Annotated in this window: 57 protein-coding genes (2 of these 57 only partly in view); 30 read left to right on the forward strand and 27 right to left on the reverse strand. The window is 59.2% G+C overall.

The features are described from left to right. From ybgF to folD, 7 genes are all read left to right on the forward strand, one after another. A protein-coding gene (ybgF, locus tag Q1A20_RS16975) for a tol-pal system protein YbgF (protein ID WP_299406242.1) crosses the window boundary here: on the forward strand, positions 1-174 show its end. It extends 657 nt beyond the left edge of the window; the window shows 174 of its 831 coding nt (coding positions 658-831); the start codon falls outside the window, past its left edge; its stop codon occupies positions 172-174. 4 nt (positions 175-178) lie between these two features. Then, on the forward strand, positions 179-1,426 hold the full coding sequence (gene tilS, locus Q1A20_RS16980; protein ID WP_299917785.1) for a tRNA lysidine(34) synthetase TilS: 1,248 nt from the start codon (positions 179-181) through the stop codon (positions 1,424-1,426). 80 nt (positions 1,427-1,506) lie between these two features. Beyond that, a complete protein-coding gene (gene ftsH, locus Q1A20_RS16985) occupies positions 1,507-3,432 on the forward strand; it encodes an ATP-dependent zinc metalloprotease FtsH (RefSeq protein ID WP_299917788.1) in 1,926 nt (641 codons plus the stop codon). 115 nt (positions 3,433-3,547) lie between these two features. Then, the gene (locus Q1A20_RS16990; protein ID WP_299917790.1) at positions 3,548-4,144 is read left to right on the forward strand and encodes an MOSC domain-containing protein; all 597 of its coding nucleotides are present in this window, start codon (positions 3,548-3,550) and stop codon (positions 4,142-4,144) included. Positions 4,145-4,291: 147 nt separating this feature from the next. Next, positions 4,292-5,968, forward strand: a complete 1,677-nt coding sequence (locus Q1A20_RS16995) for a formate--tetrahydrofolate ligase (RefSeq protein ID WP_299917792.1) — start codon at positions 4,292-4,294, stop codon at positions 5,966-5,968. A gap of 99 nt (positions 5,969-6,067) precedes the next feature. Next, the gene (locus Q1A20_RS17000) at positions 6,068-6,541 is read left to right on the forward strand and encodes a hypothetical protein (protein ID WP_298972187.1); all 474 of its coding nucleotides are present in this window, start codon (positions 6,068-6,070) and stop codon (positions 6,539-6,541) included. Between the two features lie 11 nt (positions 6,542-6,552). Then, positions 6,553-7,455, forward strand: coding sequence for a bifunctional methylenetetrahydrofolate dehydrogenase/methenyltetrahydrofolate cyclohydrolase FolD (gene folD, locus Q1A20_RS17005; RefSeq protein WP_299917794.1), 903 nt, complete (start codon positions 6,553-6,555; stop codon positions 7,453-7,455). A gap of 3 nt (positions 7,456-7,458) precedes the next feature. Here the strand turns inward: folD and Q1A20_RS17010 are convergent, their stop codons facing one another. The 4 genes from Q1A20_RS17010 to Q1A20_RS17025 all read right to left on the reverse strand — a co-directional run bounded on the left by Q1A20_RS17010 (position 7,459) and on the right by Q1A20_RS17025 (position 11,713). Next, positions 7,459-7,878, reverse strand: a complete 420-nt coding sequence (locus Q1A20_RS17010) for a PaaI family thioesterase (protein WP_299917797.1) — start codon at positions 7,876-7,878, stop codon at positions 7,459-7,461. Positions 7,879-7,887: 9 nt separating this feature from the next. Beyond that, complete coding sequence (gene pdeM / locus Q1A20_RS17015) at positions 7,888-8,550, reverse strand: ligase-associated DNA damage response endonuclease PdeM (RefSeq protein ID WP_299917799.1); 663 nt, start codon at positions 8,548-8,550, stop codon at positions 7,888-7,890. Positions 8,551-8,590: 40 nt separating this feature from the next. Then, on the reverse strand, positions 8,591-11,044 hold the full coding sequence (locus Q1A20_RS17020) for a ligase-associated DNA damage response DEXH box helicase (RefSeq protein ID WP_299917958.1): 2,454 nt from the start codon (positions 11,042-11,044) through the stop codon (positions 8,591-8,593). Positions 11,045-11,164: 120 nt separating this feature from the next. Continuing rightward, complete coding sequence (locus tag Q1A20_RS17025) at positions 11,165-11,713, reverse strand: helix-turn-helix domain-containing protein (RefSeq protein ID WP_299917801.1); 549 nt, start codon at positions 11,711-11,713, stop codon at positions 11,165-11,167. A gap of 39 nt (positions 11,714-11,752) precedes the next feature. Here Q1A20_RS17025 and Q1A20_RS17030 point away from each other — a divergent pair, with 39 nt between their 5' ends. Beyond that, positions 11,753-12,130, forward strand: a complete 378-nt coding sequence (locus Q1A20_RS17030) for a VOC family protein (protein WP_298972200.1) — start codon at positions 11,753-11,755, stop codon at positions 12,128-12,130. 125 nt (positions 12,131-12,255) lie between these two features. Here Q1A20_RS17030 and Q1A20_RS17035 read toward each other — a convergent pair whose 3' ends face one another. From Q1A20_RS17035 to Q1A20_RS17095, 13 genes are all read right to left on the reverse strand, one after another. After that, on the reverse strand, positions 12,256-13,563 hold the full coding sequence (locus tag Q1A20_RS17035; RefSeq protein WP_298972206.1) for an ATPase: 1,308 nt from the start codon (positions 13,561-13,563) through the stop codon (positions 12,256-12,258). A gap of 82 nt (positions 13,564-13,645) precedes the next feature. After that, positions 13,646-14,143 (reverse strand): prepilin peptidase, encoded by a 498-nt coding sequence (locus Q1A20_RS17040; protein ID WP_298972209.1) that lies wholly within the window; start codon positions 14,141-14,143, stop codon positions 13,646-13,648. Next, a complete protein-coding gene (locus tag Q1A20_RS17045; RefSeq protein WP_298972211.1) occupies positions 14,144-14,989 on the reverse strand; it encodes a tetratricopeptide repeat protein in 846 nt (281 codons plus the stop codon). It abuts the gene before it with no gap. 31 nt (positions 14,990-15,020) lie between these two features. Next, complete coding sequence (locus tag Q1A20_RS17050) at positions 15,021-15,602, reverse strand: tetratricopeptide repeat protein (protein ID WP_299502740.1); 582 nt, start codon at positions 15,600-15,602, stop codon at positions 15,021-15,023. Next, positions 15,602-16,585, reverse strand: coding sequence for a type II secretion system F family protein (locus Q1A20_RS17055; protein ID WP_298972215.1), 984 nt, complete (start codon positions 16,583-16,585; stop codon positions 15,602-15,604). Before Q1A20_RS17055 ends, Q1A20_RS17050 begins: the two co-directional genes overlap by 1 nt. 12 nt (positions 16,586-16,597) lie before the next feature. Beyond that, positions 16,598-17,560 (reverse strand): type II secretion system F family protein, encoded by a 963-nt coding sequence (locus tag Q1A20_RS17060; RefSeq protein WP_298972216.1) that lies wholly within the window; start codon positions 17,558-17,560, stop codon positions 16,598-16,600. 11 nt (positions 17,561-17,571) lie between these two features. After that, on the reverse strand, positions 17,572-19,008 hold the full coding sequence (locus tag Q1A20_RS17065; protein ID WP_298972219.1) for a CpaF family protein: 1,437 nt from the start codon (positions 19,006-19,008) through the stop codon (positions 17,572-17,574). Positions 19,009-19,028: 20 nt separating this feature from the next. Then, positions 19,029-20,252, reverse strand: a complete 1,224-nt coding sequence (locus tag Q1A20_RS17070; RefSeq protein WP_298972615.1) for an AAA family ATPase — start codon at positions 20,250-20,252, stop codon at positions 19,029-19,031. Positions 20,253-20,501: 249 nt separating this feature from the next. After that, complete coding sequence (locus Q1A20_RS17075; RefSeq protein WP_298972221.1) at positions 20,502-20,894, reverse strand: hypothetical protein; 393 nt, start codon at positions 20,892-20,894, stop codon at positions 20,502-20,504. Between the two features lie 4 nt (positions 20,895-20,898). After that, positions 20,899-22,323 carry a type II and III secretion system protein family protein gene (locus tag Q1A20_RS17080; protein WP_298972223.1) on the reverse strand — a complete coding sequence of 475 codons (1,425 nt, stop codon included), beginning with the start codon at positions 22,321-22,323 and terminating at the stop codon, positions 20,899-20,901. 194 nt (positions 22,324-22,517) lie between these two features. Continuing rightward, positions 22,518-23,366, reverse strand: a complete 849-nt coding sequence (cpaB, locus tag Q1A20_RS17085) for a Flp pilus assembly protein CpaB (RefSeq protein WP_298972225.1) — start codon at positions 23,364-23,366, stop codon at positions 22,518-22,520. A gap of 405 nt (positions 23,367-23,771) precedes the next feature. Next, entirely contained in the window at positions 23,772-23,972 is a 201-nt protein-coding gene (locus tag Q1A20_RS17090) for a hypothetical protein (protein WP_298972227.1), read from the reverse strand. A 94-nt stretch (positions 23,973-24,066) separates the two neighbouring features. Continuing rightward, entirely contained in the window at positions 24,067-24,285 is a 219-nt protein-coding gene (locus tag Q1A20_RS17095) for a hypothetical protein (protein ID WP_299406210.1), read from the reverse strand. A gap of 354 nt (positions 24,286-24,639) precedes the next feature. Between Q1A20_RS17095 and Q1A20_RS17100 the strand changes: the two genes are divergently transcribed. Beyond that, the gene (locus tag Q1A20_RS17100; protein WP_299406207.1) at positions 24,640-25,464 is read left to right on the forward strand and encodes a lytic transglycosylase domain-containing protein; all 825 of its coding nucleotides are present in this window, start codon (positions 24,640-24,642) and stop codon (positions 25,462-25,464) included. A gap of 122 nt (positions 25,465-25,586) precedes the next feature. Here the strand turns inward: Q1A20_RS17100 and Q1A20_RS17105 are convergent, their stop codons facing one another. The 5 genes from Q1A20_RS17105 to tldD all read right to left on the reverse strand — a co-directional run bounded on the left by Q1A20_RS17105 (position 25,587) and on the right by tldD (position 32,730). Beyond that, a complete protein-coding gene (locus tag Q1A20_RS17105; RefSeq protein WP_299406206.1) occupies positions 25,587-26,612 on the reverse strand; it encodes a PAS domain-containing protein in 1,026 nt (341 codons plus the stop codon). Positions 26,613-26,621: 9 nt separating this feature from the next. Then, positions 26,622-27,056 (reverse strand): CoA transferase subunit A, encoded by a 435-nt coding sequence (locus Q1A20_RS17110; protein ID WP_299406203.1) that lies wholly within the window; start codon positions 27,054-27,056, stop codon positions 26,622-26,624. A gap of 177 nt (positions 27,057-27,233) precedes the next feature. Further along, positions 27,234-29,819 carry a type I DNA topoisomerase gene (gene topA / locus Q1A20_RS17115; protein ID WP_299917807.1) on the reverse strand — a complete coding sequence of 862 codons (2,586 nt, stop codon included), beginning with the start codon at positions 29,817-29,819 and terminating at the stop codon, positions 27,234-27,236. Positions 29,820-30,045: 226 nt separating this feature from the next. Continuing rightward, on the reverse strand, positions 30,046-31,206 hold the full coding sequence (gene dprA, locus Q1A20_RS17120; protein ID WP_299917810.1) for a DNA-processing protein DprA: 1,161 nt from the start codon (positions 31,204-31,206) through the stop codon (positions 30,046-30,048). 102 nt (positions 31,207-31,308) lie between these two features. Then, the gene (tldD, locus tag Q1A20_RS17125) at positions 31,309-32,730 is read right to left on the reverse strand and encodes a metalloprotease TldD (RefSeq protein WP_299917812.1); all 1,422 of its coding nucleotides are present in this window, start codon (positions 32,728-32,730) and stop codon (positions 31,309-31,311) included. Positions 32,731-32,909: 179 nt separating this feature from the next. Between tldD and coxB the strand changes: the two genes are divergently transcribed. The 11 genes from coxB to Q1A20_RS17180 all read left to right on the forward strand — a co-directional run bounded on the left by coxB (position 32,910) and on the right by Q1A20_RS17180 (position 42,853). After that, the gene (gene coxB / locus Q1A20_RS17130; protein ID WP_299917814.1) at positions 32,910-33,791 is read left to right on the forward strand and encodes a cytochrome c oxidase subunit II; all 882 of its coding nucleotides are present in this window, start codon (positions 32,910-32,912) and stop codon (positions 33,789-33,791) included. Positions 33,792-33,850: 59 nt separating this feature from the next. Then, positions 33,851-34,789: a heme o synthase gene (gene cyoE, locus Q1A20_RS17135; RefSeq protein WP_299406192.1), complete on the forward strand. Its 939-nt coding sequence runs from the start codon at positions 33,851-33,853 to the stop codon at positions 34,787-34,789. Positions 34,790-34,792: 3 nt separating this feature from the next. Further along, positions 34,793-34,957 carry a cytochrome C oxidase assembly protein gene (locus Q1A20_RS17140; RefSeq protein WP_298972239.1) on the forward strand — a complete coding sequence of 55 codons (165 nt, stop codon included), beginning with the start codon at positions 34,793-34,795 and terminating at the stop codon, positions 34,955-34,957. After that, positions 34,957-35,541 (forward strand): cytochrome c oxidase assembly protein, encoded by a 585-nt coding sequence (locus tag Q1A20_RS17145; RefSeq protein ID WP_298972241.1) that lies wholly within the window; start codon positions 34,957-34,959, stop codon positions 35,539-35,541. Before Q1A20_RS17140 ends, Q1A20_RS17145 begins: the two co-directional genes overlap by 1 nt. A gap of 22 nt (positions 35,542-35,563) precedes the next feature. Next, complete coding sequence (locus Q1A20_RS17150; RefSeq protein ID WP_298972244.1) at positions 35,564-36,385, forward strand: cytochrome c oxidase subunit 3; 822 nt, start codon at positions 35,564-35,566, stop codon at positions 36,383-36,385. A 73-nt stretch (positions 36,386-36,458) separates the two neighbouring features. Beyond that, on the forward strand, positions 36,459-37,139 hold the full coding sequence (locus Q1A20_RS17155; RefSeq protein ID WP_299917815.1) for an SURF1 family protein: 681 nt from the start codon (positions 36,459-36,461) through the stop codon (positions 37,137-37,139). Between the two features lie 5 nt (positions 37,140-37,144). Continuing rightward, a complete protein-coding gene (gene thrC, locus Q1A20_RS17160; RefSeq protein ID WP_299406185.1) occupies positions 37,145-38,533 on the forward strand; it encodes a threonine synthase in 1,389 nt (462 codons plus the stop codon). After that, on the forward strand, positions 38,530-39,792 hold the full coding sequence (locus Q1A20_RS17165; protein WP_299406182.1) for a pitrilysin family protein: 1,263 nt from the start codon (positions 38,530-38,532) through the stop codon (positions 39,790-39,792). Before thrC ends, Q1A20_RS17165 begins: the two co-directional genes overlap by 4 nt. Further along, positions 39,792-40,376 (forward strand): GNAT family protein, encoded by a 585-nt coding sequence (locus Q1A20_RS17170; RefSeq protein WP_298972253.1) that lies wholly within the window; start codon positions 39,792-39,794, stop codon positions 40,374-40,376. The genes Q1A20_RS17165 and Q1A20_RS17170 overlap by 1 nt, the downstream gene beginning before the upstream one ends. Before the next feature lie 192 nt (positions 40,377-40,568). Then, positions 40,569-41,396, forward strand: coding sequence for an MBL fold metallo-hydrolase (locus tag Q1A20_RS17175; RefSeq protein ID WP_299406180.1), 828 nt, complete (start codon positions 40,569-40,571; stop codon positions 41,394-41,396). A gap of 41 nt (positions 41,397-41,437) precedes the next feature. Continuing rightward, complete coding sequence (locus tag Q1A20_RS17180) at positions 41,438-42,853, forward strand: FAD-binding oxidoreductase (RefSeq protein ID WP_299406177.1); 1,416 nt, start codon at positions 41,438-41,440, stop codon at positions 42,851-42,853. 61 nt (positions 42,854-42,914) lie between these two features. On the opposite strand, the gene Q1A20_RS17185 is transcribed toward Q1A20_RS17180, so the two are convergent. Then, positions 42,915-43,445: an adenine phosphoribosyltransferase gene (locus tag Q1A20_RS17185; protein ID WP_298972257.1), complete on the reverse strand. Its 531-nt coding sequence runs from the start codon at positions 43,443-43,445 to the stop codon at positions 42,915-42,917. A gap of 10 nt (positions 43,446-43,455) precedes the next feature. After that, positions 43,456-44,079, reverse strand: a complete 624-nt coding sequence (locus tag Q1A20_RS17190) for a LysE family translocator (protein ID WP_298972260.1) — start codon at positions 44,077-44,079, stop codon at positions 43,456-43,458. 263 nt (positions 44,080-44,342) lie between these two features. Here Q1A20_RS17190 and Q1A20_RS17195 point away from each other — a divergent pair, with 263 nt between their 5' ends. Beyond that, positions 44,343-45,056: a hypothetical protein gene (locus Q1A20_RS17195; RefSeq protein ID WP_299406173.1), complete on the forward strand. Its 714-nt coding sequence runs from the start codon at positions 44,343-44,345 to the stop codon at positions 45,054-45,056. Positions 45,057-45,094: 38 nt separating this feature from the next. Here the strand turns inward: Q1A20_RS17195 and Q1A20_RS17200 are convergent, their stop codons facing one another. Further along, positions 45,095-45,970 carry an S-methyl-5'-thioadenosine phosphorylase gene (locus tag Q1A20_RS17200; protein WP_299406171.1) on the reverse strand — a complete coding sequence of 292 codons (876 nt, stop codon included), beginning with the start codon at positions 45,968-45,970 and terminating at the stop codon, positions 45,095-45,097. Here Q1A20_RS17200 and Q1A20_RS17205 point away from each other — a divergent pair. Beyond that, entirely contained in the window at positions 45,969-46,202 is a 234-nt protein-coding gene (locus Q1A20_RS17205; RefSeq protein WP_298972268.1) for a hypothetical protein, read from the forward strand. The genes Q1A20_RS17200 and Q1A20_RS17205 overlap by 2 nt on opposite strands. 64 nt (positions 46,203-46,266) lie before the next feature. Beyond that, entirely contained in the window at positions 46,267-47,901 is a 1,635-nt protein-coding gene (locus Q1A20_RS17210) for a SulP family inorganic anion transporter (RefSeq protein WP_298972270.1), read from the forward strand. Positions 47,902-48,033: 132 nt separating this feature from the next. On the opposite strand, the gene Q1A20_RS17215 is transcribed toward Q1A20_RS17210, so the two are convergent. After that, entirely contained in the window at positions 48,034-48,861 is an 828-nt protein-coding gene (locus Q1A20_RS17215) for a GMP synthase (RefSeq protein ID WP_299406167.1), read from the reverse strand. Between the two features lie 112 nt (positions 48,862-48,973). Then, entirely contained in the window at positions 48,974-49,579 is a 606-nt protein-coding gene (locus Q1A20_RS17220; protein WP_299917818.1) for a flavin reductase family protein, read from the reverse strand. A gap of 86 nt (positions 49,580-49,665) precedes the next feature. On the opposite strand from Q1A20_RS17220, the gene Q1A20_RS17225 reads away from it, so the two are divergent. The 7 genes from Q1A20_RS17225 to ptsP form a co-directional block, all read left to right on the forward strand. Further along, entirely contained in the window at positions 49,666-50,172 is a 507-nt protein-coding gene (locus Q1A20_RS17225; protein WP_299406162.1) for a GNAT family N-acetyltransferase, read from the forward strand. Between the two features lie 46 nt (positions 50,173-50,218). Next, positions 50,219-50,980, forward strand: coding sequence for an EcsC family protein (locus tag Q1A20_RS17230; protein ID WP_299406160.1), 762 nt, complete (start codon positions 50,219-50,221; stop codon positions 50,978-50,980). 150 nt (positions 50,981-51,130) lie between these two features. After that, positions 51,131-51,601, forward strand: a complete 471-nt coding sequence (locus Q1A20_RS17235) for an NUDIX hydrolase (protein ID WP_299406157.1) — start codon at positions 51,131-51,133, stop codon at positions 51,599-51,601. Between the two features lie 65 nt (positions 51,602-51,666). Next, complete coding sequence (locus Q1A20_RS17240; protein WP_299406155.1) at positions 51,667-52,092, forward strand: DUF1178 family protein; 426 nt, start codon at positions 51,667-51,669, stop codon at positions 52,090-52,092. A 4-nt stretch (positions 52,093-52,096) separates the two neighbouring features. Then, positions 52,097-52,735, forward strand: a complete 639-nt coding sequence (locus Q1A20_RS17245) for an SDR family NAD(P)-dependent oxidoreductase (RefSeq protein ID WP_299406152.1) — start codon at positions 52,097-52,099, stop codon at positions 52,733-52,735. Positions 52,736-52,904: 169 nt separating this feature from the next. Continuing rightward, positions 52,905-54,143 carry an aspartate kinase gene (locus Q1A20_RS17250; protein ID WP_299406150.1) on the forward strand — a complete coding sequence of 413 codons (1,239 nt, stop codon included), beginning with the start codon at positions 52,905-52,907 and terminating at the stop codon, positions 54,141-54,143. A 48-nt stretch (positions 54,144-54,191) separates the two neighbouring features. After that, positions 54,192-56,429, forward strand: the 5' portion of a protein-coding gene (ptsP, locus tag Q1A20_RS17255) for a phosphoenolpyruvate--protein phosphotransferase (RefSeq protein WP_299406147.1). Its footprint extends 6 nt past the window's final position; the window shows 2,238 of its 2,244 coding nt (coding positions 1-2,238); the start codon lies at positions 54,192-54,194; its stop codon lies beyond the right edge, outside the window.

Here is a 56,429-nt window from a genome sequence, read left to right on the forward strand (position 1 = left end):
GATCCGACGGGCCCGGTGGCGCCACAGTCGCTTTACCGTCTGGGCCGGTCCCTTGGTGGGCTGGGCCAAACGCAGGAGGCTTGCATCACGCTGGGCGAGGTTGGATTGCGGTTCCCAAGCGATCCCGCCGCAGAACAGGCCCGTACCGAGATGCAATCGCTGGGCTGTGCATGATGTAATGCCTCCGGATCCGGGCGGGGTGTTGGCAAAGCACCTGCTGCCCAATCCGCCAAGCGCCCTTGGCGTTGCGGTCTCCGGTGGCAGCGATTCCCTCGCGCTTTTGCATTTGCTGCATGATTTCGCGGGCGTTCATGGGACGCAGCTGCATGTGGTTACAGTGGATCACGGGCTGCGGTCAGAAGCGGCGGAGGAAGCGGCTTTTGTCAAACGCATTTGCAGGGATCTGAAACTGCCCTATGAGATTGTGCATTGGACAGGGTGGGACAATCGCGGAAACCTGCAGAACGAAGCTCGCCGGGCCCGGTATCGGTTGATTTCGGAATGGGCACGTGAACGCGGCCTGCGGTTTGTCGCATTGGGCCACACCTGTGATGATCAGGCAGAGACGGTTTTAATGCGCCTGGCGCGCGGTGCCGGTGTAGATGGCCTTGCTGCCATGTCACCGCGCCGAACAGCTGACGGGATTACCTGGATTCGTCCCTTGCTGACCATTCGCCGGGCCCAGCTGAGAGGTGAATTGCAAGCCCGCGGTGTTGCCTGGTGCAACGACCCAAGCAACGACGACACGCGATATGACCGTATCAAAACCCGTCAGGCTTTGGCGGTGTTGGAACCCCTTGGCATCGACGCGCAGACGCTGGGGCAGGTGGCCTTCAACATGGCACGCGCGCGGGATGCCCTGGCATGGCAGGCCTTTCTCTCCGCCCGGTCGATGGTCACCATTGATGCGGGCGCGGTTTGTATCGACTGGCGCGCCTACAGAACCTTGCCGGATGAAACGGCACGCCGCATTCTGGTGAGCGCAATTGGCTGGGTTGGCGGCTCAGAGTACCCACCGCGCCGCAAGGCCGTTCTGGGGATGATAGAGGCGCTGAAACAAGGCGTGACCGCGACCCTTGACGGTTGTCAGACATGGCGTGATCCGGAGAAGCTCTGGGTGTTTCGGGAGTTTAATCCGGTGCGCGACCTGACCTGTCCGCTGAACGAGGTATGGGATGGCCGATGGCAGATGCGGGGAGGCGCGATGGATGGGGCCGCCCGCATCGCGGCCCTGGGCTCCGAAGGATTGACCCAGATCGAGACCTGGCGCGAAACCGGCAGGCCGCGCGCGCTCTTGTGCAGCACGCCAGCGATCTGGAAGGGGTCCGAAGTGGTCGCGGCACCCTTGGCGGGCTTTGCCAACGGATGGCACGCGCAGCTGGAAAACGACGAAGAAGCATTTTTTGCCGCACTTTTATCGCATTGAACATGTCGGCACAGTGTCTATCTTAGTCGGGTGGTGGTACCATTGCGGTGCGCACCACGCGCATATTTAGGAGAATTTCGTTGGGTAACGCACGCAACATCGCCTTTTGGGTCGTTCTGTTCCTTCTGATCCTGGCTCTGTTCAATCTGTTCAGCGGCCCCGGCAGCACATTGCAAAGCCGCGAGATCAGCTATTCTGAGTTCGTGAATGCGGTGGAATCCGGCAATGTCAGCAACGTCACGCTGGATGGTGAGCAGGTGCGATTCCGTCAGGAGGACGGCGTCGATTACATCGCGATCAAGCCGGAAGACGCTGAAATCACGAGCCTTTTGATCGAAAACAACATTGCCGTGCGGGCTGAGCAACAACAGCAGTCGGGGTTCCAGACCTTCCTGATGTCGCTGCTACCATTCCTGCTGCTGATCGGTGTCTGGGTTTACTTCATGAACCGAATGCAGGGTGGCGGCAAAGGCGGCGCCATGGGCTTTGGCAAATCCAAGGCCAAGATGCTGACCGAAAAGCATGGCCGCGTGACATTTGACGACGTTGCGGGAATCGATGAAGCCAAGGAAGAGCTCGAAGAAATTGTTGAATTCCTGCGTAATCCGCAGAAATTTAGTCGATTGGGCGGGAAAATTCCGAAAGGCGCGCTGCTTGAGGGCCCTCCCGGCACCGGTAAAACATTGCTGGCGCGCGCGATCGCGGGCGAGGCGGGCGTGCCGTTCTTCACGATCTCCGGTTCCGATTTCGTCGAAATGTTCGTTGGTGTGGGGGCGTCCCGTGTCCGCGATATGTTCGAGCAAGCCAAGAAAAACGCGCCCTGCATCGTCTTCATTGACGAGATCGACGCCGTGGGCCGTCACCGGGGAGCCGGGTATGGCGGCGGCAACGACGAGCGTGAACAGACGCTCAACCAGTTGCTGGTGGAGATGGATGGTTTCGAGGCCAACGAAGGTGTGATCATCATCGCCGCGACCAACCGTAAAGACGTGCTCGACCCCGCGCTGTTGCGCCCCGGTCGTTTTGACCGTCAGGTGACCGTCGGCAATCCCGACATCAAGGGTCGCGAGAAAATCCTCGGTGTGCACGCCCGTAAAACACCGCTTGGACCAGACGTGGATCTTCGGATCATTGCGCGCGGCACACCCGGTTTCTCAGGTGCCGATCTGGCAAACCTCGTGAACGAGGCTGCATTGGGCGCGGCTCGGGTCGGACGTCGTTTCGTGACCATGATCGATTTCGAACAGGCCAAGGACAAGATCATGATGGGGGCTGAACGGCGCTCCATGGTGATGACGCCTGAGCAAAAGGAAATGACCGCTTACCACGAAGCCGGGCACGCCCTTGTTGGGATGACCCTGCCGAAATGCGATCCAGTCTACAAGGCGACGATCATTCCGCGCGGTGGTGCGCTTGGTATGGTGATGAGCCTGCCGGAGATGGATCGCCTGAACATGTTCAAGGATGAATGCCACCAGCGTCTGGCCATGACCATGGCCGGTAAAGCCGCTGAAATTCACAAATATGGCGAAGAGGCCGTATCGAATGGTCCGGCGGGCGATATCATGCAGGCCTCCGCCCTCGCACGCGCGATGGTGCTGCAATGGGGCATGTCGGACAAGGTGGGCAACATCGACTATTCCGAAGCGGCGCAGGGGTATCAGGGCGCAACGGCGGGGTTCTCCGTCTCTGCCAACACCAAGGAGACGGTGGAGGAAGAGGTGCGCCGCTTTATCCAGGACGGATACGACTGGGCGCTGAAGATCATCGTGGAACGTGAGACCGAATTCGAACGTCTGGCACAGGGTCTGCTGGAGTATGAGACGCTGACCGGCGATGAGATCAAACGCGTGATGGACGGTGAGCCGCCGGTACCGCCTTCGGATGAAGCGGACAAGCCTGACAGCGGATCAGCGCCAAGCGTCACCGGCATTCCGAAAGCCAAGGCGAAGAACAAGAAAGCACCGCCATCAGATGGTGGGTTGGAGCCTGAACCTTCGACCTGATCACGCGGCGCGATGGTGCGGTCACAAAAAATCATGAGGCCCTGCTCCGGCGGGGCCTTTTCTTTTGCATGGGTCTTTGGTCAGATCACCCCTGAACCAGAACAGGAGTTGCCTTGTGCCCGCGCTATTGCCCACACACTTCACCGGAACCGTCACATGGTTGGGCCGGGTCATCGACAGCGAAGAGACCCTGCGCGCGGAGGGGCTCAACGCCGCAGAGCTGACCTTTGCCGGCATTGAAGGCGAATGTCATGGCGGTCTGACGCGCCCGTCCTGTGTCCGCACAAAGGCGCAGTATCCCAAGGGTACCGAAATCCGGAATGTGCGGCAGCTTTCTGTTCTCTCTGCCGAAGAACTGGCCCTGATCGCCTCGGAAATGGGGTTGGAGGCGATGGATCCCGCCTGGATGGGCGCATCGATGGTGATCGAAGGGATCCCGGATTTCAGCCATGTCCCACCCTCCTCGCGGCTGCAGGTGCCCAGCGGAGCCAGCATCACCATAGACATGGAAAACCGCCCCTGCATCTACCCCGGTCGCGAGATTGAAAAGGACCGCCCGGGCTTTGGCCCGGCCTTCAAACCCGCGGCGAAAAATCGGCGTGGCGTGACGGCCTGGGTGGAACGGGAAGGATCCATCGCGGTTGGCGATACCGTCACATTGCACATTCCGGACCAGCCCGTATGGGCGCATTTTGGGGACGTGCGTACGTAACATTCGTTTCCGAAAAGAAACGATTGGCGCGCTTCCCGCCGCAAGACGTCTTGGAAATGTCGGAATTGCCCTTCTGCGCGCACCTGCGCGCTCGTATGCATGCTCCAGCAACATTGCCGTGCGCGGCATTTCAACGGGGATTCTCTCATGGCTTACAAAACTGACATCGAAATCGCGCGTGAAGCGTCGAAAAAACCGATCCAGGAGATTGGCGCGAAACTGGACATCTCCAGCGACGACCTTTTGCCCTATGGCCATGACAAGGCGAAGGTCAGCCAGTCCTTCATCAACTCCGTGCAAGACCGTCCCGACGGCAAGCTGATCCTCGTGACCGCGATCAATCCGACACCAGCCGGTGAGGGCAAGACCACGACCACCGTGGGCTTGGGCGATGGCCTGAACCGCATCGGCAAAAAGGCCGCCGTGTGCATCCGTGAAGCCTCCCTGGGGCCAAACTTCGGCATGAAGGGCGGTGCCGCGGGCGGCGGTTACGCGCAGATCGTTCCGATGGAAGAGATGAACCTGCACTTCACCGGTGACTTCCATGCGATCACCTCCGCGCACTCGCTGCTGTCAGCGATGATCGACAACCACATCTACTGGGGCAATGCGCTGGAGATCGACACTCGCCGTGTTGTCTGGCGCCGAGTTGTGGACATGAACGACCGTGCGTTGCGTCAAATCACCACCTCTCTGGGCGGTGTCGCCAATGGCTTCCCACGCGAAGCCGGTTTCGACATCACCGTGGCCTCCGAGGTCATGGCGATCCTGTGCCTCTCCAAGAACCTCGATGATTTGCAGAAACGTCTGGGCGACATGATCGTGGCCTACCGCCGCGACCGCTCGCCCGTCTTCGCGCGCGACATCAAAGCCGATGGCGCGATGACCGTCCTGCTCAAGGACGCGATGCAGCCGAACCTCGTGCAGACGCTGGAAAACAACCCGGCCTTCGTGCACGGTGGCCCCTTCGCGAATATCGCGCACGGCTGTAACTCGGTGATCGCCACTACAACGGCCCTGAAACTGGCCGATTATGTTGTGACCGAAGCGGGCTTTGGCGCGGACCTCGGGGCCGAGAAATTCCTCAACATCAAATGCCGCAAGGCTGGGCTTGCCCCGTCTTGTGTTGTGGTTGTGGCCACCGTGCGCGCGATGAAGATGAACGGCGGCGTTGCCAAAGCGGACCTGGGTGCGGAAAACGTCGATGCGGTGAAAAACGGCTGCGCCAACCTGGGTCGTCACATCGAGAACGTCAAATCCTTCGACGTGCCGGTGGTGGTCGCCATCAACCATTTTGTCACCGATACCGACGCAGAAGTGCAGGCGGTCAAAGACTACGTCGCAAGCCAAGGCTCCGAGGCGGTTCTGTCCCGTCACTGGGAGTTGGGCTCCGAAGGATCAGCCGATCTTGCGACCAAAGTTGCCGAAGTCATCGACGCGGATGAGGCGAATTTCGCGCCGATCTACCCCGATGAGATGAGCCTTGCGGAGAAGATCAACACCATCGCGACAAAGATCTACCGTGCCGACAGCGCCCAGATGGATCAGAAAATCCTCAACCAGCTGAAGGATTGGGAAGATCAGGGATACGGCAACCTGCCGGTCTGCATGGCGAAAACCCAGTATAGCTTCACCACCGATCCCAATGAGCGCGGCGCGCCCACAGGGTTTGACATCCCGGTACGTGAGGTCCGCCTGAGCGCGGGGGCCGGATTTGTGGTGGCGATCTGTGGTGAGATCATGACGATGCCCGGCCTGCCGCGCGTGCCTTCCGCCGAAAACATCAAACTCAACGCAAATGGTGACGTCGAAGGCCTGTTCTAAGGCCAAGGCGTCACCCGTGATGTGAAAAGGGGCAGCAAAAGGTTGCCCCTTGCGCCTCGCACCGCCAAGCTGCGCGTCATGACATTCAAGGAGACCATGATGACCAGATTGATTGCCGTGCTGTTTGCGGTGGTGTTTGCAGGGGCTGTGGCCGCGCAGGATCGCTATGTTGGATATTATTACCCCAAGGTCACGTCGGAGGAGACATTCGACCGCGTCGTGCGCGCCAGTCAGGGGGCGGGCAAGGCCGTGCGCATCGATTTTGTGAATGTCCTGACCACGGCGCAGCTCGATACGCCGGAAAGCCCGCGTTTCGTGTTCTTTTCCAAAGGCGAAACCTCCTCCACACTCATTCTCACAGCGCTTGATGATGAGGTTTTCTCGACCCTCTACCGAGCCCGCGCGATCATGGCGCAGATGACGGTTGCGGTGCGTCAGGGTGGGTTTTTCCGGCAGGAAGAGCTGCAATACGTCGCAACGTTTTACGATTTGCTGCAGCTGATGCAGTTCGACGAATTGGTGATCACGGATGGTCACTCATGGGCCCATAAGGTCACTTTCAAACGACAATAGGAAGACAACAGATGCCAGCCAAGATCATCGACGGAAAAGCTTTTGCTGCCACGGTACGCGCCCAGGTCGCAGAGCATGTGACCAAGCTCAAAAAGGGCCATGGGATCACCCCCGGCCTTGCCGTGGTCCTGGTGGGCGAAGACCCCGCAAGCCAGGTCTATGTGCGCTCCAAGGGCAAGCAGACCGCCGAAGTGGGTATGAAATCTGTTGAGCACAAGCTGGATGCGGAGACCTCCGAGGCGGATCTGTTGGCGGTGATCGATCAGCTGAACAACGATCCCGAGATCCACGGGATTCTGGTGCAGCTGCCGCTGCCAAAGCATCTGGACGAAGATCTGGTGATCAATTCCATCGCGCCGGAGAAGGATGTGGATGGGTTCCACATCTCGAACGTCGGGCTGCTGGGCACCGGCCAGAAATCCATGGTGCCCTGCACGCCACTGGGCTGTCTGATGATGCTGCGCGATCATCATGGGAGCCTGTCCGGTATGGATGCGGTGGTGATCGGACGCTCTAACATCGTGGGCAAACCGATGGCGCAGCTGCTGTTGGGGGATAGTTGCACGGTGACCATCGCGCATAGCCGCACCAAGGATCTGCCCGATGTCGTGCGCCGCGCCGATATTGTTGTGGCTGCCGTGGGGCGCCCCGAAATGGTACCGGGGGATTGGATCAAGCCGGGTGCCACGGTGATTGACGTCGGCATCAACCGTCTGGATGCGCCGGAGCGTGGCGAGGGCAAGACCCGCCTCGTCGGCGATGTCGACTACGAAAGTTGCGCCGCAATGGCGGGCGCGATCACCCCCGTACCGGGTGGCGTGGGGCCCATGACAATCGCCTGCTTGCTGGCGAACACGGTCACGGCCTGTTGTCGGGCCAATGATCTGCCGGAACCTGAGGGGCTGACCGCTTAAGCGCTAGAGCGGTACCGGCACCATCGTGCCCTGTAATACCGCGATCAGCTTTTCCGTGTTGTCTTCGATGGCGTGAACCTCGGAGGTCACCACAACCAACCGCCTGCCGGGTTTCACCACCCGGCCGGTGGCCCGCAGGAAATCCCCCTTGGCGGGGGCCAGCAGATTGATCTTGATCTCCGCCGTCACCACCTCGCTGTCCAGCGGCAGGGTGGTCAACGCCGCATAGCCTGCGGCACTATCCCCGATGGAAAAAGTGAGGCCCGCGTGCCCAAAACCCTGCTGTTGCAGCGATCCCGGCAGGAGTGGCGCGGTGATCACGACGGTGCCCTCTGCGACGCTGTGAATTTCGGCCCCCAGGGTAGTCATCATGCTCTGCGCGGCAAAACTCTTTTGGATGCGGACCCTTTGATAATCTTCCATCGCGTTTTCCTACCGTGGCATTGGCACACAGGTGGGCACAGGACCGGTGAGAATGGCAAGCGCTTTTGGCCCCAGCAGATGGCCGAGAACATCGCTGTGGCTGCGCAGCCCGCCGGTGTAGGTGCCGTAAGCCGGCAGGATCAAACGGTCGTCGTCATAGAGGAAAGCGGGTCGCGAAATGCGCCGCCCACGGGTCTGAACCGCAGCCTTTGGATGATAGTGGCCTGAGACCTCAGCGGTACAGCCGGGCGCTGCGATGTGCCGAAAGGTCAGTGCGCCGAGTGCGATGTCTTGCAGGTGTTCGCCGCCAAACTCAATCGGGCCGGGATCGTGGTTGCCCTCAATCCAGATCCAGCGGCGCCCCGCCTGCAAGCGCGCAATCCACAGGCGTTCGGCTTCGGGTAGCGTGGCCGCCGCCATCAGGTCATCGAAGCTGTCGCCCAGACAGATCACGATGCGCGCCCCGGTCTGGTCCAGATCTGCCGCCAGCCTGGTCAGTGTATCGCGGGTCTCGTAAGGTGGCAGCGACTGCCCACTGCGGCGCGCAACCCGCTCGGATTTGCCCAGATGCAGGTCTGAAACGCATAGCATTTCGTTCTCGGGCCACCAGAGCGCGCCAGAGCCAAGCGCCTTGAGAGCCGTTCCAGCGAAGGTAAAGGGATGGCAGTTCATGATTTGTTCATGGCGCATGATGAGGCGTGTTGCAAGCTGTTCAATACCCGACACGCCAGCCCGGCGTGCTGCTAGGCTGTGGCGTGATGTCAGCGATGCCGGCGCTTTCCATCAGCCGTGCGGCTTCCTCGGCCAGCAGCCTTTCTTCCGCGGCGCCTTTCACAGGCACACGCCCCATCTCCAGAAACATTGGGGCAGCCAGCGGTGTCACGCGTGTCAGCTTCAAATGATCGATGCGGCCTGCAACCCGTTCCGCCATCTCCTCGATCCGGCCGAAATCAACCAACCCGCGCAGGGCCTCCTCGCGGGTGATGTCCAGCAGCAGATGACCGGGATCATATTTTTGCAAAGTGTCATAGAGAATATCTGAACTGAACGTGGCTTGCCGACCGGATTTGCGGGCTGACGGGGTGTTGCGCTGGATCAGTCCCGCGATGGTGGCGCTGGCGCGAAAGGTACGCTTCATCACGGCATTGCCCGCCAGCCAGTTTTCTAGTCCATCTTGCAGCGCGTCGAGATCAAACAGGGGCGCAGGCGTCTCAACCGGATCCAATCCCCAGATCAAGGTGGCGTAATCCGTGGCCACAAACCCCATCGGGTTCAGACCCATTTCTTCCATACGTTTGGTCAGCAACAGCCCCAGCGTCTGTTGCCCATTGCGTCCGGCAAAGCCGTAAATCACGGTCTGTTCGCGACCGTCATGTGGAAAGCTCTCGATCAGCAACCGGCCGGGTTTCGGCAACTGGCTGACTTCCCGCTGCAGGGCCAGCCATTCCGCGGTATGGGCGGGGAGTTCCGGCCACTCTGCCTGCTGAAACATCTCGATCACGCGGGCACTCAGCTGTGTGGAGGTGGCGAATTTGGTGCCCATGAAAGTCGCCACCTTGGGTTTTTTGGCGGCATTGCGGCTGACCTCAACGGTCATTTCGCGCAACCCCTCATAGCGCACGATCTGTCCCCCGATCAGAAATGTATCACCCGGCGTGAGCGAAGCGGCAAAGCCTTCTTCGATCTCGCCCAGTGGTTTGCCGCCCCGATTGCGCCGCAGCCGGACTTTCAGCGTGTCGGTGTCCTGAATGGTACCAATGTTCATGCGGATTTTCTGTGCCGCGCGCGGGTCACGCAACTGCCACAACCCGTCCGGGCGCTTTTGCAGCCGTTGCCATTGGTCATAGGCCCGCAGCGCGTAGCCGCCTGTTGCGCAAAAATCGAGGCAAGCGTCGAATTCTGAGCGGGTCAACGCAGCGTAGGCGCCGACGCTGGTGACCTCATGAAACAGCGCATCTGCCTCAAACGGGCCCGCCGCAGCCGTGATCAGGATATGCTGGCAGAGCACATCGCGCGGCCCGGGACCGCGCGGATCGCCATCCAATTCACCCGCGCGCACGGCTTCCAGGGCTGCCACACATTCCACGACCTCGAACCGATTTGCGGGCACCAGCAGCGCCTTTGAGGGCGCATTATATCGGTGATTGGCCCGACCGATGCGTTGGATCAGCCGTTTGACATTCTTGGGGGCACCGATCTGAATGACCAGATCCACATCCCCCCAATCAATGCCAAGATCGAGGCTGCCGGTGCAGACAATGGCGCGCAATTCACCGCGCACCATCGCGCCTTCGACCCTTTCGCGCTGCTGGCGGTCGAGGGAGCCGTGGTGGATGCCGATCGGCAGGCTGTCGTCATTGGCAAGCCACAGATTATGAAAGAAAATCTCCGCCTGCGCGCGGGTGTTGTGAAAGATCAGCGTGGTTTTGTGTTTGCGGACTTCCTCCAGCACAGCCGGGATCGCATAGGCGGCGTTCCCCCCGGACCAGGGTGGTGCCTCATGCGTCGTCAGCATGGAGATATCCGGTGCCGGACCGGGGTCTGCGAGGAGGATGTCACAGGTATCCGGGTGGCGCGCAAGTTGGTGGGCGATGGCGGCTGGATCTTCTACGGTGGCCGAGAGACCCACACGTCGCAGGTCGGGGCAGAGCCGTTGCAAACGCCCCAGGGCGAGCATCAACTGGTCGCCCCGTTTGGATTCGGCGAGGGCGTGGATCTCATCGACAACCACACGCTTGAGACCCTTGAACATGCGCGGCGCGTCCTCGTAGGAGGTCAGCAAAGCCAGGCTTTCCGGTGTCGTCAGCAGGATATGTGGCGGGTCAGCGCGCTGGCGCTTCTTGCGGCTGGCAGGTGTGTCACCGGTCCGGTCTTCGATGCGGATGGGCAGGCCCATCTCGGTCACTGGCGTGGTAAGATTGCGTTTGATGTCAGCGGCCAGCGCCTTCAGCGGCGAGATGTAGAGCGTATGCAAACCGTCGTGCGAGCCTTCGGCGAGATCGACTAGCGTGGGCAGGAAACCGGCCAGCGTCTTACCGCCCCCGGTCGGCGCGATGAGCAACAACGCAGCGGCATCGGCGCGATCCAGCATGGCCTGTTGGTGCGGGTGGATAGCCCATCCCTTCTCGGCGAACCAATGGGCAAAGATGTCGGGAAGCGCGCGCATGATGGGCATTGTAGCGCAGGAGGCCACAGGGAAAAGCCCCAGCCAGAAAAGAGGGAAGTGGCATCGATCTTTTTGTTCGATGTGTGTGCGACTTGCCTATGCGGCGATATCAACTTGAGGTCAACGTTGCATAAAACTGATTTCGGGCGCAGTTATTTGACATATTCTGCCCCCGGTGTTGATGGCGCTGTAGATCGGCCTTGGCGGGCGTGCGTCGACGTTGACACTTCGATGCACCCAGTTGCGGCTTTCCATGGATTTCAGGGATTGCGACAAGGCACGATCGGTGATCGTCAACAGGCTTCGTCTGATATCGTTGAAGTGGCCTGGCGTATGGAGCGATGCCAATACCGGCAATGTCCAGGCCCGCCGCAGTAAATCCTGGTCTTCGTCTTGGGAGACGCTGTTGATCTTATGCGCGATGGCTGCAGATTCTTTGCCGAACTCGGTGAGCCGAAACTCTGGTCTCAGCGGATGACCATGCCCAGGGTTCCGCTCCAGCAAACCAAGCTCAATAAGATGTTCCATGCTCTGGGCGAAAGACGTCCTGCTGGCACCTGTTGCGGTCAAGAGTGTCGCCTGCCGTCCGGGAATCCCTGCATGCAGGCTCGACAAGATGGGCAATGCCCAAGCCTTCGAGGTGACGTTGACAAAAAGCTTTATGTACATAAAGTATAGTTAGTATACTTCGCATCATAGGGAAAGACGATGTCGCTCATTTCGCTGGAAGACACCATCACCATCGCTCTGTCGGTCAAAGATCGTCATGCAAGTGCCAAGTGGTATGAAAACATGCTCGGATTTCAAACCCTCTATCATGCGGACGAAGCCGGCTGGTCCGAACTTCGGACCAAAACCACAGGTGTGACCCTTGGCCTGGGTGAGCATACCAAGCCCGCCCCCGGTAACTGCGTGCCCGTTTTCGGGATCGGCGATCTTGATGGCGCGCGCCACAAACTGGAACAGGCGCAGGTCAAGTTTGATGGCGAAACAGATGTCGTCGAGGGCATGGTCAAAACCGCAACCTTTTACGACCCCGATGGCAACGCGCTTATGCTTGCGGAAGATTTGACACAAGGCGCGTGAGTGATCACGCTTGGCAAACCAAAGCCGATGTTTGAAAAATTGGCAGTCACAGCAGCTTGGGGGTCAAGCCGCGACCGCGCAATATGTGGCGATTTCCGATCACTCGGCGTCGTGCCGCTGCTCGATCATTTGACGATGTGCTCGTCTTTCACGAACATGTTGGCCCAGGCCCGGTCGATCAGCTCCGGTGACATCTGATAGGGGATGCCCTCGAAGTCGCAGATTGAGATCATCTGGTCGATCAGGAAGATCGGCTGATAATTCGCGTAGATATTGTCGATCTCGGGGTATTTGACCTTCAGCAGGTGCACCAGCGTCGCCTCGTCCAGCGGCATTTTCCGCTTCTTCGCGACCATCGCAAAAATCTTGAGGAAGTTTTCCTGATTGGGTCCGTCGATCTTGATCTTGAAGAAAATCCGGCGCAGGGCCGCCTTGTCAAAGATTTCATTCGGGTGGAAATTGGTGGAGAAAATCACCAGCGTGTCGAAGGGCACCTCGAATTTCTCACCCGATTGCAGGGCGAGGATGTCCTTGCTTTCTTCCAGTGGTACGATCCAGCGGTTCACCAGCGACTGCGGCGGTTCGGCCTGGCGGCCAAGGTCGTCCACGATGAAGATGCCACCGGTGGATTTCAGCTGCAGCGGTGCCTGATAGGTCCGCGCCGTGGGGTTGTAGACCAGATCGAGCATGTTGAGCGACAATTCACCACCGGTGATGACGGTGGGGCGCTCGCATTTCACATAGCGCATGTCGAATTTGGTCGCACGGCGCAGTGAATTTGGATCGTCTTCCTCAATCGGTACGGCGGCATGCACGATGGGGTCATACACGGTAATCACCTGACCGGCGTATTCGATGGCGCGCGGAACAAAGACATTGTCGCCAAGCGCATCGCGGATGCCGTTGGAGATCGAGGATTTACCGTTGCCGGGGGGGCCGTACATCAGGATCGAGCGGCCCGCGGAAACCGCAGGCCCCAACTGATCCAGCAACATATCGGGCAAGACCAGATGGCCCATCGCACCGGTCAACTGACTGCGGGTGATCTGCATGTTGCGTACGGACTGGCGTTTGACCTGCTCACGGTAGACGTCCAGCGGCACGGGCATTGCGCCGAAATACTCCGACTGGGCCAATGCATCAAGCGCGCGCGCCTTTCCCTGCTCCGTCAGCTGATAGCCCATTTCATTGCCATTGTTGGCGTTAAGCGTGCCGGTCGCTTCCAGCAGGCGCTGCTCGCGGGCCATGTCCACCAGTTCCTGCGTGACCGGAATGGGCAGGCACACCGCCTTGCTGAGATCGCTGACCATATCTACATTCTTGCGAAACATCGTTTTCAGGACGATGTCACGCATCATGACAGTCGACAGCTTCATCTCGTCCAGCGTGCGTGGCGGTGGTGGTGCCATGACATTGGCGGTTTGCATGTTCATTTTGGGGCCCTCAATAACATCCGTCTGCTCAGAGCGCGCAGAGCGCGATCAGAGTGACGATAGAGGGTGAAAATGGCGTAAATCAGGCACCATTAAGGGCACCGAGGATCAGATAGAGGGCAAGTGTCATACCAAGGGCGAGGCCCATGGGAAACTTCTTGCCTTGATCCCAGCTTTGCCAGTTTGGTGCCAGCTTTCGCAGTGGTGTATGCCGCGCGATACGGTGTGTCACAAAGGCCGCCAGCAGGGAGGCCGCCAGCAGGGCGATCACCAATCGCAGATCGCCAAGTGCTACGTAAGGCGCTGATGCCGCGATGAATTTCGCATCACCCGCCCCCATGGTGCCAGCCGCATTCAGCAAGATGCCAAAGGCGAGCATGATGCCCAGTTGCGCCAACCGCCAGAGGTAGACATCAAAGCTGGGCATCGCGATCAGACCCAAAACCGCAAAGACGCCTGCGAGCGCCAGCACGGCCTTGTTGGTGATCTTCATGCGCGAAAGATCGGTATAGGCCACATAGACGCAAAGCGGCAGCACAAACGGCAGAAACCACCAGGCGGAGTAGGCTGTAATCGCCATTTAGGTTTCGAGGGCTTCCAGCGCGCGTACTGCGGCGTCAAAATGCTGCGGGTGCGTCTCAATCGCGTCGCGCAGCAGACCCTTGCCCACGCTCACATCGCCTTGCTTGATCGCCGACAGGGCCATTGTGTGCAACAGTTGTGCCCGTTCAGATTGATCCATCGGGATCACAGGCAGGTTGTAGTCACGCTGTGCGCCACGGGCCAGAACGAGGTTGTTCTTGGCGGTGAAAAGCGTTGGGTCTTGACGGATGGCTTCGCCAAAAAGACGCTCGGCCTCTTTGTAGTCGCCGCGTGTGAGCTTGGAATAGCCCCAGTTGTTCAGCACGCCCGACGGTTTTGTCGTCAGGCCGGTTGCGATCTCGTAGAAGCTGTCGGATTTGGTCCACTCTTCATTGCTGTCAGCCAACATCGCCTCCAAACGGTAGCGGTTGAAGGTTTCGTGGGTGGGTGGCAGGGCATCAAGTGTTTGCTCTGCCTTGGCCCAATCACCGGTGCGGATCAGCGTATCCGCGAGGTTCACGCTGTCCTCTGCGGTCGCTTCTTCCATTTCGGTGACCCGCTCCCAGGCAGGTGCGGCTTCGGAGAAGCGTTTCGCACGCACCAGCGAATAGGCCAGTCCGCGCTGCAGGTCGATGCGATCGGGCTTCTCCTTGGCGGTGCGGCTGAAATAATTCACCGCCTCATTGGGATCCGCGACGGTTAGCATGACATCACTGAGATTGGATTCATCGACCACGTTCACGTCCTGAAAGGCACGTTCCACGGTTTCATCGTCTTTTTCGGCGCAGCCTGCGATGAGAACCACACCCGCCAGACAAGCGGACAGAAGGATAGGGTGGCGCATTTTGTGCGTCCTTTTACTGCTCTTACCTCAATTATGGCGTCGGACGTATCAGAAATTCACTGCTGCCGCGCCGAACCAACTTATAGTCGTCGGTTTCAACTCTACTTGTAGCAGAATTTTCAGATTTTGCGAGCGCTAAGCGCAAGTTGTCTCGAATTGCGACACTTTCGCCATTGTCGAGCGCGAAGGCTCGGCGGAAAATCTGTTCCGCCTCGGCGGTTTTGCCAGCTTCCATGAGGACGACGCCGAGGTTGTTCCAATCCTCCGGCTGCGCTCCTTCGGTGTCGATGGCACGTCTGAGCAGGCTTTCCGCCTGACCCAACCGTCCAAGCCCGAGGTTTGCACTGCCCAAGCCTGAGAGGATTTCGGCGTCGATCTTGCCACGGTCGAGGGCCGCGCGGTTGAAGGCTTTGATCGCCAGTTCGTATTCCCCGGCGGCAATCAGCCGGTGCCCGACCTCAACACCGTCCACGGCCTCTGCGTCAAGGTCCACGCCGGGCGCGTCGACCTGACCTTCAGGAATGGCATCGCCGCCCGGCGCGCAGGCGGCGAGACTTAAGCTAAGCAAAAGCAAGGCGGCGGGCGTGCGTACCCGCCAGTGCCTTTTGGTCATTAAGGTCCGCCCATATTTCCAAGTTGCGTGATGCCATGCGCCGAAGGTCCGACCAGGATGATCAGCAGCGGCGGCACCGTCAGCATCATTGTTGCAAGGGTCATCTTGGTTGGCAACTTGTTTGCGGCCTCTTCGGCGCGCATCACACGTTTATCCCGCATCTCGGCGGCATAGACCCGCAAGGCCTCGGCGATGGAGGTACCGAAAGTGGCCGACTGAACCAGCACGGTCACGAAGGAAGACACATCCTGTACGCCGCAGCGCTCGCCCATATCATTCAGAACGGTTGTCTTGTCCTTACCGGCCTTCATTTCATAGGCAACCATATCGAATTCCTGCGCCAGCGCGGGGTAGGAGGCGTGCAGTTCACGCGCAACCCGCACAATACTCTGATCCAGGGACTGGCCCGCTTCCACACATACCAGCATCATGTCGAGGCTGTCGGGGAAGCCTTGGGTGATCTCTTCCTTGCGCATATCGATGCGGCGCGTAATCCAGTAGGTGGGCAGGTAGTAGCCGCAGAAACCGGGCACGACGAAATAGATCATCATCTTGTTGCTGCTGAAGCCCTCACCGCCATCCAGCAGGATGAGGTAGATGAAAGCGCCCAGAATGCCCAGAATGCCCAGGGCGAACTGCGCGAAGTGGAAAAACCGGACCGCGTCCTTGCTCTGGTACCCGGCCTGACGCAGTTGCAGCTGCTTCTTGCTCAGCTCGGCGACGTCCTTCGGCTCCAGGAAACTTGCGAATTTTTGCAACTGCTCGTTGCGTTCGCCCTGGCGCAACCGTTGTTGCGGCTCTTTTGACGCGTCGGGTGTCTGGACCGATCTTTTCAGCTTGGCCATCGGATCTTCGGGCTGATTGAGCATCAGCGCAACGGTCACGGCGACCATGATCAGGCCAACCGTGCCCAGCAGGATCATCGGCCCCAGGGGGCCCAGAAGATCGACAATCATGGTGTTTACAGACTTCAGCATTTCCATTGGATCAGTTCCTTACACCTTGATGTCGGTCAGAATGCGCATAACCAAGAGGTTCAGCGCGAGCAGAATGCCCACCACGAAACAGGCCGGAATGAACCATGCATGGTCGCGCACCTCATCGTAGTAATTCGGATCGCCGATGTTGATGACGATCAAGGCCACAACCGGGAAACCCGACAGGAACTTGCCTGACCATTTGGCCTCGGCCGTGATGGCTTTCACCCGACGGAAAAGGCGGAAACGGGCGCGGATCACCTTGGCCAGACCGGCAAGGATTTCTGCGAGGTTACCGCCTGAGGTTTGTTGAATGGTCACGGCGACCGCAAGGAACCGCAAATCCTGCATGTCCAGGCGTTCCGCCATTTCCTTGAGCGCATCACCGACGTCACGGCCGTAAGCGGCCTCATCCGCGATCATCCCGAATTCCGAGGCCAGGGGATCCTGAACCTCTTTGGCGACAATCTGAACGGCGGAGGTAAAGGGGTGCCCCACGCGCAGCGAGCGCACCATGAGTTCGACCGCATCGGGCAGTTGTTCTTCGATCATCGACATGCGTTTGTTGGCCTTGGCGGAGACCCAGAAGTATACCGCACCCACACCAATACCGACGGACAGGAGTGCACGCACCCCAACCTCGGTCTGTGTGCCGACGGTCAGACCCATGAAGGCCACGCCGCCCAAAAGCGCCATGATCATGATCAACTGGCGCGGGGTGAAGGCGATCGCGGCTTTCTGCGCCTTTTCCCCCAGAAGCGAATACAGCGGGATCGAGCGCGATTTCATGTGCTGCTGCATTTCCTTGCGCAGCTTTTCGAGCACTTCCTCGCGGCCATTGCCCTTGTCGAGCATTTCCAACCGGCGGTTGACGCGGCTGTTGAGGCTGATGGATTTGCCGAAGGTGACAAGATAGAGACCTTCCACCAGCGCCAGAACGCCAATGAAGATCAAGCCATAGATAATTGGTTCTGCACTCATAATCCTGATCCTTATTCGGCCGCGATGGGTTCATAGATGGAAGGCGGCAAATCATAGCCCCACATGCGGAAGCGTTCGGCGTAGGCCGAGCGCACGCCAGTGGCCGTGAAGTGGCCGATGATCTTGTTGTCCGGGGTCAGCCCGACACGCTGATAGCGGAAGATTTCCTGCATGGAGATGACCTCGCCCTCCATCCCGGTGATTTCGGTAATCGAGGTCATGCGCCGCGAGCCGTCCTGCAAGCGGGAGGCCTGAACGATGAGGTTCACAGCGGAGGAGATTTGCGAGCGGACGGCCTTGAGCGGCATCTCGATGCCTGCCATGGCGATCATGTTTTCCAGACGGCTGACACCATCGCGCGCGGAGTTGGCGTGGATCGTGGTCATCGAGCCGTCGTGGCCGGTGTTCATGGCCTGTAGCATGTCGATGACTTCCTCGCCACGCGTCTCGCCGACGATGATACGGTCGGGCCGCATCCGCAGGGCGTTTTTCAGACAGTCGCGGGGGGACACCTCACCTTTGCCTTCCACGTTCGGCGGACGGCTTTCCATCCGGCCCACGTGGGTCTGTTGCAGCTGGAGTTCCGCCGTATCCTCAATGGTCAGGATGCGTTCAGCGTTGTCGATGAAAGAGGACAGCGCGTTGAGCGTCGTGGTTTTACCGGAACCGGTACCGCCGGAGACGATCACGTTGAGACGTGTGGCCACCGCCGCTTGCAGATATGCGGCCATTTCCTCAGTAAAGGCACCGAATTGTACTAGATCATCAATGCCAAGCTTGTCTTTTTTGAACTTCCGGATGGAAACAAGCGATCCGTCCACTGCAACAGGTGGCACCATCGCGTTGAAACGTGAGCCATCCTTGAGACGGGCGTCGACATAGGGGTTGGATTCGTCCACACGCCGACCTACGGCGGAAACGATCTTGTCGATGATCCGCAGCAGGTGCCGCTCGTCCTTGAACGTGATGTCGGTGAGTTCCAGCTTGCCGGAGCGTTCTACGAAAATCTGCTGTGGTCCGTTGACGAGGATATCGTTGACGGTTTCATCCTTCAGCAGCGTCTCAAGCGGGCCAAGACCGGTCACTTCGTCATAGAGCTCGGAAGTCAGGTTCTGACGGTCTTCGCGGTTGAGAACAATGCTGCGTTCCTCAAGGAACTCGCTGGAAATAGCGCTGATTTCCTGGCGCAAATCCTGCTCTGTCGCATGTTCCAAAGCGGACAGGTTGAGGTTGTCCAGAAGCACACGGTGCAGATCCAGCTTGATCTCGCCCATGCGTTCCTTGCGCTTGCGCTCCTTGTCCATCGGCGTGACCTGCGCAGATCCCTGCGGCGCAGACTTGCGGGTGACCCCGCTGGGTTGCGCCGCAGCAATATCCGCAACCGGCGCTGCGTCCTTGGCGGGGGCGGGCGGGGTGCCTGCCGATGGTTTCTTGTACTTGGAGAACATGCGCGGTTTCCTTTGCGGGATCAGGCCGCCTTGGCGTCGTTACTGTTGAGTTCGTGAATGGAGGCCGCCAGCTTCTGAATTTCGCGCCGCAGCGGGTTCTTGGGCGCGGATTCCGCAAGTGGCAGACCATGGTCCGCTCCTTGCGTAATGGGTTTGCCGCCATCCGGCATATGCACGTCGATGGAAATGCCCAGGCTTTCCGCCATGCGCTTCACCCGGGCCTTGCCACTGAGATCGGTGAATTTCGGCGCGCGATTCATGACGTAGCGCAATTTCTCCACCGGTAGCTCTTCGGCTTGCAACGCGCGTTTGAAACGCAGCGTGTTCTGGGCGCAGCGCATGTCCAGCTCAACGGTTGCGAAATATACGTGCGCGGCGCTGAGCACCGCTTCGGACCAGCTCACCAGCGTGGAGGGCATGTCGATGACGACATAATCGAAGTGTCGGCGCGCCATGGAGAGCACCCGGTTCACATCCTCGGAGGTGATCAGGTCAAGTGGCAACATCTCCATCGGCGCCGTAAGTACCTGTAACTTATCCTGAAACGTCAGCAGAGACTGACCGAAAATCTCATCATCCATGCCTTCGGTATCGGACAGCATGTCGTAGACGACTTCACGGCGCGGCAGGTCGAGGAAGGTGGCCACCGCACCAAATTGCAGATCGAGATCCAGCATGCACACGCTTGGTCCGCCTTCTTTTTCCGCCGTGGCCAATTCCCAGGCCAGGTTGACGCCAAGCGTGGTCGCCCCGGTGCCGCCGGCCAACCCGTGTACGACAATCACAGCGCCTTCTTTTTGGCTGTCGGATTTCAGTGCCGGGGCGGCAGCCGAAGCGGAGACCGCGGCATCCTGCGCCCGGACACGCTCAATGGCTTCGCCCAATTCATTTTCGGGGAGTGGGTAGGGGACAAATTCATCGGCTCCCTGACGCAGCAGGGAGTGCAGGGAGGCAGGCGTGACGTCTTCCGCGATCAGAATGACCTTGATGTTGCGCGATTTGGCCTGGGTGATGATCTCGCCCATCAGGCCGAGGTTGTCTTCATCCGCCTCGTCAATGGCAAGTGCAACGAATTCAAGGGCTTGCGCTTCTGGTTGTCCAAAAAATGCGAGAGCTTCGGCAAAGCCCAGGTCGCCCCAGCTTTCCCCAAGTGCCAACTCCATGTCCTCGATCAGAAGATCGAAGTTCTGTACATCGCGACTGACCGTGCAGGCGACGATAAGGGATGTATCTGGTTGCGGCATTGTGCTCATTGCCTCGTCTTCCTTTATGTTCAAAGGGCGAGGCAGAGCTGTAGAGGAATGATTTTTATATTACCCCAACGTCCCCTGCGACCGCCCGTGCCCGGCTTTTCGGCCGGACATAAGTGTCCCATTAGAGGGAAAGTCGCAGTGAACTTGGGCGAGATTAGGGCTTAATCCGCCCAATTGTTGGGTATCTAGACACAATAACCACGTTTGACCGTGGATTTGTAAAAGTAGAGCCAGTTGGCTCTACTCTGCTTCGGCGTCTTCCGTGATGGTTTTTTGCGTCGCGCTTTCTACGTATTCACGGTAGATGACTTCCGCATATTTTCCGTCGAGACGACCGTCACAATGGATCCGGTAGACCGGGTTGGACGTCGTGCTTGAGGGATCGAGAACGACGACCGGATCCCCGACCGTGCCCAGCTTGCCGCCTGCTTTACCGGCACCAAAGCCGCTTGTCTTGCAGGTCTGAGCGACCATGTTCTGCATTGTTGCCGTCCCGAACTCGCCGCTGTCTACCTGTGCGCCAGCTTCGCGAAACCACTGCCCGCCGCTGCCTTGTTCGCCGCAGGCCGCCAGCGTGGCAAGACCGGCCAGCAAAGCAATTGCGCGGGATTTTTGATATGTCAGGCGTTCCATCCTATCACTCCATCACATAGCCATAGGAACCGCTGAAGTCTTGCTTGGCGACTTCGCCGGCTGCACCCTTGCGGGGCGCATTGGCATTTCGGGTGGTCCGGCCAAAGAGGAAGAGATCCTGTTCGGTCGGTGGCTTGATCCGGTCGGTCGGCAAGGCCAGCGCTTCGCCGCGTGTCGGAGAGACCAGATGTGCGGTGATGATGATCACCAATTCCGTCTGGCTGCGCTGGTAGTCTGCGCTGCGGAAGAGGGCACCCAAAATCGGCACATCGCCGATCCATGGCAGTTGCGACGACTGATCGGTGAAGTCATCCTGCAAAAGCCCAGCAATTGCAAAGCTTTCGCCGTCGCGCATCTCAACCGTTGTTGCTGTTTCGCGACGCGAGAAGGCGTCAAGTTCGAAGCCGTTGCCGAGCGAAACACCATTGGACGGGTCAATCGCGGAGACCGCAGCTGAAAGCTGCAGATTGATCAGGTCCTGATCTACGACGCGCGGTACGAAGTTCAGTTCAACACCGAAAGGTTTGAATTCCACGCTGATTGTGTCGTTGTCTTGCGCCACCGGAACCGGATATTCGCCACCCGCCAGGAAGTTTGCTTCCTGTCCTGACAGTGCAACCAGGTTTGGTTCCGCCAAAGTACGTACCGCACCCTTGCGCTCCAGCGCTTCGAGCAACAGGCCAACCTGCACGGATCCAACGTTAAATCCAAAGAGGGCCGCGCCAAAGTTTTCGTTGCCGGCGGGAATATTCCCGGCAAGTGAGTTGGCGACACTGCCGGCGGTGTTTGTCGTGCCGATCCCTGCCTGCGCGTCGGTGCCGCCCAAGGCCAGCGAGGAGCTGAGCGACTTGGAGACGGTGCGGTTCATCTCGGCAAAGCGCACTTTCAGCATAACCTGTTGGACACCGCCGACGCTCATCAGGTTAGAGACCCGATCAGGTGCGTAGCGCTGCGCCAAATCCAGCGCCTTTTGCAAGCGCTGGACACTTGAGACCGTCCCGGAAAGCACGATTCCGTCATTTGCGGTGCGAACCTCTACCCTTTCACCGGGCAGGATTTGTCCGAGACGTTCCTTGAATTCGGTGACATCCGGTGCGACCCGCACCTCCACGTTGGTGATCAACTGCCCGGTTGCATCGAGCAGCGTCAGCGTCGTCATCCCGGGCGTTTTACCCAGAACATAGATGCTTCGATCCGACAGCGACGAGATATCGGCAATGCCTGGATTGGCAATGCTGAGTTCCGCAAAGGGGATTTCGCTTTCAACAACAACCGCGCGATTCATCGGCACGGCGAGTGTTTTATTGGTGCCCTTGGTGACCACACGCAATGTGTCTGCCTGTGCCGTGACCGGCGCGGTAAACGCCAGCGGTGACACGCTGAGTGTCAGCCCCAGAAGGGCCGCCTTAAACATTCCATCAATTTTCATGTGACCTGCCCTTTTTGATCACGCCTCGGTTTCGGGTCTTAATGCCCGCATAGATGGTACTGTGCGCTGGTTTTGATTTTTTTGCAAGAATCAATGGGTTCTGAGGTTTGCTTTATGTGGATAAATGGCAACAGGGGGCAAAGGCAAAGGCGCCGCAGGGGTCTGCAGCGCCTCTCTAAAACGTTGGTTTTGCTTTAGTTTGTGCAAGGGATCGGGATCGAGACGACCTCCGCCCCGCGGCGGGTTCTGATGCTGCACTCGCGCTTTTTCTCAGCGATCGGGGCGGGAGCAGCTTCTTTCAGACCCAAGAGGGAGACCTGATCCACCTCGATTTCCGACAATTGCGTGTCGTCACCAGCGCCAACCAGAGACAAGGACAGCTTGCCGGTCGACTGTGCTTGTGCCAGCGCCGCAACCTGGTTGGGATTGACCGCGACCGTCACCGTGCGCGCAATCTGTGCGCTGCTGAGTTCGGCATCGTTCTGGTCGACCGCGATCAGGCTCACCGCGGATTCGATCAGTTTCGTGACCTCGCCAGCATCGGGCCCGATATTGATGCTCCCGGTCCAATAGATGTCTACGCGGTCACCCGGGCGCAGAAAGCCCGAAACACCGCTCGCAACATCCACGCGGATGGCAAAGGCCCGCATGCCTCTTTCCAGTCGCGTGGTCAGACCGATGTCTTCACCGGGTTCGGTCACCTTGACCTCCATGATGGCTTCGTCTTTTTCCATCGCGCGCATGATCAGTCGAACTTCTTCTTCATCCTCTGGGAAGATCACCGCCATGTCGCTGAAAGTGCCCTCAGGAATTGCCGTTTGCGGCCATGCAACCGCGCGAACGTCCTCTTCTTTGAGGACCTCACCGTATTTCAGGGGCCGGTTTGCGACGTAGACAGTCTGCGTCGGCACCACTGCTTTTTGATTTTGCTGCGCGCGGGCCAATTCAGCCTGATACGCGCCGATGTAGTTTTTTGCCATGTATACAGCGCCGCCAGCGAGCGCCATGCCAGCCACAAGCACCAGTCCGAATATCATTCGCATAATCTTAACCTCGTAGATCGCATAGCCCGATGAAAACCCGCGCTAATTCCATGATAAACTGTCATTCGATTGTGGCATTTTCGGGATTAACCCATGACCAAGGCGCGGCTTTTTCCCCGGTATCGCAACAATCAGAAGTATTTTTTCGAACCGGTGACAGACGTTTGGATGCGAAAAGCCCGAACACGTCTCCAAAGTTCGGAGGGTGACGCCTCATTAAAAACTCTGGGGTCATACAAGGCGGTAGGGGCGGTAGCCCTGAGCGCAGTATTCGGGACGGTTGGTAATGATCTATGCTAATTCCCTGTGGTGATTTGAGGAAACGCGAGATTGCTCTGACGAACAAGGGGGGCCGCGTTCTGAGAATAGAATGCGGCCCCCAAGCTACATTATCCTGACTGAAGACTATTCGGCTTCTGGTGCGCCGATATCGCCAACGGTTTGCGTGTCCAGGAACTCCTGGGTCGCTTGCGTCACGCTTGTCGCACCTTCTTCGATGGATGTGTAAGCGGCAATCGCCAGCCCGACCACTGCTGCCGTCAGAATAACCCAGTCAACTGTTACGGCACCGTCTTCGTTATCGTGAAACTTCTTAATGAATTTCATCTCGTTATATCCTTTCAAAGGATCATTTGTTGGAAAAAGGGCCGCGTCCTGCGAACAGAATGCGGCCCCCCAACCTAGTTTATTTTACTGAAAATTATTCGGCTGCAGCAGGTGGCGCACCGATGTTGCCGATGTTGTCACCAATGGTGGTGTCAAGGTAGGTCGACGTGTCTGCTGTCAGAGCGGTCGCGCCTTCTTCGATGGATGTGTAGGCAGCGATTGCCAGGCCAACAACAGCGGCTGTCAGTACAACCCAGTCAACTGTTACGGCGCCGTCTTCGTCGTTACGGAAGTTCTTGATAAATTTCATCATGGTATGTCCCTCCAAAGGATCACTTAGATTTCACTTGCTAACCTTGCCGTCCTCAGTGACCAGTTCTCTCGTTTGGTCCGTCCGACTTGGTATGCAGCTATATAGCCAAGGGATTGGGGCATGATTTTGGCGGCAATTGTGACTTTTGCGGTTGAGGGCCGGAAAAACCCGCAAAAAAAGCTAACCGCATGATTTATATGGAAAAGAAAACTTCCTGATCTTTACATTTCCTTAAAGGAAGGTCCGAATGTGGCAAAAACGCCGCGTTCAGAGGCTGGATTTTCTGGTGCGACGGTGGAATCTCTGCGATGCTGAGTGCCAAATAGCGCGAAAAACAAGCAAAGAGCAGTTCAAATGCGTGCATTCCTGATGATCGGGCTGATTGGCGCGGTTTTGGCCCCCCATCTGGGGGCTACCGATTCTCCCAAGCCGTTTCCCACCTTTGAAGCGAAACGCATTGGCGTACCTCAAACGGGCCAAAAGCGTATTCGGGTTCAGATCGATCCTGAAGAGCAGCGCGCGGCCCTGGCGCTCCCCGATGCGCGCCCCGACCCTGAGGCCACGGCTCAGCCACCCTCATCGGGCGCTGATCCTATTGGCCGCTACAGCTGGTTTTGGGACCGGGTATCGCCGTCGATCTTCGACACCCAGCCAGGCCGTTTGGACAGCGTCATGGATATCCTCAGTGGCTCTGACGATATCACGGCGCCGCGTTTGCAGCACATGCAGGCGATCGCGCAGACCAATGGTGTGGATATTCTGAAATCAACGGTTGGCACGCAGGTCTCGCCTGCTTTGGTTCTGGCGGTTATTTCCGTTGAATCTTCCGGCAAGGCAGACGCGGTCAGCACAGCGGGGGCGCAGGGGTTGATGCAACTCATGCCGGACACTGCGGCGCGTTTTGGCGTCAAGGATAGCCTGGTCGCGTCTGAAAACATTCTGGGCGGGGTCAAATACCTTGATTGGCTGATGAGCGAGTTCGGGGGCGATCCGATTCTTGTTCTGGCCGGGTATAATGCGGGCGAAGGGTCCGTGCGCACTCACGCGGGCGTTCCGCCCTTCGCCGAAACCCGCGACTATGTGCCGAAGGTTCTCGCCGCTTTTCAGGTGGCGCGGGGTCTTTGCCTGACGCCACCCGAACTGATCACCGATGGCTGTGTTTTTGCTGCGATGAATTAGCACAACCTGAGCGCCCGGGCGCGCCCACGGAAACGGCTCTGCGCACAAGAGCGCCTCAGCCCATGCTTCTGGCAGTCCAAGCGTTGCGCCCATCCAGGCACTCTAAAAAGTGCGATGGTCGGTCAGCCTTGCAAAGATGCCCCCGCGGGCACCTCGATGGTGAACAGACTGCCCGCAGCACCGCGGCTGAGCTGCAGGGTACCTTCCATCCCTTCGATCAACCCGGTCACGATCCGACCGCCTGCTGTCGACGGGTCAGGCCATTTCATCGAATTTGGAATGCCCAGCCCGTCGTCAGAGATTGTTAGCCGCAAGCCGCCCGCACTTAGCTTGGACATGCGTACCTCGATCAGGCCGGTTTCAATGCGGTGGAAAGCATGCTGAAAGGCATTCGTCAGAATTTCTGAAACCACCAAGCCCACCCGCGATGCAGTCTCGATCGGTACATCCAGTGATTCAAGCTGCACGTTCAAACGAATGCCCGACCGCCCGTAAGCGTGCCCGATGGCACAGCAGAGGCGCGACAGATAGCTGCCAATGTGAATGTTGTCCCGGTCTGCCTGATTGTCTGACAGCTTCATTTCCTCGTAGAGTAGCTGAAATGTCTCGATGCGACGGGTGAGGGCCACGTATTCGGTGGGCGCTGAGGCGGCATTGGATTGCCGTCTGACCATACTGATGATCAGAGAGATATCGTTTTCGACACGGTCCTGGATTTCGGAGAGTTGTGCGTCGGCGATTTCGGTTGCCGTATCTTTCAGTCCAGCGTCCATCTCTTTCTGGATGCCGACGAAGTAGCGCAGTTTGCCCGCCTTGTCGGTCAGGGGTGCAATCAGCAGGCGATTCATGAAGGGTTCGCCATTGGCGCGGTAGTTGAGAATATCCGCCGTGACGGATTCTCGCCGCGCAATGCCTTCTCGAATATGGTTCACGGCTGCAATATCGGTGTCTTCGCCCTGAAGAAAGCGACAGTTTCGCCCGATCACCGCGCTGCGCGCATAGCCGGTCTGAATGGTAAAGGCACGGTTGACGTAGATGATCGGGTTGTCCTCAAGATGCGGGTCGCTGACGACCATTGCGACCTGGGTGCGGCTAAAATCGTCAAAGGACGCATCTTCGGTGAAGAGTTTGTTTAAGGAATCGGCCATACTCTCTCCTCAGGCGACCCGTGTTATTCGTTGCTCGATGCGTTTTTCATGTGTGCCCTGGATCAGGCGGTGTACGTCGATGCCCGGCAGGTGGATGGTGTCGGGATCGAGCGAGCCCAGCGGTACGATCTCCTCGACCTCCGCCACGCAGATGCGGCCAAACATCGTGAAGTTGCGCGCGGTCTTGCGGAACACCAGGTTGCCCGTCTCATCCGCTTTCCACGCCTTCACGATCGACAGATCCGCAACGATCCCGCGCTCCATGGTATATGTTTCGCTATCGAATTCCTTGTGCTCCTTGCCCTCGGCGATCACCGTACCGACGCCGGTTTTCGTATAAAAACCAGGGATGCCGCAGAGCTCGAGGCCATCGGCCGCCATCAGCATGCCGTCCTGAAACACCTCATCCAGCGCCTCAGACGCAGAGCTATAGACTTTCTTCATTGTGCTTCCTTCATTCGGTCGGCTAACCGAACGTCCTCCCATGAACAGCACTGAAGCAAGGCGATTTGCCTAGCGCATACATTCAAGCAAAAGCCTACAATGTGCGGTTGATCTAGGTCAAACCGCTTTGATCAAGAATTGTCCGAAACTGCACTATCGTGCAGATTGTCCCCAGATTCAGGCCTTCTTGGCTGTCGCCGCCTTCTTCTTTGCCGGGGCCTTTTTCTTGGCAGGCGCTTTCCGGCGCCCCGTGCCTTTCTTGGCGGCTTTCTCCTCGATCAGCAGGACGGCAGCCTCCAGCGTCACATCATCCGGTTCGGAGCCCTTGGGCAGGGTCGCGTTGACCTTTTCCCATTTTACGTAGGGGCCGTATTTGCCTTCCATGATGCTCACCGGGCCGCCCTGATCGGGGTGTTCCCCTAACTCGCGCAGGGTTTTGGCTGCGGCCCCGCGTCCACCCCGACTGGCCACTTTTTCCGCCAGAAGCTGCACCGCGCGGTTCATGCCAACGGTAAAAACCTCGTCAATGCTTTCCAGATTGGCATTGGTGCCGCCCCGCTCGGATGTGCTGGCCGCATGTTTGAGGTAGGGGCCGTAGCGCCCGATGTTTGACCAGACGGTCACGCCATCTTCGGGATGGGGGCCAATCTCGCGTGGTAACGACAGCAGCTTGAGTGCTTGGGGCAGGTCCACGTCTTCTGGCGGCCAATCCTTGGGAATGGACTGGCGCGGTGGCTTCTTGTTGTCCTCGGTGACCTCGCCACGCTGCACATAGGGGCCAAACCGTCCCTTGAACGCATAGATCTTGTCGCCCGCGTCCTCGCCCAGCAGTTTGCCTTCGGGTGGGATGCCGCTGTAATCCTCCTCGCCCGGCGGGCCAAAGGCACGGGTATAGCGACATTCTGGATAATTGGAGCAGCCGATAAACGCCCCGCCTGACCGCGCGGTGCGCATCGACAGGCGTCCGGCCCCGCAGTTCGGGCAGAGGCGTGGGTCGGTCCCGTCCTCGTTTGGGGGGAAGAGATGCGGTTCCAGCACCTCGTTGATCTTCTCCAGCACCTCGGTGATGCGCAGATCGGCGGTCTCGGCGATAGCCGCCGAGAAGTCGCGCCAGAAGCGCCGCAGCACCTCTTTGTATTCCGCATCGCCTGCGCTCACGTCATCCAGTTGGTCTTCGAGATCGGCGGTGAAGCCATAGCCCACATATTTGCGGAAATAATTCTCCAGAAACGCGGTGACCAACCGCCCCTTGTCTTCGGGGATCAGGCGGTTCTTGTCCTTGCGGACATATTCGCGGTCCTGAATCGTGGTCACGATCGAGGCATAGGTGGAGGGGCGCCCAATGCCGAGCTCTTCCATCTTCTTGACCAGCGTGGCCTCGGTGTAACGTGGGGGCGGCTGGGTGAAATGCTGCTCCGGCATGACGCTGCGTTTGTCCATCGCGTCGCCCTGATCGATCTGGGGCAGGCGCTTGTCGTCCTCATCCACCACATCGTCGCGACCCTCTTCATAGACCCGCAGAAAGCCGTCGAAGAGCACGACCTGACCCGTGGCGCGCAGTTCGACCTGACCATCGGCGCTGCCTACGTCAACCGTGGTCCGCTCCATCCGGGCGGCTTCCATCTGGCACGCCAGCGTACGCTTCCAGATCAGGTCATAGAGTTTGCGCTGGTCGGCATCAGACGTTTTCAGGTCCTCCGCCCTGGTCATCATTTCGGTGGGACGGATACATTCATGCGCCTCTTGCGCGTTCTTGGCCTTGTTTTTGTACATGCGCGGGCTGCCGGGCACGTAGTCTTTGCCATAAAGCGTCTCGATCGCGGCGCGGGCGGCTTGCACGGCTTCGGGCGCCATGTCGATCCCGTCCGTCCGCATATAGGTAATGTAGCCTGCCTCATAGAGCCGTTGCGCCGTGCTCATCGTCTGGCGTGCACCCATGCCGAACTTGCGGCTGGCCTCCTGTTGCAGGGTGGAGGTCATGAAAGGGGCGGAGGGGTTGCGGTTGGCGGGTTTCGCCTCGACCGATTTGACGCTGAGATCGCGGCTTGTGATGGCCTGTACCGCCATCTCGGCCTGGGTCTGGTTTTCGATGTCGAATTTGTCGAGCTTCTTGCCCGCCAGCACGGTCAGACGTGCCTCGAACTCCTGACCTCGCGGCGTGGCCAGCAACGCTTTGACCGACCAGTATTCGCGATTGCGGAAGGCTTCGATTTCCATCTCGCGCTCGACGATCAGGCGCAGGGTAACTGATTGTACACGGCCTGCGGATTTCGCGCCTGGCAGCTTCCGCCAGAGCACGGGCGAGAGGTTGAAACCCACCAGATAGTCGAGCGCGCGGCGGGCGAGATAGGCCTCCACCAGTGGCATGTCGACTTCGCGGGGGTTCTTCATCGCCTCGGTTACAGCCGTCTTGGTGATCGCGTTGAACACGACGCGGGACACGGGCGTGTCCTTCTTGATCGACTTGCGCTTGGTCAGCGCTTCCTGCAGGTGCCAGCTGATCGCTTCGCCTTCGCGATCCGGGTCCGTGGCGAGGATTAGCGCATTGTCGTCTTTCAGCGCATCGGCGATGGCTTTGACGTGTTTTTTGCTGTCGCTGGCCACTTCCCACAGCATCTCGAATTCCTGGTCGGGATCAACGGAGCCGTCTTTGGGAGGCAGATCGCGCACGTGTCCGTAGGACGCCAGAACGGTGTAATCATTGCCTAAATAGGCGTTGATTGTCTTGGCTTTTGCGGGCGATTCAACGACGACAACTGGCATGTACTGCGGCACCTCTGGGTAAAAATCTGTAGCGTCTATGGCTTTGCCAAATGTGGTGTGCAAGTGGATTTGTCAATCCGCTTACGTTTGTCGCACCCCAAAACCGGGTACAATATTTGCCTGGCAGTTCTGGATTGTGACGCAGGTGCGCGCGCAGAAACTCACCCCGGCGGAAGATATGAATTCACCGGGCTGACGACCTGAAATGAGTAACTGAAAAACCGGATCAACCGCGCGACAGCAAACCGCCGGATTGGCGCGTGATCTGCCCGTCCAACTCCAGATCGAGCAAAACAGGCGCGGCATCCGCCGGGGCTACGGCCAGATCGCGGATCAATTGATCTTCGGCGACGGGGGAGGGGCTCAGGCGTGCGAGGATCTTGCGGTGCAATGTGGCGACGTCCTTTAACGCCTTGTTCTTCGTTGGGCTGCGCTTTGCCCGAGGTTTTTCAGGGATACCCAGCGGCAATTGCGGTGTTTCACCATGCAGAGGGGTGAGAGCTTCGATCACATCGGCCGCGGAGCGGACAAGCGTGGCCCCTTCGCGGATCAACTGGTTGCACCCGGCCGCGCGGGCATCAAAGGGGTTACCCGGGACCGCGAGCACATCGCGGCCCTGATCCAGCGCGTCACGTGCCGTGATCAGGCTGCCGGACTTTGCGGCGGCCTCGACAACGACCGTTGCCCGGCTGAGGCCGGAGATAATGCGATTGCGTGTTGGAAAGTGCCGCGCCATGGGCTGCAGCCCGATGGGTTGCTCTGAAAGCCGCAGACCGGACTCCGCGATATCCTGCGCCAATTGGGTGTTCTCCGCCGGGTAGATGACGTCCACGCCGCCTGCTTGCACGGCGACGGTGCCTGTCGGCAGGGCGGCAAGATGGGCGGCCGCATCAACGCCGCGCGCAAGTCCAGACACAACCACATAGCCTTGCCCGCCAAGATCGCGCGCCAGTGCTTTGGCCATCCGGGTGCCCAAGGAGGACGCGTTGCGCGCGCCCACCAGCGAAATCATCGGGCGGTTGAGCAGATCGGGATCGCCCAGCACCCATAAAAACGGCGGGGCATCGTCCAATTCGCTGAGAATCTCTGGATAGGCGGGGGTGCCATGCATGATCAGGCGCGCTCCCGCGGCACGGGCCGCATTGAGTTCGGCTTGCACAACAGCTTCGGGACAGATTTCATATTTCTCAACGCCGGCGGCGCGCGCTACCTCAGGCAGCGCGGCCAGCGCGTTCTGCGCGGTGCCGTGTTCAGTCAGCAGTCGTTTATACGTCGTTACGCCAACCCGGCGGGATCGCAACAGACGGAGACGGGAGAACTGCTCGTCTTCCGAGGTGGGTGGGAGTGGGGGGTGAGTGGAAGAAGGATTGTGGTCCTTTTCAGTCATCCTGGTCTCCGTCCATTGCAGAATCAGGTTTAAGGCGAGTTGGTTAACAACGCATGAATCAAATAGCTAAGATGCTCTCGCTATTTATGGGGAGGTTCCTTTTCAGGAAGCCGATCCACCGACGGTCAACCCACCGATCATCAAGGTCGGCTGGCCCACCCCAACCGGCACCCATTGCCCGTCCTTGCCGCAATTTCCCATGCCCGGATCAAGCGCCATGTCATTGCCGATGCCGCGGATCTGTCTGAGCGCTGTGGCACCGTCTCCGATCAGCGTGGCGCCTTTCACGGGCGCGCCGACCTTGCCGTTTTCAACGCGGTAGGCTTCGGTGCAGCTGAAGACAAACTTGCCGTTGGTAATGTCCACCTGACCGCCGCCGAACCCAACGGCATAGATGCCATCCTTCAGATCGGCCACGATGTCCTGTGGGTCTGAAGAACCCCCCAACATATAGGTATTGGTCATGCGGGGCATCGGGGCATGGGCATAGCTTTGTCGGCGTCCGTTCCCCGTGGCCGCAACGCCCATCAGTCGGGCGTTCTGGCGATCCTGCATATAGCCGACCAGAATGCCATCCTCGATCAGGGTGTTTTTGCCTGAGGGGGTGCCCTCGTCATCAATGGAGATCGAGCCCCGCCGATCCGGGATCGTACCGTCATCCAGAACGGTCACGCCTTTGCTGGCGATGCGCTGTCCCATCAGCCCGGCAAAGGCCGAGGAGCCCTTGCGATTGAAATCCCCTTCAAGACCGTGCCCGATGGCCTCGTGCAACAGAATGCCCGGCCAGCCGGGGCCCAGCACCACATCCATCACCCCGGCAGGGGCTGCAACAGCGTCGAGGTTCACGCAGGCCACGCGGAGCGCCTCGCGTGTTTTCGCCTGCCAATCCGTGGGGTCCAGAAGCCCGTCCAGCCCAACGCGCCCGCCGCCTCCCGCCGAGCCGGATTCGCGACGGCCGTTCTGCTCCACGATGACGGAGACATTGACCCGGGTCATCGGGCGCACATCGCGCAGCGACTGCCCATCCGGGCGCAGGATTTCCACCTCCTGCAGGCTGGCTCCGATAGTCGCAGAGACCTGAACCACCCGGGCATCCAGGCCCCGGGCAAAGGCATCGATCTCGCGCAGGGTTTCGACTTTCACCGGGAAGCTGGCCCCGGCAATCGGGTCTTCGTCCGTGTATAGCTTTGTGTTGGTTGGGTCCGGGGCATCCGCCCAGGTGCCGCCGCCTTCGCCGACGGCCAGTCGCGCGGTTTCGGTCGCCCGGCGCAGAGCGGGCTCGGATATTTCGGTGGAATGCGCATAGCCCGCCACTTCACCCCGCACCGCGCGCAGGCCAAACCCCTGTGCCGCATCATAGCTCGCCGTCTTGAGGCGACCGTCGTCAAAAACCAGCGATTCCGACCGACGCCGTTCCAGAAACAGCTCACCATCATCGGCCCCATGGGTCGCCTCGCGTAAAATGGTCAGGGCGGTGTCGCGGTCCAACGCATCGTCGAAGGGCGTGAATGGCGTGTCTGTCATCCGGTCTATCCTCAATTGGGCGGGTAAAAATGTGATCTGCGTCTCTTTGAAGCAAGCTCAACTCTTTATCTCGTGATCAGAATATGATTGTAAGAGCATAGATTACAACGGATAGGGACGGTGCGCACAGACTTCCCCTTCCTGCGTGCGCAACATTGATCCCAAGATCAGGACGACACATGAAACGTTACTTCACTCTCTCAGGCCTTATGGCCGGGTTTGCCGCAACAGCTGCACATGCACAGGACAATCTTGAAATCATCGGCCGCCCGGTGGATGGCAAGATGGGGTTCCAGCCTGCGGTAACTGAGCTTGCCGAAGACCTGCAATGGCTGGACGGCATGATCTTGGTGATCATCACGGCGATCACATTGTTTGTCACAGCGCTGATTCTCTGGGTCGCTTTCCGCTATAACGCCAAGCGCAATCCTGAGTCCGCCAGATTCACGCACAACACACCGGTCGAGATTGCCTGGACGGTGATTCCGATCGTGATCCTGGTGTTTATTGGCGCGTTCTCCCTGCCCATTCTGTTCAAGCAGCAGGAAATTCCGGAAGCGGACATCACCATCAAGGTGACCGGCTACCAGTGGTATTGGGACTACGAATACGTGGACGATGGGTTCGAATTCTCCAGCTACATGATCGGCGCGCCTGCAACCGGTGGCACCAATCAGAAAAGCCCCGAGGTGATTGCGCAGCTCGAAGAGGCCGGGTTCTCGGAAGAGGAATTCCTGCTGGCAACCGACACTTCCGTGGTGGTGCCGGTGAACAAGACCATCGTGATGCAGGTCACTGGCGGTGATGTCATCCACGCCTGGACCATCCCCGCGTTCGGCGTCAAGCAGGATGCTGTCCCCGGTCGTCTGGCAGAATTGTGGTTCAAGCCAGAGCAGGAAGGAGTCTATTTTGGCCAGTGCTCTGAGCTTTGTGGTCTGAACCACGCCTATATGCCCATCACCGTGAAGGTCGTCTCTGAGGAGGCCTACGCCGAATGGTTGGCTGAGGCGAAAGAGGAATACGCAGGCATTCCGCAAACCCGCGTGATCGCGTCGAACTGAACCGCCGTTGGGCGGCGTCTAAAGCCGCCCGCCAGCAGACAGCATGAAGAAGGCGCTTAATGGCTGACGCTAGCTACACCACACCGGCAGGTGACTACGATACACAACTGGGCGATTACTTCGCGCTGCTGAAGCCGCGCGTGATGTCCCTGGTGGTGTTTACCGCGCTGGTGGGCCTGTTGGCGGCACCGGTATCGGTGCATCCGGTGATCGCCTTCGCCTCGATCCTGTTTGTGGCCATCGGGGCAGGGGCTTCGGGGGCGCTGAACATGTGGTGGGATGCCGACATCGACGGTGTCATGCAGCGCACGGCCAGACGCCCGATCCCTTCGGGTCGTGTGCCGGCAGGGGAGGCCTTGTCGCTGGGGCTCGCGCTTTCAGGCCTGTCGGTGATGATGCTGAGCCTTTCGGCAAATCTGCTGGCAGCGGGGCTCTTGGCCTTCACAATTTTCTTCTACGCCGTGGTCTACTCAATGTGGCTCAAACGCTCCACGCCGCAGAACATCGTGATCGGTGGTGCGGCTGGCGCATTCCCTCCGGTGATCGGCTGGGTCATCGCAACGGGGAGTTTCTCGATCGAGGCATGGCTGATGTTCGCGCTGATCTTCATGTGGACACCGCCGCATTTCTGGGCGCTGGCGCTGTTCATGAAGTCAGATTACAACGACGCCGACGTGCCGATGCTGACGGTGACCCACGGGCGTCGCACAACCCGTGTCCATATCATCGTCTATACTGTTTTGCTGGCGCTTCTCGCCGTGGGCACAGGGTTCACCGCCATTGGCGGGCCGCTCTATCTGGCCACAGCCGTCGTGCTGAACATCCTGTTCCTCAAGGGGGCCATCGATATCTGGCGCCGGGATGAGGCGCAGTCCGAGGCGGACAGCTACAAGGTCGAAAAGCGGTTCTTCCGCCTCTCGCTCTGGTATCTCTTTGCGCATTTCGGCGTGATCCTGATTGAGGCGATGCTGCGCCCCTATGGTTTGGGAGGCTGGTGATCCATGACTTTCAAGCCTGAACATGAACTGCATACGCGCCGCAAGGGGCGCAACATCGGCGTTGGCCTGATGCTTGCGGCCTTTGTGGTGCTGGTGCTGGCGCTGACCTTTACCAAGGTCACGAATGGTGATTTCGAACTGCCCAAAGCAGAGGAGTTGACCCAGTAATGGCGATGACCGGTCCTGCCAAAACCGTTGCACAAACCGTGAGCCTGGTGGTCGTCATGGGCGCATTGGCCTGGGCGTCGGTGCCGTTTTATGACTGGTTCTGCCGGGTGACCGGTTTTGGCGGCGTCACAGGCGTGTCCGAGGTTGCCCCGGATGATGTGCTGGATCAGACGATCAAAGTGCGCTTCGATGGCTCGCTGCACAGCGAGATGGCCTGGTCCTTCAAACCGGTTGAGCGCGAGATGGAAGTACGAATCGGCGAAACCGGTCTGGCCTTTTACGAGGCTTACAACCCGACGAACCGCCCGATTGCGGGCTCTGCCAGCTACAATGTCACCCCCTATCAGGCGGGCGGCTTTTTCAACAAGATCCAGTGTTTCTGCTTTGAAGAGCAGGTGCTGCAACCCGGTGAACGGGTGCAGATGCCGGTCACCTTCTATGTGGACCCCGAAATTGTCGAAGATCGCGATGGAAAATATATACATACCATCACGCTCTCCTATACATTCTACGAAATTGACCTGCCCGAGGGCTATGCCGCCGTGCAGGACATGGAACCAACCTCAGACACAAGTCTGAACTGACCAAGATAAGGCAAGCGACGTCATGGCCCATGAAAAGAACCACGATTATCACATTCTGAACCCCTCGATCTGGCCGTTGCTGGGCGCGCTGGCCGGGTTCTTCATGCTCTTTGGCGCCGTGCTGTGGATGCAGGGCATCACGCCTTTCCTGTTCTGGGCCGGTTTTGTCGCGGTGCTTTACGTGATGTTTGGCTGGTGGTCCGAGGTCGTGGCCGAAAGCAAGATCGGCGATCACACCCCGGTGGTGCGGATCGGTCTGCGCTATGGCTTCATCCTCTTCATCATGTCCGAAGTGATGTTCTTCGCGGCCTGGTTCTGGAGCTTTTTCAAGAACGCCATCTACCCGATGAGCGAATATGCGGGCACAGAATACATTCAGCCCGAGATCTACCATGTGGATGCGTTCCACCTGCCCCTGATCAACACGCTGATCCTGCTGTTGTCTGGCTGCGCGGTCACTTGGGCACACCACGCGCTGGTCCATGAAAACAACCGCAAGGACCTGATCTGGGGCCTGACCATCGGCATCATTCTTGGCGTCGCCTTCACCATACTGCAGGCTTACGAGTACTCCTACCTGCTCTATCAGGGCTGGGAGTTCGGCGGGGACAAGTTCTTCTCTAACTTCTTCATGGCCACTGGCTTTCACGGGGCGCATGTGATCATCGGCACGATCTTCCTGACCGTCTGTCTGGTGCGCGCATTGAAGGGTCACTTCACGCCGGAGAAACACGTGGGCTTCGAGGCGGCTGCCTGGTATTGGCACTTCGTCGATGTGGTCTGGCTGTTCCTCTTCTTTGCGGTGTATATCTGGGGCGTAGGACAGATGCCTGGGGCGCACTAGACGCCCGCCCCAGTTTCCAAGAACAAAGCGCGCGGCTCTCGCGCGCTTTTCCGTTGTGAGGACGCGGGACATCATGCGCCGTTTGGCTTTTCTATTGACCTTTGGACTGGGCGGGGCAGCGATCCTGATCAGCCTTGGGATATGGCAGGTTCAGCGCCTTGCGTGGAAGGAAGGCGTGATTGCCAATATCGAAGCCCGCATCGCGGATGCACCTGTTCCCTTGCCTGCCACACCCGATGCCGCCACAGACAGCTATTTGCCGGTGACCGTAACGGGCCGCCTTGGCGCGCCTTATCTGCGGGTCCTGGTATCGAAAAAGCAGGTGGGCGCAGGGTATCGCATCATCCGCCCGATGCTGCGCGCGGAGGGGGATATCCTCATCGACATGGGCTTTGTGTCCGTCGCGGATGCTGACGGTCTAACTTTTGAGGAAGGCCCGCCCCTCACTGTCACCGGCAATCTGCAATGGCCGCAGGAAACGGACAGCTATACCCCCGCCCCCGATCTGGCGGAGAACATCTGGTTCGCGCGTGATGTGCCCGCCATGGCCGCAGCGCTCGACACCGAACCGGTGCTGGTCGTGCGTCGCGATGCGCCGCAATCAGGCGGTCCCGTGACGCCAATGCCGGTAGACACCGCCGCCATTCCCAACGATCACTTGCAATACGCGATCACCTGGTTCTCTTTGTCCGCCATCTGGCTGGCAATGACCGCAATCTTTCTGCGCCGCAAACCCGGCACCAACAAAAGCTGACACTCATGCGTTATATCTCCACGAGGGGCACTGCGCCCGTTCTGAATTTCGAAGAAGCCATGCTGACAGGTCTTGCCCGCGACGGCGGGCTTTATGTGCCGGAGACGATTCCGCAGATGACGGCGGCGGAAATTTCCCGGCTGGAGGGGTTGAGCTATGAGGCGATTGCCTACCGCGTGATGCGACCCTTTGTGGGAGACGTTTTCACCGACGATGAATTCGAAGGGATCATCGACCGCGCCTATGCGGGGTTTGGCCACGCCACCCGCGCGCCTTTGGTGCAGCTCGATCAGGGGCATTTTCTGCTGGAGCTGTTTCACGGCCCGACGCTGGCCTTCAAGGACTTCGCCATGCAGCTCATTGGCCAGATGTTCCAGACGGCCTTGGGCCGTAAGGGCGAGCGGGTGACCATCGTGGGGGCCACATCCGGCGACACCGGCTCGGCGGCCATCGAGGCGTTTCGGGGTCTCGACAACGTCGATGTCTTTATCCTCTACCCGCACGGGCGCATCTCGGAGGTGCAGCGGCGGCAGATGACCACCCCCACCGAATCCAATGTGCACGCCTTGGCGATGGATGGCGACTTCGACGACTGTCAGGCGCGTCTGAAGGACATGTTCAACGATTTTGAATTCCGCGATGCGGTGAAGCTCGCGGGCGTGAATTCGATCAACTGGGGCCGGGTGCTGGCGCAAGTGGTCTATTACTTCTCCGCTGCCGTCTCTCTTGGCGCGCCGCACCGCCAGGTCAGCTTCACGGTGCCCACGGGCAATTTCGGTGACATCTTCGCGGGCTATATCGCCAAGCGCATGGGGCTACCCATCGACAAGCTGGTGGTGGCAACCAACCAGAACGACATCCTTGATCGCTGCCTGAAAGGGCAGGGGTACCATAAGGGGGAAACCGTGCCGTCGATCAGCCCGTCGATGGACATTCAGGTCTCCTCCAACTTTGAGCGCGCCCTGTTTGACGCCTATGATCGGGATGGCAATGCGATCAAACAACTGATGGAAGAATTGAAAGCGGGTGGGTTTGAGGTCAGCCAGGGCGCGATGCAGGTGCTACAATCGCATTATATCTCCGGGCGCGCCACGGAGACCGAAACCATGGCGACCATTGCCGCCGCGCTCAAGACCACGGGCGAGTTGCTCTGCCCGCATACCGCCGTGGGCGTGAAGGTCGCGGATGAAACCCGCGAGACCGGCACGCCTATGATCACGCTGGCCACGGCCCACCCGGCGAAGTTTCCTGACGCAGTGGAAGAAGCCTCAGGCCAACACCCCCCCTTGCCCCCGCGCATGGCAGACCTGTATGAACGCGCGGAACGGGTGAGCCGGGTGCCAAATGATCTGGCAGCGCTCACCGCGCATATCAAAGGGCAGATACCTGCGTGACACTGAACCAACACCGCCTGTCAAACGGCTTCCGCATCGTAACCGAAGAAATGCCCGGTCTGGCCTCTGCCTCTGTCGGGGTCTGGGTCACCGCCGGCGCGCGGCATGAGACGCCTGCCCAGAACGGGATTGCGCATTTTCTGGAGCATATGGCCTTCAAAGGCACCAAGCGCCGCACGGCATTGCAGATCGCGGAAAGCATCGAGGATGTGGGGGGCTATATCAACGCCTATACCAGCCGCGAGGTGACAGCTTATTACGCGCGGGTGTTGCGATCCGATGTGCCGCTGGCGCTGGATGTCATCGCTGATATTCTGCTGAACCCGACACTGGAGGAAAGTGAGATCGAGGTGGAGCGCGGCGTGATCCTGCAGGAGATTGGCCAGGCGCTCGACACACCGGATGACGTGATTTTCGACTGGTTGCAAGAAGAAGCCTACCCCGATCATCCCATGGGTCGCACCATTCTGGGCCCCAGCGAGCGTGTGGCGAATTTCACCCGCGCGGATTTGCAGGGGTTCATCAAGCAGCACTACGGGCCGGAACAGATGATCCTGTCGGCGGCTGGGGCCGTGGACCATGAGGCGATTGTCAAACTGGCGGAAAAGCTTTTTGGCGGCATGGAAAACAAACCCGCCTTTGATGTGGATGCGGCGCGGTTCACCGGTGGCGAGCGGCGCCAGACCAAGGCGTTGGAACAGGCACATTTTGCACTGGCGTTTGAGAGCCCAGGGTACCGCGAAGACATGATCTATACCGCGCAGATCTATGCCTCGGCCCTGGGCGGCGGTATGTCGAGCCGCCTGTTTCAGGAAATCCGGGAAAACCGCGGCCTGTGCTATTCGATCTTTGCGCAGGCCGGAGCCTATGCGGATACGGGCATGACCACGATCTATGCGGGTACCTCGGCTGAGCAGCTGCCGCAGCTGGCCGAGATTACAATCGATGAGATGAAACGGGCGGCCAGTGATATGTCCCCCGCGGAGGTTGCGCGCGCACGGGCGCAGATGAAGGCGGGATTGTTGATGGGTCTGGAAAGCCCGTCCAACCGCGCGGAACGGCTGGCGCGGCTGGTGCAAATCTGGGACCGTGTGCCCGCGCTGGAGGAGACGGTTGCGCTGATCGATGCGGTGACCACGGGCGATGTTCGTGAGTTCGCGGAAAGCATGGCGTCTGCCTCACCTGCGGCCCTGGCGCTTTATGGGCCGATTGATGCCGCCCCCAGCCTGGCGGAATTGCAGGCCCGTCGAGCCGCTTGATGCTGCGCGGGTTTCGCAAACTCAGGATCGAAACAGAGCGCATGACATTGCGCCCGCCGATCCATTCGGATTTTCGGGCCTGGACCGCGCTGCGTGTGCAAAGCAAGGATTATCTGACGTCGTGGGAGCCCAGTTGGGCAAAGGACCATCTGACGCGCAAGGCCTTCACCAATCGGGTCTATTGGGCGCAGAGATCTGTTTCCGGCGGCACCGCGATGCCGCTGTTTCTGATCCGGCGCCAGGACGATGCGCTGCTGGGGGCCATCACGCTGGATAATATTCGCCGGGGGCCCGCGCAGGCTGGCACCCTGGGGTATTGGACGGGGGAGCCATTTGCGCGGCAGGGGTACATGCGCGAGGCCATCACGGCGCTGGTGCATCACGCATTCACACAGTTGGACCTCAGCCGGATTGAAGCCGCCTGCCTACCGGAGAACGCAGCCTCGCGGGGCTTGTTAGAAACCTCCGGGTTCAAATATGAAGGCGTCGCGCAGAGTTACCTGCAGATCGACGGGCGCTGGCGCACACATGTGCTCTATGCCGCACTGCGCGGGGATCGCCGGGGCAAGACCGGCGCGGGTTAGCGGCGCGGCGGCGCCGCATGTGATGCAGGCGCCTTTTTCCAAAAGGCGCGTTTTGCCTCCGGCGGGGATATTTTGGGCCAGAAGAAACAGGGGATGTCTGATTTTCAGGCAATGGGCGGTGGCGTGCCATCTCTGCGCTTAAAATGTTCCGGAAATACCGGCAACTGCGCTATCCTTGTCGCCATGGGAGGAATGGCCATGCGGATCCGGATATTTGGTATCGTTTTGGGTGTGTTGGTGGCGCAAAGTGCTGTGGCGCAGGACCGCACGCCCAGTCACTGCGTCGCCCTGGCAGAAAATGCGCCAGGGTTGGAATACGTGGTGCCCGCAAGCCTCGGGCCCGTGGCCGATGAGACCGTGCGCATCCACTATATCACCCACGCCAGTTTTCTGATCCGCAGCCATGGCGGGCTGAACATGGTGACGGATTACACCGGGTTTACCGGGTCTGCGCCCTTCATTCCGGATGTGGTGACGATGAACCACGCCCATGACACGCATTGGACTGCGAACCCCGATCCGGCCATCCCGCATGTGTTGCCCGGATGGGGGCCGTTCGGCGAGGGCATATCGCACCACCTGGATCTGGGCGAAGTGCTGATCCGCAATGTGTCCACGGATATCCGGTCACAGTTTTCCGGGATTGAAACCAAGGGCAATTCAATCTTTGTGTTCGAATTGGCGGGCTTATGTGTCGGGCATCTGGGGCATCTGCACCACGAACCCGATGCTGCGCAATACGCGGCACTTGGCCGTCTGGACGTGGTGATGGCCCCGGTCGACGGTGGCTATACGCTCGATTTACCGACGATGATCCGGGTTTTGAAACGGTTGCGTTCCTCCGTGGTGATCCCGATGCATTGGTTTTCACTCTTTGCGCTGGATGATTTTTTGGCGGGCATGTCGGATGATTTTGCGGTTGTCGAGGTCGGTGGCCCGTCGTTGGATATGTCGCTGGACCGATTGCCGGGGCGACCCACGGTGATGGTCCTGCGTCCCGCCTGGCTCTCGGAGCCGTAGTCCCCGCTTGCATCGTCGCGCGCGGCGGGGGATCAATGCGCATGAGTTTGACGCCAGCCGATTCCGCCTTCGCCACCCTTTTGAATGAGAACCTGCCGAAGGGGACACTTCGGGAGACCGAACCACGGTATCTGGAAGAGCCGCGTGGCCGCTGGCAGGGGCGCACAACTTTTGTGGCCTTGCCCAGAACCGCGGAAGAGGTCGCTAGAATCGTGAAGTTGGCCGCGCAGGAACGTGTGGGGATTGTGCCCTATGGTGGTGGCACCGGCCTCGTGGGGGGGCAAATCTCGCCCGAAGGGCCCTTGCCGCTGATCCTTTCGCTGGAGCGCATGTCTGCGGTGCGCAGTCTTCATCCGGAAGAAAACGTCCTGATCTGCGAGGCAGGCACTGTATTGGCGGAGGTGCAGGCAGCCGCCGAGGGTGTTGGCCGCCTGTTTCCTCTGTCGCTGGCCTCGGAAGGCTCTGCACGGATCGGCGGGAACCTGGCGACCAATGCGGGCGGCACGGCGGTGCTGCGCTATGGCAATACCCGTGATCTGTGTCTGGGGTTGGAGGCGGTATTGCCCGATGGGCAGATCTGGCACGGCTTGAAAAGGTTGCGCAAGGACAACACGGGCTATGATTTGAGGCATCTGTTGATCGGATCGGAAGGAACGTTGGGCATTATTACCGCTGCCGCTTTGAAGCTAAGTCCGCGCCCGACGGCATCGGGTACCGCAATCTTTGTGGTGCCGTCACCGGCGGCGGCGCTGTCGCTCTTGGCGCTGGCGCAGGCGCAGTTAGGGGAGATGGTCAGCGGCTTTGAATTGATCAGTGGGCAGGGGTTGGCATTTCTGGCCGAGACGGTGCCCGAGGTGCGCCAGCCCTTTGAGACCGCGCCGACATGGTCGGTTTTGATCGAGATTGGCCTCGTCGCAGGATTGGATCCGCAGGAGGCCTTGGCACATGTCTTCGAGGGGGCCGCTGACCAGGGCCTTGCGCTGGACGGTGTGATTGCCCAAAGCGCGCAGCAATCGGATGCGTTCTGGTCGGTGCGCGAGCATATTCCGGAAGCCAACAAGCGGGTGGGCGCCATCATTTCCAGCGATGTGTCGGTGCCGCTGGGCGGCATCCCTGAGTTCATTTCGCGTGGCGAAGAATTGATTGCACGGGTGGGGTCGTTCCGGATCAACTGCTTTGGCCATGTGGGGGATGGGAACCTGCATTACAACATCTTTGCTCTGCCGGGGGAGCGGGCATCTGATCATACCAACCAGCGCGCGGAGTTGCAGCGGATTGTGCATGACCTGGCGCATGAAATGGGCGGCTCGGTCAGTGCCGAGCATGGCATTGGGCGGCTGAAGGTGGCGGATCTGCAACGCTACGGCGATCCCGCGAAACTCGCGGCCATGCGCGCGATCAAAGCCGCCCTTGACCCGTTGGGGATCATGAACCCGGGCGCAGTCCTCAAGACATGAGGCGCTGACGCGCCGTACGATGTTTTTCAAATCCCTCCGGGATTTGGTTTTGGCGCCTGGATCAAAGGCCGTCGAAGGCGCAGAGCGCGTGCACTTCCATGCCCATGGCTTCAAGCTTGGCCCGCCCGCCCAGTTCCGGCAGATCAATGATGAAAGCGGTGGAGATGATTTCGCCGCCTAGACGTTCGATCAGCTTGATCCCAGCCTCCGCTGTGCCGCCGGTGGCGAGCAGGTCATCGACGACGAGCACTTTCTCTCCCGGTTGGATGGCGTCATCGTGGATTTCGACAATCGCCTCGCCGTATTCGAGCTTATAGTCCTGGCTGATCGTGGTGCCGGGCAGCTTGCCTTTCTTGCGGATGGGCACGAAGCCGACCGAAAGCTGATGCGCGATGGCGCCGCCGAGGATGAAACCGCGTGCTTCCAGGCCCACGACCTTGTCGATTTCCAGCCCGGCGTAGGGGTGCAGCATCTGGTCAATCGCCATGCGAAACCCGCGCGGATCGGCAAAAAGCGTGGTGACATCGCGGAACATGATCCCTTCGTGCGGGAAGTCGACGATGGTGCGGATGTAATCCTGAACAGTTTTCATGAAATCTCTTTCAGTTAGCGCGGCGCAGGGTGGCGGTCAGCACCCCCATGCCGATCAAAGTTGCACCGCCTGCGCGGGTGATCCAGGTCAAAATGGCCGGGCGTGCAATCACCCGCCTGAGCCTGTCTGCCAGCAGCGCATAGGCCAGCGCGTTCACGGCGGCCAGCGTGACAAATGTTGCTGTGAGAATGATAAATTGCGGGATCAGCGGTGCCTCGGGGCGCAGAAACTGCGGTACGAAAGCGATGAAAAATGCAATTGATTTTGGGTTTAATGCCGTGACCGCCGCAGTATGCCGGAAGACCCCGCGCGCATTGATCTGCGCGGATTGTGGCGCCAGACCCTTGCTGGGCGCGGACCGGATCAGCTTGAAGCCCAGCCAGACGAGATAGACCGCGCCGACCCATTTCAACACCGTGAAAAGGGTCGCGGATGCCAGAACCAGGGCGCCGAGCCCGGCCAGCGATGCCGTCATCGCTATAAGATCGCCAAAGGCCACACCTGCGGCAGAGGCCACAGCAACCGAGCGCCCTTTGGACAAGGCATAGCTGAGCACCAACAGGACCGTCGGGCCGGGAATGAGCAACAAAGCGGTGGAAGCGGCGACGAAAGTCAGCCAAAGATCAAGGGGCATGGGCAGGGTCCATAATTACACGCGCCAGTCGTTCCAGATTGCACATAAAACTTCAAGCCATACGAATGTGATCTTTGTCACAGACAATTTCCCGCATACGTGGAATCAATAGGTTACTGTCACAATTTAATTTAACTTGGAGATTTCGTCATGCGTATGATTTCTACGCTAACAGCAGCAATTTTCCTATCTTCTGCCGTCGCGGCCTACGCGGCTTGTCCGGAGGGATACTACAACTGCGGTAGTAACCTGTGTTGCCCCCAATGACCGATGTCAGCACGGAACCCACTGAGGAAAAGCCCAAAAAACGCTGGAAGTTTGATTACAAGTTCTGGACGATTGCCAGCATGGTCGGGGTTGTTTTGGCCTTTAACGTTGTGGAAACGCTCGTTTTGGATGCGGATGAGGATGACATTGGATATGCGCGACTGATCGTGCAGGCCAACCGCGTCAGCAATCCCAATCCCGGCGATGTCTATGTGTTCAACCACGAGATCAATGATTTTGTTGAGAGCAAGGTGTGTTCCCTGCAGCAATTCTCAACGAATTTCGTGGCTGTCGAAGACAAACTGTCCGCGCATAATGTTCTGGGAACGCGGGTCAATAAGACGATGGCGTCAGTCAGCGAATGGGTAGGCGAAAAGATCACCGGCTTTGCAAAAGTGGAATCGCCCGAGCGTGAGTGGGTCTATTCCAAAACGCACCGCCCTGCGGTGAATGCGCCGATGGATCCGGCCTGTTTGCAGACCGTTGTTGCGGTGGCCGCAAACATCACCCTGACGCCCTTCGTGGTGGACTCGATCTACGAAGTGCGGGATGCGGAAAGTGAATCGAGATGGGTGCGCTTTGCAAACCCGCTGATGATCGATCCGGGCACCTGCACGGAATGTCCACAGCCCAAGACCTTGCGGGACATCGTTCACGCGGATGCCTTCACCCGCATGAAAGTCGATTGGAATATTGTAAAGATCAACTGATATGTGTGTGAGCTTTTGACTGGCGTAGGCATGACCCCCTACGCCAGTATTCTTTTTGCAACGGCATCCAGTTTTGCCATAACTATCGGATCGCGCGCTTCCGGCGCGGTCAGGATGGCGTGTTCAAGAGCCCGGTCACACCCATGCGGGCAGGGCAGACGCTCCTTTCCCAACAGGGCAGGCAGGCGGCGCACCAGATCGCGGCCCTTATCAGCATTCCCCATCAAGGTCGCAATGATCTGTGTGACATCAACCTCACCATGTTCGGGGTGCCAGCTGTCATAGTCGGTGATCATGGCCACGGAGGCGTAGCAAAGCTCGGCCTCGCGGGCGAGTTTGGCCTCTGGCATATTGGTCATCCCGATCACATCGGCCCCCCAGCTTTCGCGGTACATCTTCGACTCCGCCAGGGTGGAGAATTGCGGCCCTTCCATGGCCAGATAGGTGCCGCCCTTGTGGACTGTGATGCCAGCATCCTTTGCGGCGCTCTCGCAGGCTTCCGTCAAGCGCGGGCAGGTGGGATGTGCCACCGAGACATGCGCCACGCAGCCGGTGCCAAAGAACGATTTTTCGCGCGCAAAGGTTCGGTCAATGAATTGATCCACAAGCACAAAATCACCCGGTGCCATTTCTTCGCGAAAGGAGCCGCAGGCGGAAACGGAGATTACATCGGTGCAGCCCAGCCGTTTTAGCGCGTCGATATTTGCCCGGTAGGGCACCGTGGTGGGGCTGTGCACGTGACCGCGCCCGTGCCGGGGCAGAAAGGCCATCTCGGTGCCGTCCAACACCCCGGTCAGAATGGCATCGGAAGGCGCGCCCCATGGCGTGTCCACGGTTGTCCAACTGGCGTTTTCCAGCCCGTCGATGTCATAGATGCCAGAGCCGCCAATCACGGCGATTTTGGGTGCGGTCATGAACGGCTCCATTGTTTGTGTTTTGCGGATCGTGGCGAGATTGCCCGGAGAAATCAACCGGTCGTCGGGGTGGAAAAAGCGTGGATTTGTGCGCAATCCTGTGATCAGTCTGCAGGACCGTGTTTGTGAATTTCTTGACGCGGCGTCCGCGCGGCACAGGTATCTTTATCAAATCTTTACCATGATCTGGGAAAGCCTGCCCGGGGTTTTCATTCTGTTGGAAACCGTCTAGGCAACGCGCAAACGGGCCAGACAAGGGTCGGCCCGCCCTCTGAACAGAGTTTAGGATATTGAGAATGGCGCGGACAACGTTCAGCAGCTTTACAAAAAACCTTGCAATCACTGATTTGCGCTGGATGCCCGAGGATGGGTTTTCACTCGGCCGTCTGCGTATCGAGTTACTCTCGGGGCTGACGGTTGCCCTGGCGCTGGTGCCCGAAGCGGTCGCTTTTGCTTTCGTCGCCGGGGTGCATCCGCTGGTCGGGCTTTATGCGGCGTTTCTGGTGGGGTTGATCACCGCGCTGATCGGCGGGCGTCCTGGCATGATCTCCGGTGCAACCGGCGCGCTGGCCGTGGTCATGGTGGCGCTGGTGGCGCAGCACGGGGTCGAATACCTCTTTGCGACGGTGGTCTTGATGGGGCTTTTGCAGGTCTTTGCGGGCGTGATGCAGTGGGGCAAGTTCATCCGGCTGGTGCCGCATCCGGTGATGCTGGGATTTGTGAATGGTCTGGCGATCGTGATTTTCCTCGCACAACTGAGCCAGTTCAAGGTGCCCGGCACGATGGTCGATACCGGCCATGGCATGGGCGGGGGTGAATGGCTGAGCGGGCAGCCGCTGTTTCTGATGCTGACGCTGGTGGCCGCGACCATGGCGATCATCTGGGTGATGCCGCGGATCACACGCGCCGTTCCGGCACCGCTGGCGGGTATTGGTATCGTGGCCGCGGTGGTGATCGGCTTTGGCCTGGATGTGCCGCGTGTGGGCGATCTGGCCTCGATCGAGGGCGGTTTGCCGGCGTTGCATATTCCGATGGTGCCGCTGAATTGGGAAACCTTTGAGATTATCCTGCCCTATGCTGTCATTCTGGCGGCAATTGGCCTGATTGAGAGCCTGCTGACGCTGAATCTGGTCGGTGACATGACCAACCAGCGTGGCGGTGCGTCACAGGAATGTATTGCGCAGGGCGTGGCCAACACGGTGACAGGTTTCTTTGGCGGCATGGGCGGTTGTGCGATGATCGGCCAGTCGATGATCAATGTGAAATCCGGCGGTCGGACGCGGGTGGCGGGGATCGCTGCGGCTGTGTTTTTGCTGCTCTTTATTCTTGTGGGATCGTCGGTCATTGAGCTGATCCCATTGGCGGCCCTCGTGGGCGTGATGTTCATGGTGGTGATCGGGACCTTCGCCTGGAACAGTCTGACAATCCTGCGCAAGGTGCCCTTTACGGATGCTTTTGTGATCCTGCTGGTGACGGTTGTGACGGTGATGGAAGACCTTGCGGTTGCCGTGGTTGTGGGCGTGATCGTGAGCGCCCTGGCCTATGCCTGGAACAACGCCACGCGCATTCACGCGACAACGCGCGAGTCGCACACTGAAAAAGGGGCGAAGGTCTATGAGATCAACGGACCGCTGTTCTTTGGGTCGTCAGACGGGTTCATGGAGCTTTTTGACGTGGAGGGTGATCCTGACACGGTGATCGTTGATTTTGCTGAAAGCCGCGTGGTCGATCAATCGGCGCTGCAGGCTATTGAGGCCCTTGCCGCAAAATATGAAGAGGCGGGGAAAACGGTGATGCTGCGCCATTTGAGCCGGGATTGTCACAGCCTGCTGCTGAAAGCCGGTCAATTGATGATCGACAGCGACGATGATCCAGATTACGCGCTTGCGGTAGATTATTCGGTGCGTACCGGCATTCTGGGCGGTCACTGACGCCGGATGGCGCTATTGGCCTGCGGCCAAGGCGCCCCACCCGCCGTCCCATTTGCGATGTCCGGGAAGGCAGCGTGTGACCGGTTGAGCGGGCGTGTTGGGTTTTGCGTCGCCTCGGCGTGAGCAATTTGATCAGTATATTTTGAAGCTGGCGACAAAGGGCAGGTGGTCCGAAACCCCTTTGCGGAAAGCTTCGCGGCCCATGTCCATGGTCCAATGCATGGGAAACAACCTCAAACTACCCTTGATGTAATCGGTTGAGAAGTTGCGGCTGACCGCGAAGCCGTCGAGCAGGTTGGCGCGGCCTTTCTCAAGTATATGCGAAAAGCGATCCTGCAGATCCCATGACGAGACGAAGTCCATGGCGTCATCACCACCCAGGTGGTGGAAATTGGATACATCCTGCCCCGGGATCATGTTGAAATCCCCCATCAGGAAGATCGCACGGCGCTTCAATCCCGGCGTTTTGTGGATTTGTTCGATATAGTCGCCAATCACCTTGCATTGACTGTCGCGCATTTTCTGCTCCTGCCTGTCGCGCCCGGACTTCAGGTGCACGCCGATGACGATCGCCTTGAGCTTTGCTATCTTTATGTCCACGGCAAAGGCCTGGCGACCACCGGAATAATCGCCTTCTGATCCGGGGATGAACCGCGGGTTTGTCACCTCTATGCCCGGTTTGTGCAGAAAGCCGATGTGAATATTGCCGCTCTGCTGTGGCAGTATGGTGTGGTTGTATTCGACCCCGTATTTATTCAGCTTCTCAACCAACGTTTCGATGTAGTTGGCCGGCGAGACTTCGACCAGGGTGACGAATTCTGCGTCCAGAAGCGCCAGCCCTTCGGCTTGCCGTTCTGCCTTTTTCGAGCGGGCCGAAATACCCACGGGTTGACCAGGTCGGGAAAACCCCGCCAGGTTCCATACCGCCGCCCGAATGATGGAATGGTTGAAATTCGTCATAATGTCCTCCGCAAAATAAGTCGCGGGAGGTCACAATATCAATCTCACACCCGCGTGGCGGATAGTCTAGCACAGGTTGTAGTCACGTTGCGCAAGCATTTGAGCGCTCGGGTCACTCGTCCGGGCGCGCGAGTTCAAAAACCTCGGTGACGCGGGTGTAGTCGCGGTAGCCGAGGCGGCTCAGGGGCTGATAGGTGCGAATGTCAAAACGACCCTCTACCAAAGTGTCGTCGCGCAGGTGCACGCCAACAACTTCGCCCAAGACGACAAAGTTGCTCTCACCTTTCACCGCGACAATCTGGGTCATACGGCATTCCAGCGCGGCGGGCGCATCTGCGACACGGGCACAATCAATCTCGTTGCATTCGGTGGGGGTGATGCCCGCAGCCGTAAATTCATCCACGTCCTTGGGCAGCATCCCGGATGAAATATTCATCACATCCCGCATCGCGTATTCCACGATGTTGACGCAGAAAGCACCGGTTTCACGGATGTTGGCCACGGAATCCTTGGTGTCGCCCTGGTCTTCCTTGGCGCTGGTTGAGGCGAACATCACCTGCGGCGGCGTGTAGGCAACCGCATTGAAGAAAGAATAGGGCGCGAGATTGTTACGGCCCTGCACGTCTCTGCTGGAAATCCACCCGATCGGGCGAGGGGCGACAATGGCATTAAAGGGATTATGGGGCAGACCGTGGCCATCCTGAGGGCGGTAGAACATTGCAAACTCCTGAGTATTTGCAGCGGGTGTAGCGCATGTGCTAGGGCCGAGCCACCTGAAACCCAAGCTGGGGCCGCGCAGCCGCCGTGTATGAATTAAAACTGGAAACTGCGCGGGACGTGCATGAGGTCGAGGCGCTGTTTGACCTTTGTTTTGCGCCGGGGCGGGAGGCCTTGTCTTCCTATCGGTTGCGGGATGATGTGCCGTCGGTTGCGGCGCTTAATCAGGTGGCGCGCGACCCTGACGGTATCCTTGCGGGGGCGATCAGGTTCTGGCCGGTCTCAGTCGGCCGGGCGGACGCGTTATTGCTTGGTCCGGTGGCGGTGCACCCGACACGGCAGGGGGAGGGGTTGGCGGCCCAATTGATCCAGCATGCGATGGCGCGGGCTGCTGCGCGACAATGGGACCGGGTCATGCTGGTTGGCGATGCGCCTTATTACGCGCGTTTTGGGTTTGAAAAATTGAGCGGCGTCGTGATGCCCTCACCCACCAATCCAGACAGGGTTTTGGGCCATGCGCTGACCCCTTCCGCCTGGGAGGGGATCGCCGGAGACGTTACCCGTTGGGCCGGTGGGCGCGCATTGTCAGATTGAAATCCGTGCGATTGGCCCCCACTTTGTCAGGTAAAGGGGCATGATCATGGAAGATATTTCAAACGTGGTGTCGATTGATGTCGAGGCGGAGCTCGATGCGCTTGCAGAGCGCTATAGGCGCGCAGGGGGCGGGGCAATTAACCTGCTAAACGTCATCGGCGGACGTGCCGAAGGTCTTCTGGACAGGCTCCCCCAGGCGGCGCAGTCCGGGCTTCAGGATGCGACACGCCGGGCATTGGAACAGGCCCTGAAGGCGGCACAATCCAGCCGCGATGTCGTGCCCGACCAGAAAAGCTGGCTCAATACGACCGTCGGGGCTGCGATGGGCGCGGTTGGTGGCGTTGGAGGGCTGCCCACGGCCTTGGCGGAACTGCCTGTGACAACCACGCTTTTGCTGCGGATCATTCAGGGCGTGGCTGTGGAATATGATTTTGATCCGAACTCTGAAAGCGTGCAATTTGATTGCATTGAGGTCTTTGCCTCGGCTGGACCCCTCGCAGATGACGATGGCGCGGATCTCGGCTTTTTGTCGGCGCGTGTGACCCTTACGGGAGCCGCTTTGCAAGGGATCATTGCGCGTGTCGCGCCCCGTCTGGCCACGGTCCTGGGACAGAAGCTTGCCGCCCAAACCGTGCCGGTGCTGGGCGCGGTTGCCGGGGCCGCGACAAACTATGCCTACACCAATTATTATCAGGAAATGGCGCATGTGCATTTTGGCCTGCGCAAGCTTGCCATTGACGCGGATGTGCCGGTGGAAACCCTTGCCGCACAACTACGGGCCCGGATGCAATCACGCGCAGTACGCTAACTACCTACAGGACAAGTGAAATCACAATATCCTGTGGGTATTTTCAATCTGAGGACCATAGATTGTTGGCAAGACAGTGCGATTCGGGCATATTTTACTCAAAAGGCAATCGCTCCGTTCCCTGCTCTTATTTGTCGGCTTGCCCCGCGTATGATTAAACAATTGCCCATATCGCTCTCTGGTGCCCGGAAACGGGACGTGCGAACACAATTTGCAGCTTTGTGCTACCGGGTCAGGAAGGGCAAGATACAGGTTCTGATGATCACCTCGCGCGGTACGCAGCGTTGGATTGTACCAAAAGGCTGGCCGATGGATGGGCGCACACCGGCGGAATCAGCGATGCAGGAGGCCTGGGAAGAGGCGGGCGTGCGCGGCAAATCGGATGGGCGATGTCTGGGTATTTATTCCTTCAGCAAAGACGCGGATGATCTGGGTGCACTGCCCTGTCTGGCCATGGTTTACGCGGTGGACGTCGAGCATTTGGCGGATGAATTCCCCGAAGCAGGGCAGCGAAAGCGCAGCTGGATGAGCCGGAAAAAAGCCGCGCGTTTGGTGGAAGAGCCTGAATTGGCGAGCATTTTGCGCGACTTCGACCCGCGCACAGCCACCGGAAATCCTTGACGCCACAGCAAAAGCGCCCCATTTCGTAAAGGGATGGTAAAGACTTACGGAGTATTTTGCGCCGGATGATCCAATATGCGCTTAAATGTGACAAAGAACACGCATTTGACAGCTGGTTTCAATCGGCTGAAGCGTTTGATGCGCTGAAGTCGGGCGGCCATTTGTCCTGCGCGGTCTGCGGCAGCAGCGATGTCAGCAAGGCCATCATGGCACCGCGGGTGGCCACGGTATCCGAGGAAAAGGCCGACAAACCGCTGCAGAAGGTCGAGACGGATCAGGAAAAGGCACTGACCGAACTGCGCCGCCACGTCGAGGAAAATGCTGACTATGTCGGACCGCGTTTTGCCGAGGAAGCACGCTCAATGTATCTGGGCACGACGCCGGAGCGCGCGATCTACGGCGAAGCCAATGGCGCAGAAGCTAAGGCATTGATTGAGGATGGGGTGCCGGTGGCGCCATTGCCGTTTTTACCGAACCGAAAGGCGAACTGACCGCATGACTGTTGTGATAACCGGGGCCAGCCGCGGCATTGGGGCGGGGCTGGTTGCCGCCTATGCTGCGCGCGGTGAGGATGTGATCGGAACAACCCGCACCGGGGCGCATGCGCTTGAGGTCACTGATCCGGCAAGCCACGCGGCGTTTGCGGCGGGTCTGCAGGGACGCGCGGTTGATTTGCTCGTGTGCAACGCCGGTGTTTACCTCGACAAGAACGAGGGTTTGGAAGGCGGATTTCCTGCTGATCAGTGGGCGCAGAGTTTCGCCGTCAACGTGACGGGCGTTTTCCTGACTGTGCAGGCGCTGTTGCCCAATCTACGGGGGGCAGAGATCCCGAAGATCGCGGTCATTTCGTCGCAAATGGGATCATCCGAGCGTGCCCCGGGCGGCAGCTATATTTATCGTGCTTCTAAGGCGGCAGCGCTGAACCTTGGCCGTAATCTGGCGACGGATTTGAAATCCGAAGGTATCGCTGTGGGTATTTACCATCCGGGATGGGTGAAAACGGATATGGGAACCGCTTCGGCGGAAATTACCGTGGACGAGGCCGTTGATGGGCTCATGGCCCGGTTTGACGCGCTTGATCTTGCGCGCACGGGTGTCTTTGAAACCTGGGACGGGCGTCCCCACGCCTATTGATCTTGATCCAAAGGCGGCGGCTGGCGCCGCCACATGATGCTGTCAGCTGCGTTCCGCAGCTGGATGGGTGCGGGATCAGACGCAGTGGTGGTGTCATAAGTGTGTGCTGTGCCTTGTGTGTCGGCGCATCAGCGCGTAAACCCGCCGCGATCGATACAAGGGGCGCATCATGCCTGTTTTGGTGATGAAATTCGGTGGCACCTCGGTGGCCACGCTGGACCGCATTCGGCGGGCCGCGAAACGTGTGGGGGTCGAGGTCGCCAAAGGCTACGATGTCATTGTCATCGTCTCTGCCATGTCCGGTAAAACCAATGAGCTGGTGGGCTGGGTGGGGGAAACCTCTCCGCTCTATGACGCGCGGGAATATGATGCGGTGGTGTCCTCCGGTGAGAATGTAACTGCGGGCCTGATGGCGCTGACCTTGCAGGAGATGGATGTGCCCGCGCGCAGCTGGCAGGGCTGGCAGGTGCCGGTCAAAACGACCTCGGCGCATTCCGCGGCGCGGATCGAGGAGATCCCGCCTGAAAATATCATGACCAAATTTGCGGAAGGCATGCGCGTGGCGGTGGTGTCAGGCTTTCAGGGGGTGAGCTCGGAGGGACGGATCACCACGCTTGGGCGGGGCGGCTCCGACACCACGGCGGTGGCCTTTGCCGCGGCGTTTGAAGCTGAGCGATGCGATATCTACACGGATGTGGATGGCGTTTACACGACCGATCCGCGGGTCTCGGCAAAGGCGCGTAAACTCGACAAGATCGCCTTTGAAGAGATGCTGGAGCTGGCCTCGCTGGGGGCGAAGGTGCTGCAGACACGGTCGGTTGAGCTGGCCATGCGCTACAAGGTGAAACTGCGCGTTCTGAGCAGTTTCGAAGAGCAATCAGATGACGCTGGCACATTGGTCTGCGATGAGGAGGAAATCATGGAAAGCAATGTTGTGGCCGGTGTGGCCTTTTCACGTGATGAGGCCAAGATGACCCTTGTGAGTGTCGCGGACCGTCCCGGGATCGCGGCAAGCATCTTCACCGCGCTGAGCGAAGGCGGGGTGAACGTCGATATGATCGTGCAGAACATCTCCGAGGACGGCCGCACCGATATGACCTGGTCCTGCCCCACCGATCAGGTGGCACGGGCACAAAAAGCTGTGGCGGACGCCAAGGCTGAGGGCATCATCAATTACCATGAGGTGATTGCCGACACCGATGTGGCAAAGATTTCCGTGGTGGGCATTGGCATGCGCAGCCATACCGGGGTTGCCGCAAAGATGTTCCAGGTGCTGAGTGCTGAAGGCATCAACATCAAGGTCATTACCACGTCAGAGATCAAGATTTCTGTTCTGATCGATCGGAAATACATGGAACTTGCTGTGCAGGCACTGCATGATGCCTTCGAGCTGGAAAAAGCGGCCTGAACGGCACAGCATGTGCAGATAATCGGCTGATTTGGGAGGATCGCACGCGTGGCTGAACGTCTTGAGACCGGCTCGCGGAAGCTGCTAGGGCGGCTGCGGGATGCGATGGCAGGTGACGTCGAAGGACAGGCGCGCCTGAACAGGATTACCCATTTGATCGCCGATAGCATGGGCTGCGAGGTCTGTTCGATCTATCTGTTCCGCGATGAGGACACGCTGGAGCTTTGTGCGACGGAAGGTCTCAATCAGGATGCGGTGCACCAGACCCGGATGAAGCTCGGCGAGGGCCTTGTGGGCATGGTGGCGCGCAGGCGTCAGGTCGTGAACACGGCGGATGCGCCGCAGACCAAGGGGTTCCGCTACATGCCGGAGACCGGCGAAGAGGTCTATTCCAGCTTTCTGGGCGTGCCGGTGCAGCGATTGGGCGAAGCGCTGGGCGTATTGGTGGTGCAATCGAGAAATGCACGGGAGTTCCTGCTGGACGAGGTCTACGCGCTGGAAGTTGTCGCTATGGTCCTGGCGGAGATGACGGAACTGGGCGCCTTTGTCGGTGAAGGCGCTGCGATGTCTGCGCGGCATTCGCAACCTGCGATGTTCCGCGGCACAGTCGGGCAGGAAGGTGCCGCTGAAGGGCATGTTTGGCTGCATGAACCGCGGGTGGTGGTCACGAACCCGATCGCGGATGATCCGCAGCGGGAGTTGGAGCGCCTGCGTGAGGGTGTGGAAGATCTGCGCGTCGGTGTCGACAAGATGCTGGAAATCGCTGGTAGCCATGACAAGGATCAGCAGCAGGTTCTGGAAGCCTATCGCATGTTTGCCAACTCCAAGGGCTGGATGCGGCGCATGGAGGAAGACATCGCGAATGGCCTGTCCGCCGAAGCGGCCGTGGAAAAAGAACAATCGCTGGCTCGGGCCCGCATCGGCCAGGTCACCGATAATTACCTGCGGGAACGCCTGAGCGACCTGGATGACCTCAGCAACCGGCTGCTGCGCATTCTGACCGGGCAGGGGGCAGATACCGGCGCGGAAATGCCGGCCGATCCGATCCTGATTGCGCGCAACATCGGCCCTGCGGAGCTTTTGGAATACGGGCGGTCGCTCAAGGGCATCGTGCTTGAGGAAGGCTCCGTCGGCAGCCATGCCGCCATTGTGGCCCGCGCCCTGGCCATTCCTTTGGTGGTTCATGCGAGCCGGGTGACCACCGAAGCGCTGAATGGTGATCACATCATGGTCGATGGTGAGCAGGGCATCGTGCATCTGCGCCCGGACGATACCGTGGTCACCGCGTTTCGCGACAAGATCGCCATGTTGGCTGCCGCGCAGGAGCGGTATGCCTCCATCCGCGACAAGCGCGCGGAAACGCTGGACGGTGCCGTCGTCTCTTTGCACATGAATGCAGGTTTGATGGCGGATTTGCCGTCATTGCCTAACTCGGGGGCCGAAGGCGTTGGCCTTTTCCGGACCGAACTGCAGTTTCTGGTGCGCAATCAGATGCCGCGCCGTGCTGAACTGGTCGCGCTCTATGCACGGGTGCTGGACGCCGCGCGGGGCAAGCGCGTGGTGTTCCGAACCTTGGACATCGGTTCCGACAAAGTGCTGCCCTATATGAAGCCCAACGATGAGCCAAACCCGGCCTTGGGCTGGCGTGCAATCCGTGTGGGGCTCGATAAGCCGGGCATCATGCGGATGCAATTGCAGGCGCTGATCCGGGCCGCAGACGGGCGGCCTTTGACCGTGATGTTCCCTTTTGTGGCGCAATTCGAAGAATATCGCGCTGCGCGCAAACTGATGGAAAAGACCCTCGCGGCTGAAGCGCGTCTGGGTCATGTGCTGCCGGAAACCGTTGAGGTGGGCGCGATGCTGGAAACGCCGAGCCTTGCCTTTGCGCCGATCAAGTTCTTTGAGGAAGTTGATTTCCTCTCGATTGGTGGCAATGACCTCAAGCAGTTCTTCTTTGCCGCTGACCGTGAAAACGAGCGTGTGCGACGTCGCTATGATACGCTGAACGTCTCCTTCCTGAGCTTTATCGAAGGGATCGTCGAACGCTGTGCGCTCACCAATACGCCCGTCTCATTTTGCGGTGAAGATGCCGGGCGTCCGGTCGAAGCCATGTGCCTTGCCGCTGTCGGTTTGCGCAGCTTGTCGATGCGCCCAGCCTCCATCGGGCCGGTCAAAAGCCTGCTACGGCGCAGCAACCTGCAGGAGGTGCGCAAGGTCATTTCCGATGCGCGGCATCGGGGTGAGATGTCGGTGCGCCCTTCGGTGATGGAGTGGCTGCGCAATCAG

Source organism: uncultured Roseobacter sp. (assembly GCF_947501835.1).
Taxonomy (GTDB): domain Bacteria; phylum Pseudomonadota; class Alphaproteobacteria; order Rhodobacterales; family Rhodobacteraceae; genus Roseobacter.

Coding starts and splice junctions, on each gene's coding strand:
- Q1A20_RS17170 (WP_298972253.1), top strand. CDS start 39,792: ATGCTGCGCGGGTTTCGCAAACTCAGGATCGAAACAGAGCGCATGACA.
- Q1A20_RS17070 (WP_298972615.1), bottom strand. CDS start 20,252: ATGCCGCAACCAGATACATCCCTTATCGTCGCCTGCACGGTCAGTCGC.
- Q1A20_RS17105 (WP_299406206.1), bottom strand. CDS start 26,612: ATGGCCGATTCCTTAAACAAACTCTTCACCGAAGATGCGTCCTTTGAC.
- Q1A20_RS17030 (WP_298972200.1), top strand. CDS start 11,753: ATGTCGCTCATTTCGCTGGAAGACACCATCACCATCGCTCTGTCGGTC.
- Q1A20_RS17155 (WP_299917815.1), top strand. CDS start 36,459: ATGCGCCGTTTGGCTTTTCTATTGACCTTTGGACTGGGCGGGGCAGCG.
- thrC (WP_299406185.1), top strand. CDS start 37,145: ATGCGTTATATCTCCACGAGGGGCACTGCGCCCGTTCTGAATTTCGAA.
- tilS (WP_299917785.1), top strand. CDS start 179: ATGCCTCCGGATCCGGGCGGGGTGTTGGCAAAGCACCTGCTGCCCAAT.
- Q1A20_RS17095 (WP_299406210.1), bottom strand. CDS start 24,285: ATGATGAAATTTATCAAGAACTTCCGTAACGACGAAGACGGCGCCGTA.
- Q1A20_RS17220 (WP_299917818.1), bottom strand. CDS start 49,579: ATGTTCTACCGCCCTCAGGATGGCCACGGTCTGCCCCATAATCCCTTT.
- Q1A20_RS17150 (WP_298972244.1), top strand. CDS start 35,564: ATGGCCCATGAAAAGAACCACGATTATCACATTCTGAACCCCTCGATC.
- Q1A20_RS17240 (WP_299406155.1), top strand. CDS start 51,667: ATGATCCAATATGCGCTTAAATGTGACAAAGAACACGCATTTGACAGC.
- Q1A20_RS17040 (WP_298972209.1), bottom strand. CDS start 14,143: ATGGCGATTACAGCCTACTCCGCCTGGTGGTTTCTGCCGTTTGTGCTG.
- Q1A20_RS17035 (WP_298972206.1), bottom strand. CDS start 13,563: ATGAACATGCAAACCGCCAATGTCATGGCACCACCACCGCCACGCACG.
- topA (WP_299917807.1), bottom strand. CDS start 29,819: ATGCCAGTTGTCGTCGTTGAATCGCCCGCAAAAGCCAAGACAATCAAC.
- Q1A20_RS17140 (WP_298972239.1), top strand. CDS start 34,793: ATGACTTTCAAGCCTGAACATGAACTGCATACGCGCCGCAAGGGGCGC.
- Q1A20_RS17060 (WP_298972216.1), bottom strand. CDS start 17,560: ATGAGTGCAGAACCAATTATCTATGGCTTGATCTTCATTGGCGTTCTG.
- dprA (WP_299917810.1), bottom strand. CDS start 31,206: ATGACTGAAAAGGACCACAATCCTTCTTCCACTCACCCCCCACTCCCA.
- Q1A20_RS17045 (WP_298972211.1), bottom strand. CDS start 14,989: ATGCGCCACCCTATCCTTCTGTCCGCTTGTCTGGCGGGTGTGGTTCTC.
- Q1A20_RS17210 (WP_298972270.1), top strand. CDS start 46,267: ATGGCGCGGACAACGTTCAGCAGCTTTACAAAAAACCTTGCAATCACT.
- Q1A20_RS17200 (WP_299406171.1), bottom strand. CDS start 45,970: ATGACCGCACCCAAAATCGCCGTGATTGGCGGCTCTGGCATCTATGAC.
- Q1A20_RS17075 (WP_298972221.1), bottom strand. CDS start 20,894: ATGGAACGCCTGACATATCAAAAATCCCGCGCAATTGCTTTGCTGGCC.
- Q1A20_RS17205 (WP_298972268.1), top strand. CDS start 45,969: ATGAACGGCTCCATTGTTTGTGTTTTGCGGATCGTGGCGAGATTGCCC.
- cpaB (WP_298972225.1), bottom strand. CDS start 23,366: ATGCGAATGATATTCGGACTGGTGCTTGTGGCTGGCATGGCGCTCGCT.
- Q1A20_RS17090 (WP_298972227.1), bottom strand. CDS start 23,972: ATGAAATTCATTAAGAAGTTTCACGATAACGAAGACGGTGCCGTAACA.
- Q1A20_RS17020 (WP_299917958.1), bottom strand. CDS start 11,044: ATGCGCGCGCTTCCCGACATCTTTGCCCATTGGTTCGCCGAGAAGGGA.
- Q1A20_RS17235 (WP_299406157.1), top strand. CDS start 51,131: ATGATTAAACAATTGCCCATATCGCTCTCTGGTGCCCGGAAACGGGAC.
- Q1A20_RS17025 (WP_299917801.1), bottom strand. CDS start 11,713: ATGTACATAAAGCTTTTTGTCAACGTCACCTCGAAGGCTTGGGCATTG.
- Q1A20_RS17055 (WP_298972215.1), bottom strand. CDS start 16,585: ATGGAAATGCTGAAGTCTGTAAACACCATGATTGTCGATCTTCTGGGC.
- Q1A20_RS17175 (WP_299406180.1), top strand. CDS start 40,569: ATGGCCATGCGGATCCGGATATTTGGTATCGTTTTGGGTGTGTTGGTG.
- tldD (WP_299917812.1), bottom strand. CDS start 32,730: ATGACAGACACGCCATTCACGCCCTTCGACGATGCGTTGGACCGCGAC.
- Q1A20_RS17080 (WP_298972223.1), bottom strand. CDS start 22,323: ATGAAAATTGATGGAATGTTTAAGGCGGCCCTTCTGGGGCTGACACTC.
- Q1A20_RS17000 (WP_298972187.1), top strand. CDS start 6,068: ATGACCAGATTGATTGCCGTGCTGTTTGCGGTGGTGTTTGCAGGGGCT.
- cyoE (WP_299406192.1), top strand. CDS start 33,851: ATGGCTGACGCTAGCTACACCACACCGGCAGGTGACTACGATACACAA.
- Q1A20_RS17245 (WP_299406152.1), top strand. CDS start 52,097: ATGACTGTTGTGATAACCGGGGCCAGCCGCGGCATTGGGGCGGGGCTG.
- Q1A20_RS17250 (WP_299406150.1), top strand. CDS start 52,905: ATGCCTGTTTTGGTGATGAAATTCGGTGGCACCTCGGTGGCCACGCTG.
- Q1A20_RS17215 (WP_299406167.1), bottom strand. CDS start 48,861: ATGACGAATTTCAACCATTCCATCATTCGGGCGGCGGTATGGAACCTG.
- Q1A20_RS17230 (WP_299406160.1), top strand. CDS start 50,219: ATGGAAGATATTTCAAACGTGGTGTCGATTGATGTCGAGGCGGAGCTC.
- Q1A20_RS17100 (WP_299406207.1), top strand. CDS start 24,640: ATGCGTGCATTCCTGATGATCGGGCTGATTGGCGCGGTTTTGGCCCCC.
- Q1A20_RS17065 (WP_298972219.1), bottom strand. CDS start 19,008: ATGTTCTCCAAGTACAAGAAACCATCGGCAGGCACCCCGCCCGCCCCC.
- Q1A20_RS16995 (WP_299917792.1), top strand. CDS start 4,292: ATGGCTTACAAAACTGACATCGAAATCGCGCGTGAAGCGTCGAAAAAA.
- pdeM (WP_299917799.1), bottom strand. CDS start 8,550: ATGAACTGCCATCCCTTTACCTTCGCTGGAACGGCTCTCAAGGCGCTT.
- Q1A20_RS17010 (WP_299917797.1), bottom strand. CDS start 7,878: ATGGAAGATTATCAAAGGGTCCGCATCCAAAAGAGTTTTGCCGCGCAG.
- Q1A20_RS17180 (WP_299406177.1), top strand. CDS start 41,438: ATGAGTTTGACGCCAGCCGATTCCGCCTTCGCCACCCTTTTGAATGAG.
- coxB (WP_299917814.1), top strand. CDS start 32,910: ATGAAACGTTACTTCACTCTCTCAGGCCTTATGGCCGGGTTTGCCGCA.
- folD (WP_299917794.1), top strand. CDS start 6,553: ATGCCAGCCAAGATCATCGACGGAAAAGCTTTTGCTGCCACGGTACGC.
- Q1A20_RS17190 (WP_298972260.1), bottom strand. CDS start 44,079: ATGCCCCTTGATCTTTGGCTGACTTTCGTCGCCGCTTCCACCGCTTTG.
- Q1A20_RS17195 (WP_299406173.1), top strand. CDS start 44,343: ATGACCGATGTCAGCACGGAACCCACTGAGGAAAAGCCCAAAAAACGC.
- Q1A20_RS17145 (WP_298972241.1), top strand. CDS start 34,957: ATGGCGATGACCGGTCCTGCCAAAACCGTTGCACAAACCGTGAGCCTG.
- Q1A20_RS17110 (WP_299406203.1), bottom strand. CDS start 27,056: ATGAAGAAAGTCTATAGCTCTGCGTCTGAGGCGCTGGATGAGGTGTTT.
- Q1A20_RS17050 (WP_299502740.1), bottom strand. CDS start 15,602: ATGACCAAAAGGCACTGGCGGGTACGCACGCCCGCCGCCTTGCTTTTG.
- Q1A20_RS17185 (WP_298972257.1), bottom strand. CDS start 43,445: ATGAAAACTGTTCAGGATTACATCCGCACCATCGTCGACTTCCCGCAC.